This is a genomic window from Flavitalea plasmicola (genome assembly GCF_030546645.1).
Taxonomy (GTDB): Bacteria; Bacteroidota; Bacteroidia; order Chitinophagales; family Chitinophagaceae; genus Puia.
On sequence record NZ_JAUOTO010000001.1, the window covers coordinates 692,059 to 749,729 of the forward strand.

49 protein-coding genes (1 of these 49 running past the window's edge) are annotated in these 57,671 nt (G+C 53.5%); 36 read left to right on the top strand and 13 right to left on the bottom strand.

Features of this window, described 5'->3' with window-relative positions; translation table 11 throughout:
* On the top strand, positions 1–788 hold the 3' portion of the coding sequence (gene adhP, locus Q4E93_RS02645; protein WP_303582536.1) for an alcohol dehydrogenase AdhP. It extends 247 nt beyond the left edge of the window; 788 of the gene's 1,035 nt are visible here — the last part of the coding sequence; its start codon lies off the left edge, out of view; the stop codon is at positions 786–788.
* 88 nt (positions 789–876) lie between these two features.
* On the top strand, positions 877–1,272 hold the full coding sequence (locus tag Q4E93_RS02650) for a hypothetical protein (RefSeq protein ID WP_303582537.1): 396 nt from the start codon (positions 877–879) through the stop codon (positions 1,270–1,272).
* Positions 1,273–1,281: 9 nt separating this feature from the next.
* Here Q4E93_RS02650 and Q4E93_RS02655 read toward each other — a convergent pair whose 3' ends face one another.
* A complete protein-coding gene (locus Q4E93_RS02655; RefSeq protein WP_303582538.1) occupies positions 1,282–2,349 on the bottom strand; it encodes a response regulator in 1,068 nt (355 codons plus the stop codon).
* Between the two features lie 158 nt (positions 2,350–2,507).
* Here Q4E93_RS02655 and Q4E93_RS02660 point away from each other — a divergent pair, with 158 nt between their 5' ends.
* The 7 genes from Q4E93_RS02660 to Q4E93_RS02690 all read left to right on the top strand — a co-directional run bounded on the left by Q4E93_RS02660 (position 2,508) and on the right by Q4E93_RS02690 (position 11,395).
* A complete protein-coding gene (locus tag Q4E93_RS02660; protein WP_303582539.1) occupies positions 2,508–4,928 on the top strand; it encodes a heavy metal translocating P-type ATPase in 2,421 nt (806 codons plus the stop codon).
* 67 nt (positions 4,929–4,995) lie between these two features.
* Positions 4,996–5,220, top strand: coding sequence for a cbb3-type cytochrome oxidase assembly protein CcoS (gene ccoS, locus Q4E93_RS02665; RefSeq protein ID WP_303582540.1), 225 nt, complete (start codon positions 4,996–4,998; stop codon positions 5,218–5,220).
* Positions 5,210–7,375 carry a cytochrome-c oxidase, cbb3-type subunit I gene (gene ccoN / locus Q4E93_RS02670; protein ID WP_303582541.1) on the top strand — a complete coding sequence of 722 codons (2,166 nt, stop codon included), beginning with the start codon at positions 5,210–5,212 and terminating at the stop codon, positions 7,373–7,375. The genes ccoS and ccoN overlap by 11 nt, the downstream gene beginning before the upstream one ends.
* Before the next feature lie 37 nt (positions 7,376–7,412).
* Complete coding sequence (locus Q4E93_RS02675; RefSeq protein ID WP_303582542.1) at positions 7,413–8,762, top strand: cbb3-type cytochrome c oxidase N-terminal domain-containing protein; 1,350 nt, start codon at positions 7,413–7,415, stop codon at positions 8,760–8,762.
* A gap of 7 nt (positions 8,763–8,769) precedes the next feature.
* Positions 8,770–10,224, top strand: coding sequence for a cytochrome c oxidase accessory protein CcoG (gene ccoG, locus Q4E93_RS02680; protein WP_303582543.1), 1,455 nt, complete (start codon positions 8,770–8,772; stop codon positions 10,222–10,224).
* Between the two features lie 4 nt (positions 10,225–10,228).
* A complete protein-coding gene (locus Q4E93_RS02685; protein ID WP_303582544.1) occupies positions 10,229–10,672 on the top strand; it encodes a FixH family protein in 444 nt (147 codons plus the stop codon).
* 18 nt (positions 10,673–10,690) lie between these two features.
* Complete coding sequence (locus tag Q4E93_RS02690; RefSeq protein WP_303582545.1) at positions 10,691–11,395, top strand: sulfite exporter TauE/SafE family protein; 705 nt, start codon at positions 10,691–10,693, stop codon at positions 11,393–11,395.
* Here the strand turns inward: Q4E93_RS02690 and Q4E93_RS02695 are convergent.
* Both Q4E93_RS02695 and Q4E93_RS02700 read right to left on the bottom strand, forming a co-directional pair.
* Positions 11,392–12,954 (bottom strand): sensor histidine kinase, encoded by a 1,563-nt coding sequence (locus tag Q4E93_RS02695; RefSeq protein WP_303582546.1) that lies wholly within the window; start codon positions 12,952–12,954, stop codon positions 11,392–11,394. The two genes, Q4E93_RS02690 and Q4E93_RS02695, sit on opposite strands and share 4 nt — an antisense overlap.
* Positions 12,955–12,987: 33 nt before the next feature.
* Entirely contained in the window at positions 12,988–14,028 is a 1,041-nt protein-coding gene (locus tag Q4E93_RS02700) for a zinc-dependent alcohol dehydrogenase family protein (RefSeq protein WP_303582547.1), read from the bottom strand.
* A 130-nt stretch (positions 14,029–14,158) separates the two neighbouring features.
* On the opposite strand from Q4E93_RS02700, the gene Q4E93_RS02705 reads away from it, so the two are divergent.
* From Q4E93_RS02705 to Q4E93_RS02740, 8 genes are all read left to right on the top strand, one after another.
* A complete protein-coding gene (locus tag Q4E93_RS02705; protein WP_303582548.1) occupies positions 14,159–14,998 on the top strand; it encodes a universal stress protein in 840 nt (279 codons plus the stop codon).
* A 7-nt stretch (positions 14,999–15,005) separates the two neighbouring features.
* A complete protein-coding gene (gene ppsA, locus Q4E93_RS02710; RefSeq protein WP_303582549.1) occupies positions 15,006–17,417 on the top strand; it encodes a phosphoenolpyruvate synthase in 2,412 nt (803 codons plus the stop codon).
* A gap of 17 nt (positions 17,418–17,434) precedes the next feature.
* The gene (locus Q4E93_RS02715; RefSeq protein ID WP_303582550.1) at positions 17,435–18,691 is read left to right on the top strand and encodes a L,D-transpeptidase family protein; all 1,257 of its coding nucleotides are present in this window, start codon (positions 17,435–17,437) and stop codon (positions 18,689–18,691) included.
* Between the two features lie 57 nt (positions 18,692–18,748).
* Positions 18,749–19,108: a phage holin family protein gene (locus tag Q4E93_RS02720; protein ID WP_303582551.1), complete on the top strand. Its 360-nt coding sequence runs from the start codon at positions 18,749–18,751 to the stop codon at positions 19,106–19,108.
* Entirely contained in the window at positions 19,095–19,286 is a 192-nt protein-coding gene (locus Q4E93_RS02725) for a hypothetical protein (protein ID WP_303582552.1), read from the top strand. The genes Q4E93_RS02720 and Q4E93_RS02725 overlap by 14 nt, the downstream gene beginning before the upstream one ends.
* A gap of 15 nt (positions 19,287–19,301) precedes the next feature.
* Positions 19,302–20,120, top strand: a complete 819-nt coding sequence (locus Q4E93_RS02730) for a hypothetical protein (protein ID WP_303582553.1) — start codon at positions 19,302–19,304, stop codon at positions 20,118–20,120.
* Positions 20,121–20,130: 10 nt separating this feature from the next.
* On the top strand, positions 20,131–21,099 hold the full coding sequence (locus tag Q4E93_RS02735) for a 1-phosphofructokinase family hexose kinase (RefSeq protein WP_303582554.1): 969 nt from the start codon (positions 20,131–20,133) through the stop codon (positions 21,097–21,099).
* A 79-nt stretch (positions 21,100–21,178) separates the two neighbouring features.
* The gene (locus Q4E93_RS02740) at positions 21,179–22,237 is read left to right on the top strand and encodes a response regulator (RefSeq protein WP_303582555.1); all 1,059 of its coding nucleotides are present in this window, start codon (positions 21,179–21,181) and stop codon (positions 22,235–22,237) included.
* A 120-nt stretch (positions 22,238–22,357) separates the two neighbouring features.
* Here Q4E93_RS02740 and Q4E93_RS02745 read toward each other — a convergent pair whose 3' ends face one another.
* Positions 22,358–22,816, bottom strand: a complete 459-nt coding sequence (locus tag Q4E93_RS02745) for an Hsp20/alpha crystallin family protein (RefSeq protein WP_303582556.1) — start codon at positions 22,814–22,816, stop codon at positions 22,358–22,360.
* Positions 22,817–23,001: 185 nt separating this feature from the next.
* Between Q4E93_RS02745 and Q4E93_RS02750 the strand changes: the two genes are divergently transcribed.
* Positions 23,002–24,054, top strand: coding sequence for a baeRF3 domain-containing protein (locus Q4E93_RS02750; protein ID WP_303582557.1), 1,053 nt, complete (start codon positions 23,002–23,004; stop codon positions 24,052–24,054).
* Positions 24,055–24,160: 106 nt separating this feature from the next.
* Here the strand turns inward: Q4E93_RS02750 and Q4E93_RS02755 are convergent, their stop codons facing one another.
* The gene (locus tag Q4E93_RS02755; RefSeq protein ID WP_303582558.1) at positions 24,161–25,006 is read right to left on the bottom strand and encodes a universal stress protein; all 846 of its coding nucleotides are present in this window, start codon (positions 25,004–25,006) and stop codon (positions 24,161–24,163) included.
* 131 nt (positions 25,007–25,137) lie between these two features.
* Here Q4E93_RS02755 and Q4E93_RS02760 point away from each other — a divergent pair, with 131 nt between their 5' ends.
* Positions 25,138–27,663, top strand: coding sequence for a cation-translocating P-type ATPase (locus Q4E93_RS02760; RefSeq protein ID WP_303582559.1), 2,526 nt, complete (start codon positions 25,138–25,140; stop codon positions 27,661–27,663).
* A gap of 5 nt (positions 27,664–27,668) precedes the next feature.
* Positions 27,669–30,245, top strand: coding sequence for a cation-translocating P-type ATPase (locus tag Q4E93_RS02765; RefSeq protein ID WP_303582560.1), 2,577 nt, complete (start codon positions 27,669–27,671; stop codon positions 30,243–30,245).
* Positions 30,246–30,249: 4 nt separating this feature from the next.
* Here the strand turns inward: Q4E93_RS02765 and Q4E93_RS02770 are convergent, their stop codons facing one another.
* Together Q4E93_RS02770 and Q4E93_RS02775 are read right to left on the bottom strand one after the other, a co-directional pair.
* Positions 30,250–31,110, bottom strand: coding sequence for a universal stress protein (locus Q4E93_RS02770; protein ID WP_303582561.1), 861 nt, complete (start codon positions 31,108–31,110; stop codon positions 30,250–30,252).
* Between the two features lie 35 nt (positions 31,111–31,145).
* Positions 31,146–32,270, bottom strand: coding sequence for a site-2 protease family protein (locus Q4E93_RS02775; RefSeq protein WP_303582562.1), 1,125 nt, complete (start codon positions 32,268–32,270; stop codon positions 31,146–31,148).
* Positions 32,271–32,396: 126 nt separating this feature from the next.
* On the opposite strand from Q4E93_RS02775, the gene Q4E93_RS02780 reads away from it, so the two are divergent.
* The 3 genes from Q4E93_RS02780 to Q4E93_RS02790 are packed head-to-tail and all read left to right on the top strand — an operon-like array spanning position 32,397 to position 34,705.
* Positions 32,397–32,912 (top strand): P-loop nucleotide/nucleoside kinase family protein, encoded by a 516-nt coding sequence (locus Q4E93_RS02780; RefSeq protein WP_303582563.1) that lies wholly within the window; start codon positions 32,397–32,399, stop codon positions 32,910–32,912.
* The gene (locus Q4E93_RS02785) at positions 32,890–33,903 is read left to right on the top strand and encodes a hypothetical protein (RefSeq protein ID WP_303582564.1); all 1,014 of its coding nucleotides are present in this window, start codon (positions 32,890–32,892) and stop codon (positions 33,901–33,903) included. The genes Q4E93_RS02780 and Q4E93_RS02785 overlap by 23 nt, the downstream gene beginning before the upstream one ends.
* A gap of 25 nt (positions 33,904–33,928) precedes the next feature.
* Complete coding sequence (locus Q4E93_RS02790; RefSeq protein ID WP_303582565.1) at positions 33,929–34,705, top strand: hypothetical protein; 777 nt, start codon at positions 33,929–33,931, stop codon at positions 34,703–34,705.
* 60 nt (positions 34,706–34,765) lie between these two features.
* Here Q4E93_RS02790 and Q4E93_RS02795 read toward each other — a convergent pair whose 3' ends face one another.
* A complete protein-coding gene (locus Q4E93_RS02795; RefSeq protein WP_303582566.1) occupies positions 34,766–35,602 on the bottom strand; it encodes a universal stress protein in 837 nt (278 codons plus the stop codon).
* 172 nt (positions 35,603–35,774) lie between these two features.
* Between Q4E93_RS02795 and Q4E93_RS02800 the strand changes: the two genes are divergently transcribed.
* Genes Q4E93_RS02800 through ftsH form a run of 5 tightly spaced genes read left to right on the top strand, consistent with a single transcriptional unit; the run spans position 35,775 to position 42,282 of the window.
* Positions 35,775–36,545, top strand: a complete 771-nt coding sequence (locus tag Q4E93_RS02800; RefSeq protein ID WP_303582567.1) for an MlaE family ABC transporter permease — start codon at positions 35,775–35,777, stop codon at positions 36,543–36,545.
* Between the two features lie 6 nt (positions 36,546–36,551).
* On the top strand, positions 36,552–37,328 hold the full coding sequence (locus tag Q4E93_RS02805; protein WP_303582568.1) for an ABC transporter ATP-binding protein: 777 nt from the start codon (positions 36,552–36,554) through the stop codon (positions 37,326–37,328).
* Positions 37,321–38,340, top strand: a complete 1,020-nt coding sequence (locus Q4E93_RS02810; RefSeq protein WP_303582569.1) for an MlaD family protein — start codon at positions 37,321–37,323, stop codon at positions 38,338–38,340. The genes Q4E93_RS02805 and Q4E93_RS02810 overlap by 8 nt, the downstream gene beginning before the upstream one ends.
* Positions 38,337–40,337, top strand: coding sequence for a hypothetical protein (locus Q4E93_RS02815; RefSeq protein WP_303582570.1), 2,001 nt, complete (start codon positions 38,337–38,339; stop codon positions 40,335–40,337). Before Q4E93_RS02810 ends, Q4E93_RS02815 begins: the two co-directional genes overlap by 4 nt.
* A 16-nt stretch (positions 40,338–40,353) precedes the next feature.
* Positions 40,354–42,282, top strand: coding sequence for an ATP-dependent zinc metalloprotease FtsH (gene ftsH, locus Q4E93_RS02820; RefSeq protein WP_303582571.1), 1,929 nt, complete (start codon positions 40,354–40,356; stop codon positions 42,280–42,282).
* On the opposite strand, the gene mgtA is transcribed toward ftsH, so the two are convergent.
* Together mgtA and Q4E93_RS02830 are read right to left on the bottom strand one after the other, a co-directional pair.
* Complete coding sequence (gene mgtA, locus Q4E93_RS02825) at positions 42,237–44,789, bottom strand: magnesium-translocating P-type ATPase (RefSeq protein ID WP_303582572.1); 2,553 nt, start codon at positions 44,787–44,789, stop codon at positions 42,237–42,239. The genes ftsH and mgtA overlap by 46 nt on opposite strands.
* Before the next feature lie 11 nt (positions 44,790–44,800).
* The gene (locus tag Q4E93_RS02830) at positions 44,801–45,622 is read right to left on the bottom strand and encodes a universal stress protein (RefSeq protein ID WP_303582573.1); all 822 of its coding nucleotides are present in this window, start codon (positions 45,620–45,622) and stop codon (positions 44,801–44,803) included.
* Between the two features lie 193 nt (positions 45,623–45,815).
* Between Q4E93_RS02830 and Q4E93_RS02835 the strand changes: the two genes are divergently transcribed.
* Positions 45,816–46,637: a universal stress protein gene (locus Q4E93_RS02835; RefSeq protein ID WP_303582574.1), complete on the top strand. Its 822-nt coding sequence runs from the start codon at positions 45,816–45,818 to the stop codon at positions 46,635–46,637.
* A gap of 89 nt (positions 46,638–46,726) precedes the next feature.
* On the opposite strand, the gene hemN is transcribed toward Q4E93_RS02835, so the two are convergent.
* Together hemN and Q4E93_RS02845 are read right to left on the bottom strand one after the other, a co-directional pair.
* Positions 46,727–48,112 carry an oxygen-independent coproporphyrinogen III oxidase gene (gene hemN / locus Q4E93_RS02840; protein ID WP_303582575.1) on the bottom strand — a complete coding sequence of 462 codons (1,386 nt, stop codon included), beginning with the start codon at positions 48,110–48,112 and terminating at the stop codon, positions 46,727–46,729.
* 28 nt (positions 48,113–48,140) lie between these two features.
* A complete protein-coding gene (locus Q4E93_RS02845; RefSeq protein WP_303582576.1) occupies positions 48,141–48,695 on the bottom strand; it encodes a flavodoxin domain-containing protein in 555 nt (184 codons plus the stop codon).
* A 202-nt stretch (positions 48,696–48,897) separates the two neighbouring features.
* Between Q4E93_RS02845 and Q4E93_RS02850 the strand changes: the two genes are divergently transcribed.
* Genes Q4E93_RS02850 through Q4E93_RS02860 form a run of 3 tightly spaced genes read left to right on the top strand, consistent with a single transcriptional unit; the run spans position 48,898 to position 51,064 of the window.
* Positions 48,898–49,107 carry a YgaP family membrane protein gene (locus Q4E93_RS02850; protein WP_303582577.1) on the top strand — a complete coding sequence of 70 codons (210 nt, stop codon included), beginning with the start codon at positions 48,898–48,900 and terminating at the stop codon, positions 49,105–49,107.
* Positions 49,108–49,116: 9 nt separating this feature from the next.
* Positions 49,117–50,046 carry a CHAD domain-containing protein gene (locus tag Q4E93_RS02855; protein WP_303582578.1) on the top strand — a complete coding sequence of 310 codons (930 nt, stop codon included), beginning with the start codon at positions 49,117–49,119 and terminating at the stop codon, positions 50,044–50,046.
* Positions 50,027–51,064, top strand: a complete 1,038-nt coding sequence (locus Q4E93_RS02860) for a zinc-dependent alcohol dehydrogenase family protein (RefSeq protein WP_303582579.1) — start codon at positions 50,027–50,029, stop codon at positions 51,062–51,064. The genes Q4E93_RS02855 and Q4E93_RS02860 overlap by 20 nt, the downstream gene beginning before the upstream one ends.
* Positions 51,065–51,174: 110 nt before the next feature.
* Here Q4E93_RS02860 and Q4E93_RS02865 read toward each other — a convergent pair whose 3' ends face one another.
* A complete protein-coding gene (locus Q4E93_RS02865; protein WP_303582580.1) occupies positions 51,175–52,014 on the bottom strand; it encodes an energy transducer TonB in 840 nt (279 codons plus the stop codon).
* Between the two features lie 161 nt (positions 52,015–52,175).
* On the opposite strand from Q4E93_RS02865, the gene glgP reads away from it, so the two are divergent.
* The 4 genes from glgP (at position 52,176) to Q4E93_RS02885 (ending at position 57,570) form a co-directional block, all read left to right on the top strand.
* Complete coding sequence (gene glgP / locus Q4E93_RS02870) at positions 52,176–53,840, top strand: alpha-glucan family phosphorylase (RefSeq protein ID WP_303582581.1); 1,665 nt, start codon at positions 52,176–52,178, stop codon at positions 53,838–53,840.
* 191 nt (positions 53,841–54,031) lie between these two features.
* Positions 54,032–55,732, top strand: coding sequence for an ATP-binding protein (locus tag Q4E93_RS02875; RefSeq protein WP_303582582.1), 1,701 nt, complete (start codon positions 54,032–54,034; stop codon positions 55,730–55,732).
* Between the two features lie 99 nt (positions 55,733–55,831).
* The gene (locus tag Q4E93_RS02880) at positions 55,832–56,311 is read left to right on the top strand and encodes a pyridoxamine 5'-phosphate oxidase family protein (protein WP_303582583.1); all 480 of its coding nucleotides are present in this window, start codon (positions 55,832–55,834) and stop codon (positions 56,309–56,311) included.
* A 26-nt stretch (positions 56,312–56,337) separates the two neighbouring features.
* Positions 56,338–57,570, top strand: coding sequence for a bactofilin family protein (locus Q4E93_RS02885; RefSeq protein ID WP_303582584.1), 1,233 nt, complete (start codon positions 56,338–56,340; stop codon positions 57,568–57,570).
* Positions 57,571–57,671: the final 101 nt, after the last annotated feature.

Consider the following 57,671-nt stretch of genomic DNA (forward strand, 5'->3'; position numbering starts at 1 on the left):
AGGAAGGCGATATCGTAGGTGTGCCCTGGTTATACAGCGCCTGCGGATGCTGCGAATATTGCACGACGGGCTGGGAAACCTTATGCGAACAGCAGCAGAATGGTGGCTACAGCGTCGACGGAGGCTATGCCGAGTATGTCATCGCAGATGCCCGCTATGTCGGCCGCTTCCCTTCCGGTATCAACTTTATCGAGATGGCGCCCATCATCTGTGCCGGCGTCACCGTGTATAAAGGCCTGAAAGAGACGGAAACAAAACCCGGGCAATGGGTAGCCATATCCGGTATCGGCGGCCTGGGGCACCTGGCTGTCCAATATGCCAGGGCCATGGGGCTGCGGGTCGCAGCCATCGACATCGACGACGACAAGCTGCAACTGGCAAAAGACCTCGGCGCCAGCCTGACGGTGAACGCCCTCAAAGAGGATCCGGGCGCCTTCCTGAAGAAAGAGACAGGCGGCATGCACGGGGTGCTGGTTACGGCCGTTTCACCCATCGCATTCCGGCAGGGACTGTCCGCATTAAGACGCAAAGGGACACTGTCACTCAATGGTCTTCCCCCCGGGAGCTTCGACCTGCCTATTTTCGAGACTGTGCTCAACCGCCTGACGGTGAGGGGCTCTATTGTGGGCACCCGCCAGGACCTGCAGGAAGCCATCGACTTTGCCGTACAGGGAAAAGTTAAAGCTACGGTCCACACAGCCTCCCTGGAAGCCATCAATGGGGTCTTCGATGAAATGAGAGCCGGCGATATCCAGGGGCGCATCGTGATGAAGATCGCGGAACCCTGATAAGGCATGACGAAGATCATATCCGCATAAAACAATGGTCATATTCCCGTTCACGCTATGAAATTATTTTGCCATGGGAGCACATACTATGAAGTCAATAAATACCCGGCAGCTTCTGCTCAAAGAAGTGCAGGAGGAATTCAGCAGAAATTATCCCTACCTGAAAATAGATTTTACCAGGGGGAAGGGAGAGAAACGGGTTGCTTCCATAAATGGCGCTGGCAAAACAGATGGCGCCAGCCAGCCGGACGACCAGGGCGAGTCAATAAGATCTGCCGCACAAAAGCTGCTGTGGACCGATTTCGGCGTTTCGGACAATATGAAGGTCAGTGAGTTGGAAGTGCTGCTACAGTACGAGTTCGGCCTGCCTGCGCAAGTGCTGCGAAAGAGCGGCAACCTCTGGCTGGAAACTTCCATGACCGACCATTGGACCCTTCGCCAGCAAAACGATCGCGGTCAGGACATGGCATTGGGATTTGCATAATACCCCTCCCTAATATAAGAGATTATTGAGACGGCTGAGGTCCGTGATCCGGATCTTGCCGTCCTTGATCTCGATGAGTTTTTCAGATTTGAAATCGCTGAGTGTTCGAATAAGCGACTCCGTCGCCGTACCGACATACTGCGCGATGTCCTCCCTGCTTATATCCAGCGCCTGCCCTGGCTTCGCCCCGCCTTCCTCCTTATTGAACTTGGCATGGATATCCACCAGCGCCTTGGCCACCCGCTTGCGCAGCGATCCATAGGCAAGGCTGAGTAGCCGCTCCTCCTTCTCCTGCACATTCTGGGCGATCAGGCGGATGAACTTCGTAGCCACCGTAATATCGTTAAAGACACCATTGACGAACTCGTCCCGGGGGACCATCACCACTTCGGCATCTTCCAGGACAACAGCCGTATCCTCATAGTTTTTACCTTCCAGCAATGGAAGATAGCCTATGAAGTCGCCCGCAGCATAAAAATTAGTAATATATTCTTTGCCGTCATCGTTCACCCTGGAGGCTTTTATCTTTCCTTTCTTCAGGTAATAGAGCACTTTGGGCCGCTTGCCTTCCGAATACAAAGTGAGCTTTTTGGCCAGGTCCTCCGTCTCATAGGTATCCAGCTGCATATTCAGGAGGCCGGAGCTGTTCAGGTCCTTGATCAGCTCGCTCACGCCTTTCTCATCTGGCGCATATTTGGATTGAAGAACGTCATATTTCTTCAGGCGCACCTCTATGGCATTCAATAATTCGATGTCATCGAAAGGTTTGGTGATGTAATCGTCCGCGCCCATCTCCATGCCCTTCCTGAAATCGCCCCGCTCCGTCTTTGCCGTCAGGAAGATGAAGGGTATGTTTTCCGTTGCCGCATTCTTCCGCAGCAGATGCAATACGCCATAACCATCCAGCTCCGGCATCATAATGTCGCAGATGACCAGGTCGGGTTTTTCCCTGATCGCCGCTTCCACCCCCCGTTTGCCATTCTCCGCCGTAAAAGTCTCATATCCTGCCAGTGAAAGGATCTCGGCTATATTTTCACGAATGTCGTCATGGTCGTCGATCACGAGCAATCTGCGCATGGATGATTTATTTTAAATTTCAGGCAGTAAGTTACTAAAAGGTAAAAATTTCCGCAATAATATAAATTAAAAAGAAAACCCCCGGCTGACCAGGATCAGTATTTACACTGATAACCGTCATATTCCCGGAAAACGCTCGATTTTATCTTGCCGTCCATATGGAAACCACCACCACCGGCATAAAGATCACCTGCTACCACTGTGGAGACCCTTGCTTATCTACCCCCGTTACCCTGGGCGAAAAAGCCTTTTGCTGTGAGGGCTGCAAGACCGTATACCAGCTGTTGGATCATGGTGGTCTGTGCGAATATTACCGGCTGAATGACAAGCCAGGCGTCCCTCGCACGGATCCCGGCCATAAGGATAAATTCGCTTTCCTGGCCGATGAGAAAATAGCAGGACGCTTTGTTATTTTTCGCGATGACCGCGAAACCCATGCCCGGTTCTATCTTCCGCAGATCCATTGCAGCTCCTGCCTCTTCCTCCTGGAGAACCTGCATCGCCTGGATGCAGGAGTGATCTCCTCCCGTGTGGACTTTGCCGCCAGGGAGGTCGCCATTGTCTTCAACCACCATGAAATGAATATCCGGCAGCTGGCCGAGCTGCTATCCGCCACCGGGTATGAACCCTACATCAGCCTGCGCGACCTGGGACAGTCCCGGCCACCCGCTGCCAGGGGCAACGTATACAGACTGGGCATCGCCGGTTTCTGCTTTGCCAACATCATGCTGATGAGCTTTCCCGAATACCTGGGGCTGGAAGGGTCCGAACCCTTGCTCCGGAGCTGGTTTCGTATGCTGAACCTGGCACTGGCCATACCCGTGTTCTTTTACAGCGCCCAGCCTTTTTACCGCAGTGCCTGGAAAGGCTTACGGAATAAATTTCTCAATATCGATGCCCCGATAGCCCTCGCCATCATCGTCACTTTCATACGCAGTGCATATGAGGTGCTGTCCGGTACAGGCGCCGGCTATTTCGACTCCATGACTGGCATTGTTTTTTTTATGCTGGCAGGTCGTGCGCTCCAGGACAGGACCCAGCGACGATTGTCCTTCGAAAGGGACTATACTTCTTACTTTCCCATCGCCGTCAGCTTGCTCCAGGACGGTAAAGAGGTCCCCCGGACATTGCCGGAGATCCGCTGCGGCGATACGCTGGTCATCCACCATGGTGAGCTGATACCCGCCGATGGGATCATTACCCGGGGACAAGCGCTTATTGATTACAGTTTTGTCACGGGGGAATCGCTGCCTGTGGCAAAAGAGCTGGGCGAGCTGGTGTATGCCGGCGGTCGCCAGACCGGACCCGCCCTGGAAATATTAGTGGTGAAAGAAGTAGCCCAGAGCTATCTCACCCAGCTATGGAACAGGCATGAAGAAAAGAAGGAAGAACATTCCTATATTCATCTGCTCAGCCGCTGGTTCACCTATATAGTCCTGACCATCGCCACCGGCGCTGCCATCTACTGGTGGATCTTCGACCCCGCCCGGATCGCCGGCGCCGTTACTGCCGTGCTGATCGTAGCCTGCCCTTGCGCGTTGCTGCTGTCCAGCACCTTTACCAACGGTAATATCCTGCGGATCCTGGGCAACAATGGCCTTTACCTGCGTAATGCCCGCGTCATCGAAAATATTGCCGCCACCACCCATATCGTGTTCGATAAGACGGGCACCCTGACGACGCCAGGGGACGATGCCGTCACCTACGAAGGCAGCCCGCTTACTCCTGCGCAACTGGAGGCCATCGCCGTGCTGGCAGCCCAATCCACCCACCCGCTTAGCAAGGCGCTGACCCGGCACCTGGGTAGGGCAGAACGTCTTGCCATTGCCGGCTTCAGAGAGTCTCCGGGAAAAGGAGTAGAAGGCTGGATCGACGGACAAAAACTGTCCATCGGTAGCCGCCTGTTCGTGACGGGTCTGCCATCGGCAGGCACGGAAACCCGCGTGTACGTCGCCTGGAACAACCAGCTCATGGGACATTTCCGGTTCTCTAACCATTACAGGGATGGGATTCCCGCACTGGTGCAAACGCTTGGCCGTCGTTTCCGCCTCTCCCTTCTCTCCGGCGACAACGACAGGGAAAGGAGCCGGCTGCAGGCCTTCATGGGAAGGAACGCCCGCATTTTTTTCAACCGGACACCCGAAAAAAAGGCGGCCTACATATCTCAATTGCAGCAGCTGGGGGAAAAGGTCATGATGATCGGGGACGGCCTCAACGATGCCGGGGCCCTGCGACAAAGCGATACGGGTATCGCCCTGGCGGAAGACCACCATTCATTTACGCCTTCCAGCCATGCCATCCTGGAAGCTTCCCGGCTCCAACGTCTTCCCCAATTCATCCGGTTCTGCCGCATGGCCGGGAGGATCATTCTCGCCAGCTTCATCCTTTCCATTCTCTATAATGTCATCGGCCTTTCATTTGCCGTGCGGGGTCAGCTTTCGCCGCTGATCGCGGCCATCCTCATGCCTTCCAGCTCGCTGAGCATACTCATCCTCACTTACAGCTCCGTCAATTGGGCCGCAAAATACCTGGGATTCAACCTTTCCCCTCCAGCTGAGAAGGATCATGCGTCCCGCTAACAATCGTCATTAAGAAACTATGCGGTTAAAAATATTTTTGCTGATAACAACTTTACAAATCTGAAGTATGAGCGCCATTCTCCTGCTTTTAATAGTAAGCCTTTCGGTAGCCTCCCTGTTCCTGGGCGCCTTCATCTGGGGCGTAAAGCACCACCAGTTCGACGACGGGTATGCACCGCCCCGCCGCATATTATTCGATGACCAGCCTGTTGAAAATATTCCGGGTAACTCCGCCAACGAACATAAGATCCAATCGCGCTCAATCAATCAAAACAGATCACATGCAAATTGAAAAATTCTATTACGACAACAAGACGGTGAAATGGTTCGGCTATGCCACCATGTTCTGGAGTATCGTGGGCATGCTGGCCGGTCTCTGGGCCGCCATCGCCCTCTACTACCCCGCTTTGAACCTGGGTATTCCGGCCACCACATTCGGCCGGATGCGCCCCGTCCATACCAATGCCGTCATCTTCGCTTTTGTGGGCAATGGTATTTTTATGGGCGTCTATTATTCCCTGCAGCGTCTTTGTAAGACTAGGATGTTCAGCGACGTGCTGAGCAAAGTTCATTTCTGGGGCTGGCAGTTGATCATCGTCATCGGCGCCATCACCCTTTGGGCGGGAAAGACCACCGGTAAAGAATACGCGGAGCTGGAATGGCCCATCGATATCGCCATCGCCATCGTATGGATCATCTTTGGCATCAACATGTTCGGCACCATCATCCGGCGCCGGGAAAGCCATATCTACGTCGCTATCTGGTTCTACATCGCCACCTGGGTCACCGTAGCCATGCTGCACATCGTCAATTCCGTAGAGCTGCCCGTCAGCATGTGGAAGAGCTATAGCTGGTACGCCGGCGTTCAGGATGCGCTGGTGCAATGGTGGTATGGTCACAATGCCGTCGCCTTCTTCCTGACGACGCCTTATCTGGGGCTGATGTACTATTTTCTGCCCAAGGCCGCCAACAGACCCATCTATTCCTATCGTCTATCCATCATCCACTTCTGGGCGCTGATATTTATCTATATCTGGGCAGGCCCGCACCACCTGCTGTATACCGCACTTCCCGACTGGGCCCAATCGCTTGGAGTAGTCTTCTCCATAATGCTCATCGCACCCAGCTGGGGCGGCATGCTCAACGGCCTGTTCACCCTCCGGGGCGCCTGGGATAAAGTCAAGGAAGAGCCGGTGCTGAAGTTCCTGGTGGTTGCCATCACCTGTTATGGCATGGCCACCTTCGAAGGCCCCATGCTCAGCCTGAAGAACGTAAATGCGATCTCCCACTTCACGGACTGGACCATCGCCCACGTGCACATCGGTGCGCTGGGATGGAACGGTTTCCTCACCTTCGGTGTACTGTACTGGCTGATCCCCCGCATGTGGAACACAAGCCTGTATTCCAAAAAACTGGCAGGCACCCATTTCTGGATCGGCACCATTGGCATCGTCCTCTACGCCATCCCGCTTTATTGGGCCGGCTTTACGCAGAGCATGATGTGGAAATCCTTTACGGATGAAGGGCAGCTGAAATTCCAGTTCCTGGAGACCGTCACCCATATCATTCCCATGTATGTCACCCGTAGCATCGGTGGCGCGCTGTATATCATCGGCGCTCTGATCATGATATACAACCTTCGTAAGACCATTAAGAAAGGGAGCTTCATCGCAGACGAAGCCGCAGAAGCCGCACCCCTTCCCGAAAAGATCCCCACGCACGGACGTACCTACTGGCACCGTTGGATCGAGAGAAGACCCATGCAGATGCTGGTGTTCAGCCTCATCGCCGTAGCCATCGGTGGCATGATCGAGCTGATCCCCACCTTCCTGGTAAAATCGAATATCCCCACCATCACCAGCGTGAAGCCTTATACACCCCTGGAACTGCACGGTCGCGATATCTATATCCGGGAAGGCTGCTATCTCTGCCACTCCCAGATGGTGCGGCCTTTCAGGGATGAAGTGGCCCGCTACGGGGAATACTCAAAAGCAGGTGAGTTCGTATACGATCACCCTTTCCAGTGGGGTTCCAAGCGCACTGGCCCCGACCTGGCCCGGGAAGGCGGTAAGTATCCCGACAGCTGGCATTACAATCATATGATGGACCCTTCGTCCATGTCCCCGGGCTCTATTATGCCATCTTATGTCTGGCTGCTGGATAGGGAGCTGGATACCAGCAGGACGGAAAGCATGATCCGGGCCATGAGAAGACTGGGCGTTCCTTACCCGGATGGATACGCGGTGTCGCAGGCGAATAAGGACCTGGCCGCCCAGGAGGTAGCCATCGACACAGCCCTGAAAGCCGACAAGATCCACGCGGGCAGGAATAAAGAGATCGTGGCCCTCATCGCTTATCTGCAGCGCCTTGGTAAGGACATCAAGGCGGCGCCGAAAGAGCAAACGGCCATGAAAGATCCGGAAGGACGCGCTATCATGGGGAATTGATCATCATAAGAAACAAACGACAAAATATTCATAACATATGAAATTCATTCACTACCTGGAAAAGATCAGCGGCGTCAGCATCTATGGCCTGTCGTCATTGATCATATTCGGTCTCTTTTTTCTGGTGATGGTCATCTGGGCCATCCGCGCAGACAAAAATATGATCGAAGAGCTGCGACAGCTGCCCCTGGATAAATTAAAAGGCGGCGGAAAGATCATCCTTGTCCTGGCAGCCCTGGTATTACCGGGCGCGTCGACCCATGCGGCCGGCCCACCCGTGCCGTCTTCCGCCACCAGCCCTTTCGTTGTCGTGGCCATCATTATCATTATCATCCTGGCCCTCGCCATCGCCTTGCTGGCCAATGTATTGCTCGGCGCGGCGCAGATACCCGTCAGGTCTGCCGCATCGGATGCACCCGATACCGCTGGCAACGGCGTCAGCAAAGAGCCGGAAGAGCTGACCTATGCAGGCGGCCTGGCCCGGACAGCTTCGCCGAGAAGCTCCGTTCCAATGACAGTGGTGGGTATGATACTGGCGGTCTCCATGTTCGCGTCTTCTCCGGTCTCGGCAGAAGGCTCCGACGTATCAGCTGCCAATGTCGCCGTAGTCGGAACCACGGCTATCAATGGGGTATCTGATACCGCTTTTTATATGATCTCCGGCGTCATCCTCCTGGAAGTGCTGATCCTGTTCACGTTGCTGTACAATGTCCGGCTGGTTCTGTCCATCCATAAGAAAGGTCAGGCCACGGCGGGGGATGCTGCAAAGGCCGCCGCCAAACCCCGCATCTCCTGGTGGGAAAAGATCAATAGCTTCAAACCCCTTGAACAGGAAGTATCCCTCGACCTTGGACATGATTACGACGGCATTCGCGAGCTGGACAACCGCCTGCCGCCCTGGTGGCTTTATGGCTTCTATGGCTGTATCCTCTTCGCCTGTGTATACATGTGGCGGTACCATGTCGCACATAGCGCGCCGCTCAGCGGAGAAGAATATACCATCTCTGTTCAGAAGGCTGAGCTGCAAAAAGCCGCCTTCTTGAAAAATGCGGCCAATCTCGTGGATGAGAACACAGTAAAACAGCTCACCGCCGCCCCGGACCTGGCAGCCGGCCAGAAAGTTTTTGAGACCACCTGCTTTGCCTGTCACGGCAAGGCCGGGGAGGGGGGCGTAGGTCCCAACCTCACCGACGAATACTGGCTGCATGGCGGCAGCGTCCAGGAAGTATTCAAATCCATCAAATACGGCTGGCCCGATAAAGGCATGAAGAGCTGGAAAGATGATTTTTCGCCTGTGCAGATCGCACAGATCACCAGCTATGTCAGATCATTACAGGGCACTCACCCGGCTAACGCAAAAGCGCCGCAGGGTACCCTGGCTAAATAAAATAATAATGGAATCCTCGCCCTCCATCCCGAAACAAACCGTACCGGGCCTGACCGGACCCGACCAATCCTTCCGCGACCACCTGGCGACAGTAGATGCCAGAGGCCGGCGCAACTGGATCTTTGCCCAAAAACCGAAAGGGAAATGGTACACCCTCAGGAGCTACATCAGCTGGGGATTCTTCATCCTGTTCTTCACCCTGCCCTTCATCTATGTGGATGGGCGGCCCTTGTTCCTTTTCAATGTGCCGGCAGCACGTTTTATCCTGTTCGGGAAAGTTTTCTGGCCGCAGGACTTTTTCATCTTTGGCCTCACCATGGTGACCTTCGTCATTTTTGTCATCCTGTTCACCGCCGCCTTTGGCCGTCTTTTCTGCGGCTGGGTATGTCCCCAGACAATTTTTATGGAAATGCTGTTCCGTAAGGTGGAATACCTCATCGAAGGAGATGCTGCCCAGCAAAAGCTGCTGAAAAAGGCCCCCTGGACAGGGGGAAAGATATTTAAAAAGAGCGCCAAGCACCTGGCCTTCTTCCTGCTGGCCTTCATCATTGCCAATACTTTCCTATCCTATGTCATCGGGATCAGGGATTTATGGAAGATCATCACCGAGCCCGTGAGTCAACACGTAGTGGGATTACTGTCCCTGCTGGTTTTTTCCGCCGTCTTTTATGCAGTCTACGCCTTTTTCCGGGAACAGGCCTGCACGGTGGTATGCCCCTACGGACGCCTGCAAAGCGTGCTGCTGGACCGCAATTCCATGATCGTGGCTTACGACTACAAACGGGGTGAGCCAAGGGGAAAATACAAAAAGAATGCAGCCATTGAGTCCGGTGATTGCATCGACTGCTTTCAATGCGTTAAAGTATGTCCTACCGGCATCGATATCCGCAACGGCCTCCAGATGGAATGCGTAGGATGCACTGCCTGCATTGACGCCTGCAATCATATGATGGAAAAAACAGGGCGGCCGCTGAACCTCATTCGCTATACATCAGAGAATGGCATCAGCAACAAGGAACCACTGCGGTATACCCTTCGCATGAAGCTGTATACAGGCCTGCTGTGCGTGCTCGTGGTCATCCTCTCCGCCCTGCTGCTCAGCCGTAAGGATTTGGACGCCACCATCATGCGGGCGCCGGGGATGCTCTACCAGGAAAGAGGCACGGACAGCGTGTCAAACCTGTATAACATCAAGGTCGCCAACAAGACGACCCGGAACCTGCCCTTGCACCTGCGCCTGGAAGACAACTCCGGCCGGATAGAGATCATTGGCGGGCAGGCTATCCCGCTGAAGAAGGAAGATGAAGGCGCCGGCACTTTCTTTGTGGTGCTGCCCTTGTCCTCCATCAGCGAGAGAAAGACGCTGCTGCACATCGGCCTTTATGAAGGGAATAAAAAGATCGACGAGATACGTACCAATTTCCTGGGACCCGTAAGGGACCAGGGCCACGACAAAAATTAATAATATGCGAATCAGTTGGGGAAATAAGCTATTGCTCGTGTTTGCTGCTTTCGGAGGCATGATCTCCTTCATGGTCTACCGCTGTATGCAAACACCCGTGGACCTGGTAGCCAAAGAGTACTATAAAGACGAGCTGAGCTATCAGCAGGTGATCGATGCCAGGCAAAAGACATTGGCGCTTTCCACGGGAGTGACGCTGCGCCAGGCGGCAGAGGCCATCACCGTTACGTTGCCGCAGGAAATGAGGAATACAGGCGTGAAGGGAAGCATACAATTTTATTGCCCGGCCGATGCGGGCAGGGACCGCCGCTTTGCCTTGCAGACAGACTCCGCGGCCAGCCAGTACATCGCCGCCGGGATAATAAAGCCAGGCCGGTACACGGTACGGGTACAATGGGAAAGCAATGGCGTACGATATTTTGAAGAGAAACCTTTTGTGGTACTGTAACCATACAACACGAACATTATGTGGGTCCTGTTTGCAACGGCAATATCCCTGGGGTTGGTAAGCAGCCTGCATTGCGTAGGCATGTGCGGACCACTGGCCCTGGCGCTGCCCATCCGTCATTTGTCCCCTGCAGGTCGCACGGTAGCGTTGCTCACCTACCACGGCGGCAGGCTGATGATCTATGGAACTTTAGGGGCCATTACGGGTCTGGTGGGTAGGCATATTTATCTCGCCGGCTTTCAGCAGGCGTTTTCCATTATCATCGGGGCTTTGATGTTATTGTGGATAGCCGCCCGCCATTTATTTTCCATAGGCACGCCGCCCGCAATGGCGGGGAAATTATTCCGCCCTTTGGAGGCCTTCATTGGCCGGCTGTGGCAGTCGCCATCCAGACATAGTTTCTTCTTTCTTGGTATGGCCAACGGGCTGCTGCCCTGTGGCATGGTGTATCTCGCCGTGGCTGGCGCTTTCAGCTTTCCGCAGGTGTGGGAAAGTATTGCATTCATGTTTTTGTTTGGAGCAGGCACCCTGCCCGCGCTGTTGATCCTTAGCTTCTCCGGTCGCCTGATAGGCCCGGCGGCTCGGCTGTATATGAGAAAGGCCGTGCCTTACCTCGTCGCGACGATGGGCCTCCTGCTCATCCTGCGGGGCCTGGATCTCGGCATCCCATTCGTCAGTCCCGTCCTGGCCCATGGTCAGCACCCTGCCATTTCCTGTCATTAATCCACCGTACCTTCCGGCACCTCCACAGTGATCGTGGTGCCCTTATCCAGTATGCTCTCAAGTCCGAGCGTGCCGCCCAGCAGGTCCACATAACGCCTGACGATGTGCAGCCCCAGGCCCGTGCCTTCAATATTCTGGGCATTGGCGCCGCGGAAAAAGGTGCTGAAAAGATGCTGCTGGTCCTCCGGGGAGATCCCGATGCCCTCATCCCTCACCGACAGGAACATGTTCCGCCCGGGATGATGCTGCACGTTCAGCCAGATGCCTGCTCCCTCCGGCGAGAACTTCGATGCGTTGCTGAGCAGGTTGATGAGAATATTCCTGAGCAGGCGTTTGTCGCTGACAAAAGAATGATCCCCCGGGCAGTCGCAGTGGATATCCTGCCCTGGCTTTGCCAATGGCCTCATCTCTTCTACGATCTCATCCAGGAACTCTTTGACGGGGAACTTTGTCATTTCAGCCCGGATGATCCCTTCTTCCAGCTTGCCCAACGACAGGAAATCTTCCAGCAGGTCATTCAGGTGCTTGACGGAGTCCTTTATTTTTTTGATATGTTTGTCCCGTTTTTCCTGGTCCGCCGTCTGGGTATACCTGGACAGCAGGGCTGCCGAGGAAAGCACCGTGCTGAGCGGCGTCCGGAACTCATGCGAGGCCATCGAGACGAACCTTGATTTGATCTCATTCAGCTCTTTCTCCTTATTGAGCGCTTCGTTCAATTCCCCCTGCGAACGCTCCAGCTCCTGGAGCGCCTCCCGTAATATCAGGGTACGTTGCTCCACCTTGCTCTCCAGCTCCGCATTCAGCCGGCTGATGTCCTGGGTGATCTTTTCCAGCTCGGCCTTGCGGTCCAGCAGCTCCCGCTCCGCCTGCTTGCGCTGCGTGATATCCACCAGGAAGGCAATGACGAAGAACGTGTTCTTCTGACGGTAGTAACTGAGGCTCACTTCCACCGGGAATTCCCTGCCGTCCTTCTTGCGGGCGAAGAGATCCCGTCCATGGCCCATGGTCCTGTTGGAAGGATGTTGGTAGAACCCTTCGCGGTATTGGGTATGATGGGCATGAAATCGGCCGGGGATCAGTATCTCGATGGACTTGCCCAACAGTTCATCTTTTTCATATTCGAGCAGGTTGGAAGCCGCAGGGTTCAGCAGCACGATTTTACCTTTGTCATCCGTCAGGATGATCCCTTCCGTGGCATGTTCGAACAGCGCATTCACCTGCATCTGCTCGGATTCGATGCTGCGGTATAATTTTTTGACATACAGGACGAAGATCATGGTCATCAGGACGATCATGAGGGAGAAGGCATGCTGTATCAGCACCTGGTCGCGTTCCATATGCTCGTGCTCGTAAAAAGACGAGACAATGATGAGGCCGGCGCCGATGCCGCCGAACAGCTTGGTATAAGCATCGTTCTTCAGGAAAATGGTCAGCAAGACAGCTGTGATCAGTCCGCCATCAAAAATGCTGATGCCGGGATTCATGTATTGCAGCACCCCCGAGCTAACGGTTACGATGATGCAGAAAAGGAGGACATTGAACGACTTTTCTTTGAACATATGGGCATTAACTGATATGTGCTAAATTATCATTTATTCATTCACCAAAATTACTTTTAGGGTTTTTTCTTTGGCCGCATGTCCGAATACGTCGTATGCATGGACGATATCACTTAATGGGAAACGGTGAGTAATAAGCAGCGACGGGTTCAGCTTACCCGCCTTCACGGTCTTCAGCAGCATGGATGTGGTCACCGTATCCACCAGCCGGGTGGTGATGGTAATATTCCTGGCCCATAACGTTTCAAGATGGAGCTCAGCGCTCTTTCCGTGTACGCCGACATTGGCGATCCTGCCCCCGGGCGCAATGATGGATTCGCAAAGCTCGAAAGTGGCCGGCACCCCCACTGCCTCGATGGCCGTGTCAACGCCTTTTCCGGCTGTCAGCGTCATTATTTTTTCAACGACATTTTCGCGGCTGCTGTTAATCGTTTGCGTGGCTCCGAATTTGCGGGAGACCTCCAGGCGATTGTCATCCAGGTCCACCATGATGACCTCGCCGGGTGAATAGAATTGCGCCGTCAGCAGGGCTGCCAGTCCTACGGGACCTGCCCCGACGATGGCCACCGTATTTCCCGGGCTCACCTGGCCGTTGAGCACCCCGCATTCAAAGCCCGTCGGCAGGATATCGCTCAGCATCACCAGCGCCTCTTCGTCCATGCCTTCGGGGATCTTGTACAGGCTGTTGTCCGCATAGGGTATCCGGACATATTCGGCCTGCGTGCCATCGATCAGGTGGCCAAGGATCCAGCCGCCGCGCAGGCAATGGGAGTACATCCCCTTCCTGCAATACTCGCAGGCGCCGCAGGAAGTAATACAGGAGATAAGCACATGGTCGCCCACTTTAAAGTTGTTCACCTGTCCGCCGGCCTCTTCGATCACCCCCACTCCTTCATGACCCAGTATCCGGCCTTTTTCCACTTCCGGCACATCTCCTTTCAGGATGTGCAGGTCCGTACCGCAAATAGTGGTTCTCAGAATACGTACGATGACGTCGGCCGGATGCAAAATGCCCGGTTGGGGTTTTTCTTCCCAGGACATTTGCGCGGGACCCTGGTATACTAATGCTTTCATGATAGATAAATTGGTCTGTTAAAGCTACTTAAACACCCGCCGCCCAATCATGACCATTATCACCGTAACCATTGATCATCCTCATGGCCTGCCATTGCCATTTGTAATTACTTTATGGAAAAACTTACATATGGAAAAGATCTTACTGGCGCTTGACGCCCAAAATATAAGCACCGCTGCCATTGATTTTGCATGCTATCTGGCGAGATTGACCAATTCCCGGCTGACCGGCATCTTCCTGGAAGACGTGCTGTCCGATGAAAGGCCTGCTTTTCAGGGCTTTCAGACTATTGCCCAGATGCAGTCCGCTGCGACTGTCGCCCCGGAACTGGCCGCCAGCAATGAAGCCAGCACCGAGCAGAATATAAAGCTGTTCAAACAGTCCTGCGAGTGCCGTGGCATCTCGGCCCATGTTCACCGGGATAGGGGGATCCCTTTACAGGAGATCATCGAAGAGAGCCGGTTTGCCGACCTCCTGGTCGTGGATGCGGAGACCTCCTTCGCACGGAAGAAAGAGTCGATCCCTGCAAAGTTCGTAAGAGATGTGCTGGCAGAGGCCGAATGCCCTGTCATCATCGCTCCGTATAGTTTTCATGCCATCGATGAGATCGTCTTCGCTTACAATGGGTCCGCGTCCTCCGTATTTGCGATCAAACAGTTCGCTTATCTCTTTCCGGAATGGAAACAGAAAAAAGCCACGATCATCAATGTAAAGGAAAAAGACGAGCCTGCTATTGAATCGCAATACAAAATGAAGGAATGGCTACAGCATCACTTTGCCAATACAGAGCTGAAAGTGCTGACCGGCGACGCGACGGACGAGCTGTTCGGCTATCTCATCGATAAGAAGAATGCGATGGTTGTCATCGGCGCCTATGGACGCAGCATGCTTTCCCGTTTCTTCAAGCCGAGCCATGCCCACCTCATCGTAAAGACGGTCAACCTGCCCATTTTTATCACCCATCATTGATAATACTATGCAACCGTATATCAAAACATTCAGCGAGATCGGGATCAGCGATGTTCCCGAAGTAGGGGGAAAGAATGCTTCCCTGGGAGAAATGTATTGTCGCCTTTCCAGCCATGGTATCCGGGTCCCGGATGGATTTGCCGTCACTGCGTCGGCATTCTGGCATTTTGTAGAGGACAACAAGCTGGGTGGCGCCATAGATCAACTGCTGAAGGAGCTGGACAAAGACAGGTGGACCAACCTGCCGTCTGTCGGAAGCCGGATCCGGCAGCTGATGCTGGCAGCCGAAATGCCGGCTGATCTTTGTGAAGCGGTTAAACAGGCATATGCGCGCCTTTCCGGTCCGGCAGATTGCGCCGTTGCCGTTCGCAGCAGCGCCACGGCAGAAGACCTGCCGGAAGCCAGCTTTGCCGGTCAGCATGAATCCTATCTTAATGTCATAGGCGAAGCTGCGCTGGTGCAGGCGGTACATAAGTGCTTTGCCTCCCTGTTCACCGACCGTGCCATCAAATACAGGGAGGACAATGGTTTCGGACAACGTAAAGTGGCGCTATCCGTAGGCGTTCAGAAAATGGTACGCTCCGACAAAGCCTGTTCAGGCATTGGCTTTACCCTGGAGCCCGAATCCGGGTTCAGGGATATCGTTCATCTTTCCGGCGTATGGGGAATGGGAGAGAATATCGTGCAGGGTGCGGTGACGCCGGATGAATTCTTCGTCTTCAAGCCTACCCTCAGCCAGGGGAAAAAAGCGGTCATCCGCAGGAAGCTGGGCAAAAAGGAAAAGATGCTCGTATACAGGGATGGAGCAAACGCGGGCTCCGGGCCCGCCAACGCCGGGGGTGCCGTCAATGTGGATACGCCCATCCTGCTTCAGGATGAGTATGTACTTTCGGAGCTGGAGGTATGTAAGCTTGCCCGCTGGGCGGTGGAGATCGAAAAACACTATGGCCGGCCGATGGACATCGAATGGGCGAAGGATGGACTGACCGATGAGCTTTTTATCGTGCAGGCCCGGCCCGAGACAGTACAGGCGCATAAGGACCTTACAAAGATCCGGCAATATACCCTGACAGCAAAGGGCGCATGCCTGGTCAAAGGGCAGGCAGTAGGCGAGCGCATTGTCACCGGGACAGCCCGGTTGCTTGCTTCCCCTGAGGATAGCTCCCAGCTGGGTGACGGGGAGATCATCGTCACGGACGTTACCAGCCCCGATTGGGATCCCGTGCTGAAAAGAGCCGGCGCCATCGTAACCAATAAAGGAGGCAGGACAAGCCATGCTTCCATCGTCGCCCGTGAGCTGGGAGTGCCGGCGATCGTCGGTGCTGCGGGCGCCACTGACAAGATCAGGAACGGGGATACCATCACCGTCTCCTGTTGCGAGGGTAGGACCGGGTTCGTATATGAAGGGAAAGCTACATGGACAGAAGATGCCATCGACCTTAGCAAGATAAAGCTCCCTTTCACCACCCGGCCGATGCTTATCTTGGGCGACCCTGAAAAGGCTTTCGATCTTTCTTATTATCCCAGCGCAGGCGTGGGGCTCATGCGGATGGAGTTCATCATCTCCAGCTTCATAAAGGTCCATCCAATGGCGCTTGTTAAATTCAACGAGCTGAAGGATAGCAACGTTAAACAACGTATCTCCGACCTGACAAGACGCTATGCCGACAAGACAAAATTTTTCATCGATGAGCTGGCGGCAGGAATAGCCATTGTCGCAGCCGCATTCTATCCCAGGGAGGTCATCGTAAGGACCAGCGATTTCAAGACGAATGAATATGCCCACCTGCTGGGGGGAAGTGAATTCGAGCCCGTGGAGGAAAATCCAATGCTGGGTTTCCGGGGCGCCTCCCGGTATTACAGCGACCTCTATAAGGAGGGCTTCAGCCTGGAATGTGCGGCGATCCGGAAAGTGAGGGAAGCAATGGGATTGACGAATGTAAAGGTTATGATACCCTTCTGCCGTACGGTAGGAGAGGGCAAAAAGGTCATTAACCTCATGGAACAATATGGGCTCAGGAGACATAGCGATGGCCTCCAGATATACGTAATGGCGGAGATCCCCAGCAATGTCCTGATGGCGGAGGAATTTGCAGCCATCTTCGACGGCTTCTCCATTGGCTCCAACGACCTGACCCAGCTGACGCTGGGCATTGACAGGGATTCGACCCTGGTTGCAGGATTGTTTGACGAGCGGGATGAGGCGGCGCGCAAAATGATAGGCAATATGATTAAGGCAGCCCAGGCTGCCGGAGCAAAGATCGGGCTCTGCGGCCAGGCGCCCAGCGACTACCCCGAGTTCACGGAATTCCTGGTAAACCTTGGCATCGACAGCATCTCCTTCAACGAGGACGCACTATTAAAGGGAATTGCCAACATCAACCGGGCCGAAAAAAGATCAGGGATCTATATCCTATGAGGCGATGGCGGCTTTATATGATGATCCCGTTGTTCCTTTTTGGATGGAATGCCATGGGGCAATCGTATCTTCAGGCCGGGCTGGTGAACCAGTTTTATAAGTCCAGGCAGCAGGCGCTTTTCTGGTTTGCATTGGATACAGACGCCGCGCCATTGAGGCAGGAACTATTGTCGCTGTTGGATAGCGCAGCTTTTCATGGATTGGACAGCGACCGTTATCACCTCAAAGAGATGAGGACCTGGCCTGCCTCACCGGGTGGGAGTAATGTCTCCTGGCAGCGGCAAAAGGACGAATGGCTGACCGATGCCGCCATCGCTTATCTCAAGTCCCTGCGGGAAGGTACGGGCATCTATGAACAGGTGAGCTACGATGGGGTATCCTCGTCTTACAATGTGGAGGAGGACAATCTGCTGCTGGAAGGGTTGTCCCGGGTGCGCACGGCAGACCAGCTGAGAGCGCTGGCAGCGACATTGATTCCCGCTTCAGCGGCCTATGATACGTTGCGGGCAGGGCTGCTCCAGGCTTTGACCGCGGGCGACCGCCAAAAGATCAGGCAGCTGTCACCGGCGCTCAATCTCTACCGCTGGATCCATCACCATCCTTTCCCCCGGTGTATCGTCGTGAATATCGCTTCCGCCTCTCTCTCCTATTACGAACAGGACACCGTCAGGTTGCGGATGAAAGTAGTGGTAGGGAAACCTTCCACCCGCACGCCCCGGTTTGCTGCCTGGTGCGATCAGCTCATATTGTATCCCTATTGGAATGTACCCCATAAAATCGCCGTAAATGAATTCTTACCCGTGTTCAGGAAGTCGCCCTCCCTGGTGGATGTGATGAACATGCAGCTCCTGGATGGCAAGGGAAAGATCGTCGACCCGCTGAAGATCGACTGGTCCCGGCTCAATAAAGATAATTTCCCCTACGCGCTGCGCCAATCCACGGGATGCGACAATGCCCTGGGCGTATTGAAGTTCAATCTCACCAGCCCTTATGATGTGTATATGCATGACACCAATTTCAAGAATGCTTTCCAGTCAGCCTACAGGTATTACAGCCACGGTTGCATACGCGTGGAAAAGCCCTTCGAGCTGGCAAACGCAATAATGGGAGAGAAGCTCGACACGACGTTCCTTGCCGCAGGCCTGAAAGACCAGCAGCCTCGCCCGCTACGGCTGGAAAACCCCGTTCCCGTATTCGTGGTATACCTCAACGCCGACATCGATGCGGACGGCAAGCTGAGATCCTATAGAGATATATATCATTTACTGAAATGATGTAAGTCATCTCGTCCGCCCGTGCCACATACTAGCTTTATCTAAAAATAAACAGTCATGGAAGATCTGAAAAAAATAGAGAACCTGCTCGATCATGCCCGTGATTATATCAATATCAGGGTGGACGAAGCAAAGCTATCCGTAGCTGAAAAGACCTCTGGCGTCATTGCCATGGTGATAGCCACCACGGTGGTCAATATTATCTTTTTGCTGGCCCTGATCTTTGCAGGCGCAGCCGGCGCGGTGGCCATCGGCCAATGGCTGAACAACTATTGGCTGGGCTTGCTGATGGTAGCCGGGCTGTATTTACTGGCCGGGCTCATCGTTTGGGCGGCTAAAGAGCGGCTGATCCGGATCCCCGTGATGAACGCCATCATTCGTCAACTTTTTAAAAACGACAACGATGAGAAAGATTAAACATATCTCCCATTTGCAAAAGGAGAAGCAACGGCTTCGCCGGGAAGGCCGGGACATGGAGCGCACGATCCGCCGGGACTGGCAAACCCTTTACAAGGACCTGCAGCCGGCTACGCTCGCCAAAGAGGCCCTGTCCTCCTGCACGACATGGATCGGGAAAAAAATATTATCCAGGTAAAAAAAATACTTCTTTATGAAAAAGATCGCATTAACCTTCGAGGGTAATCATTTTCCGGAAGAGACACTTCAGCTGGTAAGGAAACTGAATGACATTTCACCGGTGTGGCTCACGGCAGTTTTTGTTCCCGAAGTGGATTATTCGGCGCTATGGTCCATGGACGGAGGATTGGCAGGCGCTGTCTTTGTTCCTGAAGTGCAGGACGAGGATGAGATCATTGCGACCAATGGCGCAAAGCTGGAGGAGTTTTGCCGGCGGCATGCTATCAAGGTTTCCATTCATAAGGAAAGACTGGATTTTGCTATACCGCTCATCCAAAAAGAAGCCCGCTTCTCCGACCTGATGGTGCTCAGCAGCCAGCATTTTTTTGACAACATCGACAACCGTCAGCCCAATACTTATATGAAGGAGGTCCTTCATAAGGCCGAATGCCCCGTCCTCCTGCTGCCGGAGACTTTTTACCTGCCTGAAAATATCATCCTTGCCTATGACGGCACTCCCAGCTCAGTGTACGCGATCAAGCAGTTTGCCTATCTGTTCCCCGAATTTTCCGGCAGACCGACCACACTTGTTTATCTCTGTGGAGCGCAGGAGACACAGTTGCCTGATCAGCATGAGATACAAGAGCTGGCATCCAGCCATTTCACCAATCTCCATATGACTAAGCTGGAGATAGATGCCCGGGAATTCTTTTCCGACTGGATCTCCCGATACGGTAAGGCCTGGCTGGTCGCCGGCGCTTATGGACGGTCCGAAATATCCCAGCTGTTTGGTAAAAGCTTCATATCCGGACTGATCAGAGATCATCGGGTGCCCGTATTCGTCGCCCATTAAAAATGCCATTATGCCTGTAATATTCACTCTTACTTTCAATCCGTGCATCGACGTGAACACGAAAGTCGATGCAATGGCGCCCGAAATAAAGCTCCGCTGTACGGAACCGCTTATTCAGCCGGGTGGAGGCGGCATCAATGTGGCAAGGGCCATCACCATGCTGGGAGGCCATGCCGTGGCTTTGTTCCCCTGTGGCGGGGAAACAGGTAGTCAGTTGAAAGATCTGCTCACCGGGGAGCGTGTATCCTTCATCTCCGAAGAGATCTCCGGCAGTACGCGCGAGAATCTCATCGTTACGGATACATCCACGGGCCTGCAATACCGTTTTACCATGCCGGGACCAGTGCTGAACGAGGCTGCATGCAAAGGATTATTGTCTGTCCTGGATCATCAGCCGCAGTTGGATTACCTCGTCATCAGCGGCAGCCTGTCAAAGGGGGTGCCGCTGGATATATTCGGGCAGCTGACGGCAATAGCCTATCGCAAAAAAGCCATGCTGGTAGTGGACATCGCCGGCGAGGCATTGAAAAAGGCTGTCGAATGCGGGGCGCATCTTATCAAAGTAAGCCGTCATGAGCTGGCATCCTTCGCCGGAGTAAAGGAACTCCCCTCTATGGAGGAGATCGAGACTGCGGCAAACAGGCTGCTGGCGCATGGGTCGCGGGCCGTGATCGTGTCAATGGGCGCTTCCGGAGCGGTGTGCGTTTCGGACGGGTATAGCGTCCGGATCGATGCGCCGCCCACCCAACCTGTGAGTACCGTGGGTGCTGGCGACAGCATGGTTGCCGGTATAGTATGGCAGCTGGCGCAAGGCAGGCCCCTTTCCCAGGCCCTGGAATATGGAGTTGCCTGCGGCACGGCCGCTACGATGCATCCGGGCACCTCCCTTTGCAAAAAGGAAGACGTGGAAGAGCTGTTGGCAAAAATGAAGAATATATCGTCGGGCCATATTCACCAGAAAAGTTATGCTGAATTATGAAACCGAGCATTATATTTTATAACACACGGGAGGATGAACTGCGAGGTTCCATCCGACCATTAAAAGACATTTTGTACGGATGAAAAAGATATTGGTTATAGAAGACGAAAATGATGTGAGGGACAATATAGCCGAGATCCTGCAATTGTCCGATTATGAGGTGCTGAAAGCCCCTGATGGCATGTCAGGTATCGACATGGCGATGAAGGATGCCCCCGATCTCATTATCTGCGATATCACCATGCCCGGGTTGGACGGCTACGAAGTCCTGCACGCATTGCACCGGCATACGCCAACGGCGAATATCCCTTTTGTTTTTCTCACTGCGTCGACGGAAAAAGCACAAATAAGAAAGGCAATGACGGCGGGAGCCGACGATTACCTCACAAAACCTTTTGAAGGCATCGAATTGCTGAGAGCCGTGGAGACCTGTCTGAGGAAACGTCAGCTCAGGCTGGCCGCCAACGCCGCCCGCATAACTTCCGCCGCTCCTTCGCCGGGAGCAGGCACGATCCTTCAGCTGCTGCGACTGGATCCCGAGCAACGGGACGTCCAGGCTTTTCGAAAAAGACAGATGGTCTACCAGGAAGGGCAGCGGCCCGGTTTTATCTACTACCTCCTCTCCGGAAAGATAAAGGTCTACCGAACCCATTCGGACGGGAAAGAATTCATTACTACCATTGCAGGTCCCGGAGATTTCCTTGGATATGCGGCCCTCTTACAGGACTGCAATTACCAGGATAATGCCCAGGTGCTGGAAGACGCAGGCATGCTGCTGATCTCAAGACAGGAATTCCTTGAGTCGATGGCCCATGACAGGAGCATTGCCCAGCACTTCATCGAGCTGCTGGCCAGGGATGTAAAAGCACAGGAACAGAACCTGATGAGCCTGGCCTACAACTCCCTGAGAAAAAGAGTCGCCAATGGACTCCTGCAGCTGACAGACAGGTTCCCGGAAAAAGAAGGAAAGGACACGTCCATCGGTATCTCGCGGGACAACCTTTCCCATTTCATCGGCTCGGCCACCGAGTCGCTGACCCGGACGCTCAGTGACTTCCGCAATGAAAAGCTCATCGATATCCGGGATGGGAAGATCTACCTGCTGAACAAGGAAAAACTGAGCAATCTTGCAAATTGATATCCCCCTTTGATATTCCCAGCCAATGGATAAAACACCAGGCAGACATAAAAAACACCATGCAGGCACAAAAAAAAACCCCGCCGTATGTACGACGGGGTAGCGACCCGTTGTCCTGCCTCATTTCACCGTAATATGTTTGGAAGACTGCTTTTTAGCTTCTTCGGTCTTTGGCAGGTAAACCTTCAGCAATCCATTTTCATAGGAGGCGTCGATCTTTTCCTTATTTACCCAGTCAGGTAGGGTAAAGCTCCGCGAAAAAGAAGTATAGTTGAATTCCTGGCGGCTGTAACGCTCGTCCTTTTCTTCTTTCTTTTCTTCCTTTTCGGCACTGATGGTAAGCATATTGCCTTCCACATCAATGTTGAAGTCATCCTTCTTCATGCCGGGAGCGGCAAGGCTCACCTCATAATGATCCTTGTTCTCCACGATATTGGCCGCGGGAATATTCACTGTGGCGAGTTTTCCCAGCAAAGATGATCCCCCGCTGACGTCGAACAGGGATTCCCAGGGCCTGAAAATGTCATTGAAGACAGAAGGGAGCGATTCACTTCTTTTGGCTAATGTTCTGAGCGACATATATCCTCCTTTTTTTTGGTTAATGAAATAATTTCCAGACAAAGTTATTCCGGCACAGGACCCGGACCTACGACCCTTGTCAGCGGCTTCCATGAAGCTGGTCACTGATAAAAGTTCTCCTTGCAGATGATGTTGATCATTGGCCCGGCATTCCGCCGGCCCTATCTTGCTTGAAAACAGGAACTATGAACCTACTATTACAAGACCAGCAACAGCTGATCGACACCGCTGCCCATCTCCCCGCTGTTTCGCTGATCATGCCTTTTCATCCCGTCATGTCTTCCAAAAAAGACCTGGAATATCAGCTGAAAAGAGGGGTGGAAAAGATTGAGTCCAGCCTGATGCAGCGGTATCCCGTGGACCAGGCGTTCCTGGTGCTGGAGAAATTACGCGAGGTGATCCGCACATTGAATTACTACACCCATAAAAAAAGCGTGGCCATCTTCGTCAGTCCGCTGGTGGAGAAAGTATATTACCTGGATATTGCAGTAGAGGAGAAGATAGTCGTGGACGATTCCTTCGAGATCAGGGACCTGATCTATTCAAAGAAGCAGGAGATCCGGTACCTCATCCTGCTGCTCAGCGCCAATGAATCAAGAATGTACCTGGGCAATTGCTCCTCATTTCTTTTGATCAAAAGCAACGTGCCGGCGAATGTGCATGCGTTTGAGAATGACGCCCCGGAAAAAGTGGGTAATTTTTCAGACCCGGTGGCTTACAGGGAATTGCTGCTGGACAAGTTCCTGTTTCACATGGACCAGGGGTTGTCATGGATCCTGAAAGCGTATCCATTACCCATATTTGTAATGGGTGCCGAAAAAGTACTGGGTCATTTCAGGCAGATCACCCGTCACGAAAAAAATATTGTCGGATTTGTTCGTGGTAATTTCCTGGATGCAACGGAAAGCGAGATCCGCGCCGCCATGGAGCCCTACCTGGCCGATTGGCAGAAGGTCAGGCAAACACACCTGCTGAACAAGATCAGGGCCGCCGCCGATGAAAAGAAGCTGAGCGCGGGTATAAGGGAGGTTTCGAAAGCGTCTGCCTGCAGGAACAGCCGGTTGCTGCTGGTAGAAAAAGGATATACTGAAATGGCACATGGGAATAACCCCTTCTATATAAAGGATGCAGTGGATGGTGTTATGGAAAAGGTGTTAGCTGGCGGAGGCGATGTGGAATTTGTGGAAGACGGTGCATTGAATGCGTACGACCACATAGCCCTGATCAGGTACTACTGAGCAGCAGGGTCAGATGACTGCAAAAGAAAAAGGGTGTCCGGAGTGAAGATCGGGACACCCTTTCTCATTGATGCCGGATCGACGAAGTCGATCCGGCACCGGATGATCAGATCCGGTTTCTTTTTTTGATCACCAGCAAGGGCACCTGCGTCCGGAAAGCGAGATTTTCCGCCTTGCTGGGGAAGAATATTTTTTGAAAGAGGGTCCGGTCCTGGTGAGTGAACAGCACGACCAGGGATGGTTTAAGCCCACGGATCTGCTGTTGCAGGTTCGTCACCGTCGACTTTGTCTCGTCCATGATGGGGAGATCCAGCTGCACTGGATAGCTGAATTCCTGTTTAAGCACCTTTTCAAATATCTTTTTATTAGGCTCCAGCTCATCCGGTCCGACCAGGTGCAAAATATGAAGCCCTGCCTTGAGGTCTTTTGCGAGCGCCGCCACCTTCTTCAGCTCTGCCTCATGATCGCAAAGATCACTGGCATATAGTATCCGGGTGATCGGTCGCGCCCGGTAGCCTTTCGGCACCACCACCACAGGAATGGACGAATTCGTCAGCATGTTGCCCGCATGCGTGCCCAGGAGCTTTTGTAATCCGCCGGCGCCGTGCGTTCCCATGCAGACATAATCGATGTCCTTGTGCTGCCGGCAATAATCCAGCAGCGTGGGTTCCGGGCTGAGGCCTTCGATGACGCGGCATTCATAGGCGCGGTGGCTGACACGCATGGAGGTGAAAACCTCCTCCACCAGTTCTCTCAGCTGGCGGCTCCGATCCTCTTTTAAGGATGTTGCAAATGTCTTGTATTGCTCGTCGCTCCACCGGGTAAGACGGGCGGCGTACAGCACATGGACGAACAGCAGCTTGGCGTCCTGCTGTTTAGACCATTGGATGGCAAATCGTATACCTGCCCTGGAAAAGCGTCCCAGATCGACAGGAACTAATATTTGTATCATAAAGGCGTGAGTTTACCCTAAAAGTATTCATGGTTCCGATGGCATTGTATGACAGGGATCATCGAAAGTCATGACAGCCCTCAGCTCCGCCGGACATCCGATGGAATAATTTTAAACTTCATCCGAAGATCATGGAAAAGCAGATCCTGACACCATCACCACCTGCGCCGGAACTGTCCGGCCTCAGCGCGGCAGATGCGGCAAGGCTGCAGGCACTGTATGGGAAGAATATTTTGCAGTTGAAGTCCCGCTATGGATTGATATCCATTTTACTTGGAACTTTCAAAGAGCCTATGTTCATACTGCTGTCTGGGGCATGCCTCCTGTATTTTATCCTGGGGGAAATAGGGCAGGGGCTGTTGATGCTGGTAGCACTGGCACTGGTGGCCGCGATTTCCGTTTACCAGGAATTGCGATCATCCCGCGCCCTGGCTGCGTTGCGCAAATACACCGCGCCCCTGGCCACGGTGGTCCGGGATGGCCAGGTCCGGTCGATCCCGGCGGAAGACCTGGTGCCTGGCGATGTCATCATCGTCGAAGAAGGCGAACGGTTGCCCGCCGACGCCCGTATCATTCGCGCCAATGACCTGAGCATGAATGAATCCCTGGTGACCGGAGAATCGATGCCCGTCGATAAAGATGGCTCGGAGGGTAATAACGCGTTGTATCAGGGCACCACCGTCAACACCGGCAAAGGCTATGCAAAAGTGACGGCCACCGGCATGGATACTGTCCTGGGGCGCCTGGGACGGAGCATAGAAGACATCCCCGTGCCTCCTACACAGCTGCAGGCATGGATCGTCCGTTTTGTGCGGGCCATGGCTATTTTTGGCCTGTCGGCTTTTATACTTGTCTGGCTGATCAGCTATTCGCACACGGGCAATATGACCCTCAGTCTCCTGACGGGCCTTACCCTCGCCATGTCGGCCATACCTGAAGAGATACCCGTTGCATTCTCGTCCTTCATGGCCCTGGGCGCTTACCGGATGGCGGCGCTTGGCATTGTCGTCCGCCATCCCCGCATCATCGAGAACCTGGGCGCGCTCAGCGTCATCTGCCTGGATAAGACTGGCACGCTGACGGAGAACAGGATGCAGGTGAGAAGCCTGGATGACGCCACCACCGGCAGGAGAGAGGATTGGAAGGAGGGAACACCCTGGTCCGGCTCCCGCGTCCTTTGGTTCGCCCGCCTCGCCTGCGAAGCGGAGCCTTTCGACGCCATGGAGAAGGCCATCGTTGAAGCCCTGTCCACCGTGAAAGAGGGCCCCGACTACCATTCGCTGCGCATGGTGCACGAATACCCGCTCGGCGGGCGCCCTCCCATGATGACGCACGTATATGAAAGCCCGGCAGGCAAAGTTGCAGCAGCCAAAGGGGCGCCGGAGAGAATCCTGCGCGTATGCAGGATGCCGGCAGCGCTTCGCGTCCAATGGCAGGACACGGTAGGTTCACTGGCCGCATCCGGGTACAGGGTGCTCGCCGTTTGTTCGGCTGAAAATATCACGGGTGACTATCCTTCGGAACAGGACGGATTTCAATGGCGGTTGGAAGGCCTGCTGGCGCTGTACGATCCCCCGAAAAGCAACCTGGAAAAAGTATTCGGCGAGTGGCAGACCGCAGGCATCACCGTGAAGATCCTCTCCGGAGATTATCCCGGCACTGTGATGAATATTGCCCGCCAGGCGGGAATGACTGGCGGCACGCTGCTAATTACAGGCGATGAGGTGATGGGGTTGTCCGCACAGGAATTGCAGGACCGGGTGCGTGAAACACATCTCTTTGCGCGCATGTTCCCGGACGCCAAGAAGAAGGTGGTGGATGCCCTGAAAGCCAACGGAGAGATCGTAGCGATGAGTGGTGATGGGGTCAACGATGGACCAGCCCTGCGTTCTGCCCATGTCGGCATAGCCATGGGGAAAAAAGGCACGGAGATAGCCCGGGAAGCTGCCGATCTCATTATCTCCGACGACAACCTGGAAATGATCTCTGAATCCATCCGGCATGGCCGGTCCATCCGCAACAACCTGGGGAAGGCGGTCCGCTACCTGGTCTCTATTCATATTCCCATCATTCTAACAGCCTCGCTGCCCTTGCTGCTGGGCTGGCCATATCCCATTCTCTTTTCCCCCATCCATATCATTTTTATAGAGCTTATCATGGGACCCACCTGCTCCATCTTTTATGAACGCGAGCCCATGGACAAGGACATCATGCAGCTATCGGGAAAACCCGCCGGGAAAAGCCTCCTGCAGGGCCGTGCGCTTCCCCTGACCCTGGCGCAAGGCATTGTTGGCGCCTGTGGCCTGCTGGCCTTATATTATTTTTTCATGCACCGGGGATATTCCCTGGAATATACCAGGACCATCGTATTCATTGCCCTCCTCATCGACAACGTCCTGCTGACATTTGCCGGAAGGTCATCCTATAATACGGCAGCTTTGACGATCCGTCGGTCCAATGCACTGACGCCCTTCATCCTCCTCTCTTCCGCTGCATTCATCTGTATTATCTATTTTATTCCCTTTGCCCGCCATTTGTTTGGTTTGTCTGATATTCGTCCGGTGCATGCCCTTGCCATGGCCGGGGTCAGCCTGATCAGCGCCGGCTGGTTCGGGCTTTATAAATTTCTAAGGGCACGCCTCCATCAATTACCTTAATAAAAATGAACTGGCATAGACTGACGATAGAAGAAGTTTTCCAATTGCTGGGAACAGGCCCCGGGGGATTAGGCGCAACGACGGCTGCCAACGAGCTGCAGAAATGCGGACCCAACGAATTGCAGGAAGGCCGGCGGAAAAGCATTCCCGGCATGCTGCTGTCGCAGTTCAGCGACCTGATGATCATTATACTCCTGGCAGCAGCCGTCATCTCGCGGATCATCGGCGATCTTACGGATACCATCGTCATCCTCGTCATCGTCATATTGAATGCGTTGATCGGCTTCCTGCAGGAATACCGGGCGGATAAAGCGATGCAGGCGCTGAAGAAAATGAGTGTCGTGCAGGCCAGCGTGCTCCGCGATGGAATAGTGTTGGAGCTGCCCGCTACCTTCCTGGTGCCAGGTGATATGGTGCAGCTGGAGGCGGGAGATGCCGTGCCGGCTGATCTTCGCATAGTGGAATCCTTTCATCTGAAGGTGGAGGAGGCGGCGCTGACCGGGGAGTCGTTTGCGGTGGATAAGCTCTCCCAGCCTATGCCGGTCGATAATATACCGATCTCGGACAGACGAAATATGGCGTTCAAGGGTACATTTGTCACGTCCGGCCGCGGCGCAGGCGTCGTCGTCGCCACAGGCATGCAGACGGAACTGGGCAGGATCGCCAGGATGTTGCAGGAAAAAGAAACGTTGACGCCTCTGCAGCAACGCATGACCGCCTTCGGAAAAAAACTTTCCGTCATTATTTTGTTCCTATGCGCTCTGTTCTTTGTCTCCGGGTGGCTGAGAGGGGAGGATACGGTGAAAATGCTGCTCACCAGCATTTCGTTAGCCGTGGCTGCCATTCCCGAAGCGCTTCCCGCCGTCATCACTATTTCTCTGGCGATGGCGGCAAAGAAGATGGTGCGTTTCCATTCCCTCATCCGGAAGCTGCCCGCGGTGGAGACATTAGGATCCGTCACCTATATCTGTACGGATAAGACAGGAACGCTTACGCGGAACAGGATGCAGGTGGAGGAAATATTCGCGGAAGGACATCTGTATGAACAGGATGCCTTGCTTCCTTTGAGAAATATTGGAGGCGGACTTTTACTAAAGGCCTTCATGCTCAACAACGATGCCGTGTCGGACGGCGGGAACAATTTTACGGGTGACAGCACCGAAGTGGCCCTGATGGAGATGGCCAGGGAGCTGGGCATACAGAAGCCCGACTGGCCACGGAAAGCCGAGATCGTTTTTGATGCGGACCGTAAGCTGATGACCACCTTCCACAGGCAGGATGGGAAAGTCCTGGCCATTACAAAAGGTGCGCCGGACATATTGCTGGAAAGGATCGTGGACCAGGACAAGGAGATGCTCCGTCAGCAGGTGGATGATATGGCGGCGCGGGGCCGGCGGGTACTGGGCTTTGCTTACCGCTACTGGGAGATGCTGCCCGTGGACCCGGATAGTGACAAATATGAATCGGGCCTGCATTTTCTGGGATTGGCCGGCATCACCGATCCGCCGCGGGAAGAAATTCTGGATGCAGTGGCGCAATGCCGCAGCGCGGGCATCGTTCCCGTGATCATCACCGGAGACCATCCGCTGACGGCTAAGTCCATTGCTGTAAGGACTGGCATTATAAGTAATGAGCAGGAAAGGGTCGTGACGGGTGAAGCGCTCGCAGCCATGTCGCCCGAAGCGTTTGCTGCGCAAGTAGAGTCGATCCGCGTATACGCGCGGGTGTCGCCGGATCAAAAGCTGCAGATCGTAAAAATGTTGCAGCAAAAAGGTCATTTCGTCGCGATGACCGGGGACGGCGTAAACGATGCACCCTCCCTGAAGCGGGCCGATATCGGCATTGCCATGGGGATCACGGGAACCGATGTCGCCAAAGAAGCGGCGGACATGATCCTGCTGGATGATAATTTCTCCACTATCGTGACAGCGATCCGGGAGGGTAGAAGGATCTATGACAACATCCTGAAATTTATCAAGTACCTGATGACTTCCAACACGGGAGAGCTGGCTACCCTGCTGCTGGGTCCCATCTTCGGCCTGCCCGTGGCGCTGCTGCCCATCCATATCCTATGGATCAACCTCGTCACCGACGGCTTGCCGGCCGTGTCATTGTCGTTTGAAAAGGCGGAAGGAGAGATCATGCGCCGGCCGCCCAGACCTCCGCAGGAAAGTGTTTTTGCCGGGGGGAAAGGCGTATATATGATCTGGGTCGGCCTGTTCATGGCCGCCGTGGCGCTAACCCTCCAGCATTGGGCCATCGCAAACGGCCTGCACTGGCAGACCATCGTATTCAATGTCGTCTGTCTCTGCCAGATGGGGCATGTCCTGGCTATCCGAAGCGAAAAACGGAGCCTGTTCGCCATCGGCATCTTCTCCAACAGACCGCTGATCGCGTCCGTGATCATCGCTTTCCTGCTGCAATTTGCCATCACTTACGTGCCTTTCCTGCAACCTGTCTTCAGGACACAGGCATTGAGCTTCGGCGAATTCATCCTGGTGGGTGTCGCCTCATCGCTGGTGTTCATCGCGGTGGAATTGGAAAAAGCCGCCTCGAGAACGAGGCGGCGTAAGGTCCTGTAAAGGGTTAGGCATCCTTTCTTTCCTTGTCGGCCGGTATGGCCAGCAAGGGCACTTTTGTATGATAGCTCATTTTTTTTGTATGACTGGGGTGGAAGAACCTTTCCCAGCATCCCCGTTTGTAGGTGATCATGACAAGCACATCGATCCCGTTATCCCGGATATGATCCTGCAAGGTTTTTTCGAGATTCTTTCCGGACAGCTGCGCCGTGCTCAACGCCTCCTCACCATATCGCTGGCCCAACAACTGCTGGTACCACGGAGCATTGCGGGCATGTTCCAGGAAAGAGACGGCTTCATCGTCCTCGTCCGTAAAAACGGCTACGTCCACATGAGCCATATAAAGCCCTGCCAATTCGAATACCTTGTTGAGCAAGGCCGGCGCCTTTTCAAAATTGCCGGTTGCCAGCAGGAATTTTTCCGGCTTCTTCCAGGTATATTCATGGGGTATGGCAAGCACAGGAACGTTAGACCTTTCTATGACGGCGGCAGTATTGCTTCCCCATAATTTTTCTTTCAGCCCACTGGCGCCCAGCGTCCCCATGATGACCATGTCGAAATTTCCGCTGGCTGTCGCTTCTTCGATCGCCTCCTTCAATGGAACGGCCGTGATCAAGGTCCTGACACGGACGTTATGCCGCTGCTCAATACTTTGCTTGAGGGCCGTGAGCTGACTCGCATTGTCCTTCAGCTGCTGGTCCCTGAAAGCCTTGTCGACGCCCGCATAATCCGTATGCAGCGTGCCTGGCAGCCCCGTGGTGTGCAACAAGGTGATCTCCGCCGGCAGCAGCTTGGCCGATTGCACCGCAAAATTGATCGCATTGCCGGCGCAGGAGGAAAAATCAGTAGGTACCAATATCTGTTTCATTTTAATGAGTTTTTATGTCGATCTTTTTCTTAAGCTTATCGCATCAGGCCCACCAGCGATCTGAGCCTGCCGAACTCCTGGCTGCCGGCTTTGTGCAACAGCAGGTATTCAATAATATGGGTAAAGGTCACAATGCCGGCGAATTTTCCCTCGTTCATCACCGGGAATACCCGCTCGTCGTCCCTTGCCAACTTCTCCAGCACCGCATCGACCTGCAGCTCGCCGTCCAGGCACTCCAGCTCTTCTCTGACGAGGGTCCTCATCGTATTATTGTATTTCATCTCCGCAATGGCTTTTACGATCTCCAGTCTGTTGACGGCGCCGGCCGGAAGGTCTTTATCCATCAGTATAAAATATTTGCTGTGGTTGGTGGACAATATGGCTGCCGCCTCATGTATGGACATGTCCGCCTGCAGGCTGGTGAAATCATACATCACCGCTTCGCTCAACGTTACGCCCTTTGCCAGGGAACGCAGCCGCAAATAATATTCTTCCGTGCTGGCCGAAGACAAAATGAAGAGTCCGATGATGGCCAGCGGAGCGCTGAATGATATGACGCCAAGTCCGATAAAGGCCACCGCTATGATCTTTCCGACAATAGTCGCAATGTAAGTGGCCCTGACATAGTTGTATCTGAAACCCAGCAACGCGCGAAGGATCCTGCCTCCATCCATGGGAAATGCCGGGATCAGGTTGAATCCGGCCAGCCCGATGTTGCCGATCCTGAGGATATATAAGAACCCTTTGCCGGGAACATCGCCCATCTCCTGCGGCATAGTCCAGAAGGATTGGTGGGGCGCCGTACCCCACCAGAGGAGTAAGGCAACGACCACATTCACCACCGGGCCCGCAATACTGATAGCCAGCTCCTGTGCGGGGTTGTCCGGAAATTTTTCAATGTCGGCAGTACCTCCGATGGGCAGCAGCACGATGTTCTTCGCCTTTATCCCAAACAAACGGGCCACGATCGCATGTGCCGCCTCATGCACGGTGACCGAGGCAATGGCCGCCAGTATGAACAGGATCGACCATGCCAGCTGCCTGATGTCATTGCCATAGCGAAAGCCCGCAATGATCAACCATCCCATCAGGAACAGGAAAGTCCAGTGGATAAAAATATGGATCCCCCGGATATCGATGATTTTAATAGACCCTTTCATGTTTTTTTATTAAGGTACCAAGTTTCAGCCGCTGATCCCATGACGGCTCTCATACCTTATTTTGACTATGCTCATATGTCCAGGCACGATATTGACATACCTTTCATTTAGCCAAACTATCATATTATGATCATCGTAGTAATGGGCCTTCCGGGCAGCGGCAAGAGCTACTTCGCATCCCGGCTTGCAACGCTCATCGGCGCGGATTATATCAACAGCGACCGGGTGAGGACAGGGCTATTCTCCGGAACCACTTATTCCCAAAGGGAAAAACTAATGGTCTATGAGGAGATGCTGACCCGGGCAGTCAGAGCCGCCCATGAGGATAAGCATGTGGTATTGGATGCGACATTTTATACCAACGAGATAAGAACGATGTTTTCCACAGCATTACAGGACCTGGACGAACTGTCATTCATCGAGGTCGTGGCGGACGAAGGGCTGATAAGGGAAAGGCTAAGAACGCAAAGGGAGGACAGTGATGCGAACTATGCGGTATACATGGAAATAAAGGAGGAGTGGGACCCCTTCACCGGTGATCACCTGGTGTTAAGGTCCACCGACGACAACATCGATAACATGCTGGATGAGGCGGTGAAGTATCTACAGGAGGGTATCAATGACACAACAACAGATCGATAAGCTGCTGTGCTGCATGGGCGCAGAAAGCGATGGCCGCCGCCCGGAGCTCATCGAGACGCACATCTCATGGGTGATATTATCCGATAAATACGTATACAAGATCAAGAAGCCGCTGACACTGCATTTCCTGGACTTTTCCACCCGGGACAAGCGCCGGTTCTACTGTGAAAGGGAACTGGTGCTGAACAGGAGGCTCACGGAGGACATGTATCTGGACGTTTTGCCTGTAATAGAGAAGGCAGGCCGCCTGCTCATCGGACATCAATCCGGAGAGACGGTGGATCATGCAGTATGTATGCGGCGGATGGAGGACGGCCGTCGGATGGACCTGCTGGTAAGATCCGGTGGTGTCACCGAGGCGGACATACATCGGCTCGCTGAAAAGATAGCCGGATTTCATAACAGGACTGACAGGATCTTTGAGAAGGACCTGCTGGATATTCCTGGAAAATTTGCAGACCTGGCTTCCGAAGAGAAACAGCTGCGGGAACACCCCGGCTGCTCTAATGCAGGGATCATCGGCCGCGCCATCGCTATTTCGAATGATTTTATGAACAGGCACCGGGACAGGGTGGCAGCCAGGTTCAGGGCGGGATTGGTCAGGGACTGTCATGGCGATCTCCATACAAGGAACATCTTCATGCTCCCGGCCCCGCAACCTTTTGATTGTATCGAATTCAACGACGATCTCCGGCAGATAGACGTTTTGAACGAGGTGGCTTTCCTCTGCATGGACCTGGATGCGCTGGGCAGAGAGGATCTGTCTGCGTCATTTCTCAAGGGTTACAATGCGCTGTTCCCTGCGATAACTACGGACGAGGACTACCAGCTCTTCATTTATTTTAAAAGCTACCGGGCCAATGTTCGCGCCAAGATCAACAGTCTCAGGGCGGGCAGCGCAGTCAACGAGGATGAAAAGACCGCCGCCCTGGCTGCATCTGATAAATACCTGGGATTGATGGACGCCTACCTCAATCAATTGTCGGAATGATCGACGTCAACTAAACACTTAACATATGAACAAGACCCTTATTCTCTCTGCCGCTGTTGCCGGTGTGGCCACAGCCCTGCTGCTGAGCTCCTGCCATAAAACAGACCTGCCGGCATTCGACCCCAGAAATGGGAAGTTGGATTTCAAACAATGCGTGATCACGAAGCTGGAAGGTATCGGTCAGATCGGCGAATTTTCGTTCGATGTCCACCGGACAATAACGTACAATAACAGGAGGGACCCCATTGCGGTGGAACCCGACTTTGTAGGAACGGGATCGCCCAGACTGAAATTCTATTATGACAACAATGGAAGGCTGATCTCCCTGGGAGGCGAATACCTCAATGGTGGCTTCGAAACCTGGCATAACTATAAGTATGACAAGGCGGGCAGGATCACGGGTGATTCCGTCTATATATTCGGGACGGTGGGCGACCCGGGATCAGCCTATCTCAAACGTTATTCCAGGCTGTTCTATGATGACCTGAACCGCGTGATCATGGAGGTCAGGGACCAGCACGAGGCATATCCTTACCAGGACACCACCCGCTACAGCTATGACGCCCGTGGCAATCTCTTCGGTAATGTCAAACCTTACGATGATAAAATTAACCCTTTATTGTCCAATAAGATCTGGCGGTTCCTGGCCAGGAACTACAGTGTCAACAATACAGGATCTCCCACAGCTTACAACGATCATGGCTTGCCGCTGCGCCTGGAAGGTAATGCGCTGGACAGCTGGTATTATGATATCTGGGGCGTCAGCGGGGATGTGGTCACGATTGACTATGATTGCAGATAAAAGCAAGGCAGGCGCTTCGCCTGCCTTGCTTTAGCCTTATCCTTCCCACACTTATCCTTCTCACATATGCGTGATGAACAAAGGCGCCTTTAACTGCCGCATCAGCTCATCGGCCAGGCTGGGATGCAGCCAGGTGGAGAGCTTGCTCCTTTCATAAGCCCCCGCGACGAGCAATATGTCCTGTCCCTCTTCCTTGCACAAGGCAACCAGTTGGGATTCGTCTCCTTGCACCACCTTGTAGTCGACGTTCTTATAATGCCTTTTCATCCATTCCTGTATCAGCTTGTTATCCGGCAGATGGAGGTTGAGCGTAGCGGATTTTACGGACAGCACCAGCACTTCCTTTCCGGACATTTCCGGGAAAAGATAGGTGAACATTTTGATAGCTTGCATGGACGAAGGGGACCCGTCATACAAAAAGAGGAGTTTGCGGATCATTCCCCTTTTGACGGGCGCCAGCCAGACGGGACAATGCGCCTCATGCAGCAGGCTCTTTACAAACCATCCCGGCATGCTCTCTTCCAGGTAGGAAAATGTCTCGCCAGGGTCGATGACCAGCAGGTCGGCAAAAACGCTTTCGTGCAGCAGCTCTTTCAGGGCGGACCTTTTGTCGCGGTGGATACTGTAATTAAGACCATTTTCCTGGCATGCCGACTCGAAAGTGTCGACGGATGCATGATAAGTTGCCTGGTCGTCCTTTGCCAGCTCTTCGAACATCTCTTTGCCACTGCCGGATTGTCCCACCAGCGCTTCGTAGACAACAAATCCCCGCGCGGTGAATTCCGGGAGGAATACCCCTACCAGGTGCGCCTGGTGCTGTTTGGCCAGCCTGATGGCCTCTTCCAGGGTGCTTTCGGAGAACCTGAGCCCGTCGAAAGCGGCTATTATTTTCTTCATATGTATAAGTATTGATTTTACCCAAATCAACGGCATTCCCGGATGAAATACAATGATCCTGGTCAAAGCAGTCCATGAAGAAAGTCAACCTGACGATTGTCAGGGAAGGGATTGACAGCGCTCAGGCAGAAGCCATATGTTTTGAGGTAGTATTGCCCTATATACCACGCTTATGGCCCTTCCTGCAAAATTCCGTCAATTCCTGGGTATGACAGGCGATCTGTCCCGGTTTACGGGGCGTTTTTTTGCTTACGGCATCAAGCCAAGATACGAGCTGGCCGAGTTCCTGCGTCAATGTTATATGATCGGCAACCGCAGCCTCCCGCTGGTAGGCCTTACCGGTTTTATCATGGGACTGGTGCTGACCATGCAGCTGCGTCCTTCCCTCGTGGATTATGGGGTGGAATCGCAATTGCCGGCCATGGTGGGCATTGCCATTGTACGGGAGATAGGCCCGGTGATCACCGCCCTGATCTTTGCAGGAAAGATTGGCAGCAGCATCGGCGCTGAGCTGGGGTCTATGAAGGTCACGGAGCAGATTGACGCAATGGAGGTAAGTGGCACGAATCCATTCAAATACCTGGTCGTTACCCGGGTAATGGCCGCCACCCTCATGCTGCCCGTACTGGTGGTGCTCAGCGACGGCATTTCATTGCTGGGGGCCTTTTTGGGTGTCAATATCCGCAGCGTCACCAGCTTCACGCTCTTTTTCAGGCAGGTCATCGATAACCTGGCTTTCGGAGACGTGTTCCCCGCTTTTATCAAAACCTTTCTGTTCGGCTTTGCCGTGGGGATCATCGGGTGCCATAAAGGCTATTATTCCAGCAAGGGCACGGAAGGGGTGGGCAGGGCGGCTAATTCGGCTGTCGTCCTTTCCTCGATCGTGATCTTTATCATAGACCTCATCGTCGTCCAGGTAACGGACCTCATCGGGATAAACTGACAGGAAATGGAAACTGCGACACAACATATAACGACCAAATCCGATCCGGCTGAGCAGACTCCCGTGATCTTTATCGAACATGTTTGTAAGCGGTTTGGCGACAACGTCGTTTTGAATGATTTCGGCATGACCGTGGAAAAAGGGGAGAACGTGGTCGTGCTGGGGCGCAGCGGCGTCGGTAAATCTGTGCTCATCAAATGTATCGTGGGGCTGTTGAAGGCGGACAGCGGGAACATCGTGGTCCTGGATAAAGACATCACCAGCCTGGATCACGACGAAATGGACAAGATGAGGGCCCGCGTCGGCTTCCTTTTCCAGAGCAATGCGCTTTACGACTCCATGACCGTCAGGAAAAACCTTGAATTCCCGCTGCGCAGACACTGGATCGAAAGTTCGCGGGACGAGATAGACGCGATGGTGCTGGAAGCTTTGGAAAATGTAGGACTGGCCCATACCATCGACATGATGCCCGAAGAGCTTTCCGGAGGCATGAAAAAACGCGTCGCCCTGGCGAGGACCCTGATCCTGAAGCCCGAGATCATCTTGTATGATGAACCTACCACAGGGCTCGACCCCGTGACGGGAAAGGAGATCAGCATGCTGATAGTCGAGCTGCAGGCCAAATACCGTACTTCCTCCATCATTATTTCACATGATATGCATTGTGTGAAGCTGACAGCCAGTAAGATCGTATTGCTGATGGACGGAAAGAACTATTGTTCCGGGACCTATGAAGCGCTTAGCCGGAGCACCGATCCGGCGGTAAAACAATTTTTTGAATAATAATCTTATCATGGAAGCGCAAACAAAAAATAATATCAAGCTGGGGTTCCTGGTGCTGGCGGGCTTACTGCTGCTGATATTGACGCTGTACGGCGTAGGCAAGAACCAGCATCTCTTCGGATCCAACTTTCGGCTGAAAGCAAGGTTCACCAATATCAGTGGACTGATGAAAGGCAACAATATCCGGTTCTCCGGCATACAGGTCGGCACAGTAAAGCAAATTGAAATATTAAACGACACCACGATCGAGGTCACCATGCTGATAGATGAAAAAGTAAAGCCCTTCATGCACCGCAATGCCATTGCCTCCATCGGCACCGAAGGGCTGATGGGCAATAAGATCATCAATATCATACCCTCGTCGTCGCCCGCCCCGGCAGTGGAGGAGGACGTCATGCTGGCTACCCAAAAAAATGTCAATACGGATGAAATGCTGCAGACGCTCAGCCGTACCAATAAAAATATTGCCGATGTCTCCGAAGATCTGAAGAACGCCGCCCATAGGATCACCAACAGCGCGGCGTTATGGTCCCTGTTGAATGACAGTGGTCTGTCTCTTAATGTCCGGACATCGCTGGCGCATATCAATCAGGCCGCCGCGAACACACAGACTTTCACCCGGGATATTCGGGAGATCATTGCCCAAACGAAAGAAGGAAGGGGGTCCATCGGTCAGCTGCTCAGGGACACGGGCTTCTACCGCGACCTGGACCGGGCCACCACGACCATCGACCAGGCGGGCCAGGGGGCGCGTGATCTTGTCAGCCATCTGGATGATCTGGTGCTGCAGCTGAAGGAGGACGTTGCCAACGGAAAAGGCACCGCCAATGCTTTGCTGCGGGATTCTCTCATCGTCATGAAGCTGAATGCCAGTCTCGACAATATCCAAAAAGGAACGGATGGCTTCAACCAGAACATGGAGGCGTTGAAACATAATTTTCTTTTCCGGGGTTATTTCAGGCGACTGGAAAAGCAAAAGAAGAAACAGACCGTTAATACCGTTACGAGATGAGATACAGGAACGCTTGCTTCATCCATCATCGCTGGAAGACTATCCTGCTTGTCGCTGCCATGCTGGGAACAGCTACGGTGCTGCAAGCCCAGGGTGAATGGCCGCGCAGCATTGTCGGTGCGGACGGGGGGATTCTCTATATCTATCAGCCGCAGGCAGATTCATTTTCCGGGAATATCCTGCGCTTCAAAGCGGCTTTTACTTACGTGGAAAAAGGAAAGGATTTGCCGGGTTATGGATCTTTCCAGGCCCTTACCATGGTGGATATCGACAAGGATCAGCGCCAGGTATTCGTGTTGGTGGCAAATGTCTTATCGCTGCGTATTTCCGGTCCTCCTGATTCGGCCAAAACGGAATACCTTAAAGAGACGATCGAGTGCGGGATCCCGGCGGCATCCATCGATATTCCGCTGGATGAGCTGGTGAGCGCATTGCCATTACAGGAAGATGAAGAAGGCAGGCGGTTTGCCCGGCAGTACAGGAATGACCCGCCCCGCATCATCGTCGCCACCCGCCCCTCGATCCTGGCGTTGATCGACGGCCTGCCCAAAATGAAGCGTCATCCCGTATGGGGGGTCAACATGATAATCAACACACCCAATATCATTATGGAATCCGAGGATGGGTGGTTCTATTTGTATGGGGCTCGTCATTGGTACATCGGCCCCGTCGGCACAGGACCATACAACTACACGGGCTATATCGCTCCCGACATGCAGCGGGTGCAGGAAGCTTTCCGGCTGGCGATGGAGTCCGCTTCTGAACATACGGACACAATCCGCGAAGGAGCAGGCATCGTGGAGGACATTATTGTAAGCGCTCCGCCTGCCGAGCTCATCCAGACGAGGGGCGAGCCGGTTTTCACACGCATTGCCGGCACCAGCCTGCGGTACGTGTCGAACACCAATAACGACATCTTCCTGGACAGTGCACTCCATAAGTACTATGTTCTCCTTTCAGGTCGCTGGTTCACCGCCGCGGGCTTCAACGGACCCTGGCAGTTCGTTCCGGCCGATGCCCTGCCTGCTGATTTTGCCAGGATCCCGGAAGGCTCTCCCAAGGACAACGTGCTGGCCAGCGTGGCAGGAACAGATGCCGCCAGGGAAGCTATCGTAGATGCATTGCTTCCCCAGACCGCAGTGATATCCCGTGCTGAAGCCGCAACGTCCGTCAGCTATGACGGGCCGCCGAAATTCGCCGCTATCGCCGGCACCCGGCTGCACTATGCCCTTAACACCGCTGCCGTTGTGCTAAAGGATCAGCATAACTATTACTGTGTGGACAAGGGCGTATGGTTCAGTGCCGGCAACCCGTCAGGACCCTGGACGCTTTGCACGGAAAGGCCAACACAGGTGGATCTCATTCCCCCCGATTGCCCAGTATATTTCTGTAAATACGCATACATCTTCGGCTCCGACCCGAACTATGTCTATGCCGGCTATACTGCCGGCTACCTCAATGCCTATATCAGCGGGCCGACCCTGGTCTATGGCACGGGATGGTCCTATCCGGCCTGGTCGAAAAATGCCTGCTTTCCCAGACCATGGACCTGGGGGTTTGGTATGTCATACAACCCCTGGATCGGATGGTGCCTGGGCGCCAGCCTGGACCCCGAATGGTTCGGCAGCGCCGTGGGAAATAATGGATGGAGTACGGGCTGGTGGGGCTCTGCTGCCTATCAGCCGCCCTATATCTGGCATCATTTCAGCGGCCATGGTCTGTACGAACAGGACATCCGGCGGGCGGAAAATATTACCTATGTCAATAACCTGTATCGCTACCGGCCTGACAGGATCAGCCGGCCGCCGGCCGCTCCTTTTTACACAGACACCATCGGAGATGTCTTTACGCATAGAGATGGCGGATGGTGGCGTCACGAAGAAGGTAAGTGGCAGCTGGCAACAGATCCTCACCAGATCAGCACGTTAAATACCATTGAAATGCATCGTAAAAGAAGCGGGATGCGGATCAGGAATTTCCTGAGACAAAGAGGGTAAAGAATAAAAATAGTATATGCAACAAGACAACGGAAGGAAAGAGAACGGCAAAGCTCCCAGGCGGAAATTCCGGGCAGGGTGGTGGTATGTGGCGGCTGCTTTAGTCGCCATGCTGCTGTATTTCCTGAAGGACTACCGCAGCAGTTCGCCCAGGCCCATCATCTGGAACGACTTCGAAAAGAATATCCTGGCCCGGCATGCCGCCGATAGCATCGACGTGATCAACGGAGAAGTGGCCGAAGTATATATTAAGAATGAATTGGCGGACGACCCCTTCTTCAGGCCCGTGATGAAGCCCCGGGGTGGCCAGCGCATCAATGCAGGGCCTCACTATTCGCTGGCCATCGGCTCTGTGGAATCTTTCGAAAGAAAGCTGGACGATGCCCAGAAAGGCCTGGCGCCTGAAAACAAAATAAAGCTGGGATATTCGAAGAGTACCCATCCATTTATCAATCTCATCAGCTGGCTGCTGCCGCTGGCCTTGCTTTTCTTTCTCTGGCGCCAGCTGACAAAGAGCTATGGTTCACCCGGCGGGGATAGCATGTCGCCATTCGGGTTCGGACGTTCCACTGCCACGCTTCAAAAAAAGGAAGATACCAGCAATGTCACCTTCAATGATGTGGCGGGCCTGGAAGAGGCGAAACAGGAGGTGAAGGAGATCGTCGATTTCCTGAAGGCGCCGGATATCTATACCAGCCTGGGAGCAAAGATACCCAGGGGAGTGATCATCGTCGGCCCCCCCGGAACAGGCAAGACCCTGCTGGCAAAAGCCGTGGCGGGGGAAGCGCGGGTGCCTTTCTTTTCTTTGTCCGGCTCCGAGTTCGTAGAAATGTTCGTAGGCGTGGGAGCGTCCCGGGTACGCGATCTTTTCCGCCGGGCAAAAGAGGAGGCGCCCTGTATCATTTTCATAGATGAGATCGATGCAGTAGGAAGGTCGCGGGGAAAAAATGCGTTCTTCTCAGGCGCAAATGACGAAAGAGAAAGCACCCTCAACCAGTTGCTGACAGAAATGGACGGCTTTGGCACCAACAGCGGCGTCATCGTGCTGGCGGCCACCAACAGGGCGGACATGCTGGATCCTGCGCTCCTGCGCCCCGGCAGGTTCGACCGGCATATCTACCTGGAATTGCCGGACATCACGGAAAGAGCAGCTATTTTTAAAGTGCATCTCAAACCGCTGAAGCTGGGAGGCGAGATGATCGAACCGTCATTCCTGGCTGCACAGACGCCTGGTTTCTCAGGGGCGGACATCGCCAACATCTGCAATGAAGCGGCTTTGTTTGCCGCCCGAAGGAAAAGCAGCATAGTCGAAAAACGGGATTTCCTGGATGCCATCGACCGGGTGGTCGCGGGCCTGGAGAAAAAGAATAAGATCATATCTCCCGAGGAAAAAAAACGGGTCGCCTATCATGAAGCCGGCCATGCCATCGTAAGCTGGCTGCTCCGGCGGGTAGATCCGCTGGTGAAGGTATCCATCATCCCCCGGGGTAAGTCACTCGGGGCCGCCTGGTACCTGCCGGAGGAGCGGCAGCTCAGGACTGCGGAAACATTCACGGAAAACATGTGCGCGGCGCTGGGCGGCCGGGCAGCAGAAGAGATCGTCTTCGGCGAGGTGTCATCGGGTGCGCTGGATGACCTGGAAAAAGTGACGAAAGAAGCCTACAGGATGGTGGCTTATTATGGATTTGACAGGAAGATCGGGCCCATCAGCTTTTATGACTCCGCCAGCAGTACGGAAAATGCGTTTCAAAAACCATATAGCGAGGATACAGGCAGGATGATCGACGAGGAGGTACGCAAAGTCACCGGCGACGCTTACCAGCGTACGACCAGTATCCTGCAGCAGCACCGCCCCGAATTGGATGCACTTGCAAAGCAATTGCTGGAAAAGGAAACGGTCTACAAAGAGGACCTCGAATTGTTGCTGGGGCGTCGCGTTCTGTAAAAGAAACGCTTGGCTATCTCCGCCGTAGCTATATAGCATACCACAATGGCGCTCAGGGAACCATAAAATTTCCACGGCAGGGTGGTGAAGCCCAGCAGGCCGGCCAGTGGTGTCAACGGTAACACCAGCGTAGTAACGACGACCAGGGTGGTGGAAAGCATGAGCCATTTTCCAGGCCGTTGGCGGAAAAATACGCCGGAGGTGCGTACCACCAGGACGATCAGCGAGGCGGAAGTCACCGATTCTATAAACCACCCCGTCCTGAACTCCGCAGTTCCTGCCTTCAGCCAATACAAGAGCACCCCGAAAGTAATATAGTCGAAGATGGAGCTGATGATGCCAAAGAGCAGCATGAATTTCCGGATAAATGCAATATCCATGCGGTGGGGCTGTTGTACCATGGAAACGTCTACCGTATCGCCGGCGATGGTCATTTCGGGAATATCCGTCAAGAGGTTGGTAAGTAGCACCTGCTTGGGAAGCAAAGGCAGGAAAGGTAGGAACAGGCTGGCGCCCGCCATGCTGAACATATTTCCGAAATTGGCGCTGGCCGCCATGAAAATATATTTCTGCGTATTGGCAAAAGTCTTTCTGCCTTCTTTCACTCCCTGTACGAGCACTTCCAGGTCGTTACCCAGCAGCACGATGTCAGCAGCTTCTCGGGCAACATCCGCTGCTCCATGTACGGAAATGCCCACATCCGCACTGTGGAGCGCAGGCGCGTCGTTGATGCCGTCGCCCATATAACCCACTACATTACCCGCTTTTTTAAGGGCAAGCAGGATCCTTTCCTTCTGGTTAGGCTCTACGGACGCGAAGATATTGACGCCCCCGGCTTGCCGGATCAGCGCTTCCGTGCTCATTTCCCTTATTTGGGGGCCTGTGAGGATCACGGGTTCCTCCAGCCCCACCTGCCGGCTTACCTGCCGCGCCACTAAAGCATTATCGCCTGTTATAACCTTAACCGAGATGCCCAGGGCGTGCAGTTCTGCTAATGTGGCCGAAATTCCTTCTTTCGGCGGATCTGTCAGCAGCAGCATGCCGGCAAAGACCATTTCCTTTTCATCATTTTTTTCCAGGGAACCTTCGTTGGCCCCGGGTCGTGAAAAGGCAATACCAAGCACCCGGTAGCCAGCTTCGCTGTGTAAGGTAAATTGATGCATAAGGGACGCTCTGACGGTCTCCACATTTACCAGATGTCCCCCCTCATCCTGCGCATGGCTGCAGACGTCCAGCACCTTGTCGAAAGCCCCTTTCGTTATCAGCATGCGCGTGTCGTTTTCCAGTACGAGAATGCTGAGGCGCTTACGGATAAAGTCATACGGCAGCTCGTCCAGTTTGACGACGCCGGCTATATCGGGGCTCGCATAACTTTTAATGGCAAGGTCGATGGGATTGGAAAAACCCGATTCGAAGAATGCATTCAGGTAAGCCAGGCGGAATACTCCCTGGTCTTCAACGCCTGCATAATTCAATGCTTTGTATACGACGATCTCTCCCTTTGTGATCGTCCCCGTCTTGTCGGTGCAGAGGATGTTCATGCTCCCGAAGTTCTCGATGGAGGAGAGCCTTTTTACGATGACGGCATGTTTCGCCATATCGGTGGCGCCTCTCGCCAGGTTGATGCTGATGATGGCAGGCAGCAGCTGCGGGGTCAGCCCCACGGCAATTGCCAGCGAAAAAAGAAAGGAGTCCAGCAATGGTTTGTGCAGGAAAATATTGAACGAGAAGATAATGACCACCAGCAATAAGGTGATTTCCATGAGCAGATAGCCAAATCGCCGGATGCCCTTTTCAAATTCCGTCTCTGGCTGCAGCCGCCTCAGATGCTGGGAAATGGCCCCGAATTCGGTGTCGGCGGCCGTATGCACTACCACCGCAGTTGCTGTTCCGCTGATGACATGGGTACCCATGAACAGGACATTGATCTTTTCCTGCAACCCCGCCGTGGAAGCCACCCGCCCGCATTTTTTTTCTGCCGGAAAGGTTTCTCCCGTTAGAGAAGCCTCATTGGCATAGAGATCTTTACTTTCCAGCAGCCGGCAATCGCCAGGCGCCGTCTGCCCGGCATTTAAATAAATGATATCCCCCGGAACAATCTCTTCCAGCGGGATGGAATGTTGAACGCCCTCCCGTAACACAAGGACTTTTACCTGGACCAGTTGCAGCAGCCGGCTCAATGACCGGGCTGCCCCTTTTTCCTGGTAATAGCCCAACACGGCCCCGGTGAAAATGATGGTGAGGATGATGAAAGCATCCGTCTTTTCTCCCAGGAAGAAAGACAGGATGGCCGCACCTATCAGGATCAGGGTGACGGGGCTTTTCAGCTGCCGGAGAAAAAGAAAGAAGCCACCGCTGCGGGTGGCTGCCTTTAAGGTATTGGGGCCCGTATCTTTCCTCCTGCGGACCACCTCTGCTGAACTGAGCCCCTCCCGGCCACAGCTTAGCCTCCCCAGAAGCTCCTCTTCCGTGCAGCTCCAGTAGTCGGCGATCTTCGGGCTTGCCACAATGATGAAGTTTAGGTATGAGCAATAAAGACGGGCATACCATGATCTCCGATCACCTGCCCGGCAAAGCTTTTCTTCGTCGCATAGGACAGGGATGACCTGCCGAAAGATCCGGTGATCAGCATGGATGACGGTTTCTCTCCTACCCAGCTGGCGAAATAATGGGCCGCATTGAAATGCAGCTTGGAGAATCCCATGCTGCTGAAGTGAAGCCGGGAGAAATGTTTGAGGTTGTCCAGGTCCGGGATATGTTCCGAAGCTTCGTTCTTTGCATAGACCATTTCGGTAGGCAGCTCGGTATATTGAGGAAAGAGGTAGCAGAACTGCTTGATTGCGAAGAGGCTATCCTTGCTGCCATCATAAGCGATGACAAGGCGCTGGATGGGCTCATATGATTCCGGAACGACGATGACCGGGCATTCCGTCGCATGCAGGGCTTCTTTCAGGAACAGGTTGGGCTGCCTGGCCTCCCAGTCTTCGCAGAAGAGCTCTCCGCTGAGGACCACCAGGTCCGAAAACCTGCTCTCCTTGGCGAATAAGGTCTTATCCCATCGTTCCGTATTCTCATGGATATGATGCTTGATGTGTTGTGCCACGCATTCCTGCGTAAACCGCTTTTTGTTCCTTTCCACTATTTCTTCTTCCTTTTCCCGTACATGAACATACGGTGCGCTGGTGGGAACATAACTGGCGGAAGCCAGGAGCGAATAGTCCAGCGGGCAGAAGAACAGTCCCGTCAGGCAGGCAGATTCCTGCTCTAAAAGGGTTTGGAGGAAAGTGAAGGCCCCTTTGGGAAAGCTTTCTCCCGTGCTTACGAATAGTATTCTTTTCATAATTATAATATTTGAATGGTGTCCGGTAAAAGTAGTATCGATACCGCTTTCCGGTCCTGACCTGATGCAGGCTCATAAATGACTTTGATCAGGAGGGGCCTGCCCCTGTCATGACCATTCTCATGAACGGGGAACACCGGGGTCATTCATCCCCACCGGTCCGCGAGGTAACTTAGCATAAAACAAACAACCTATGCGTACCATTGTAGCCCCTGTCAATTTTTCCCCTAATTCCAATAATGCAGCGCGCTATGCCGCGGACCTGGCATTGGCGGCCCAGGCAGACCTTCACCTGTATTATGTGCTCCAACTGCCCGTTAGCGTGGCTGAATTTCCGGTCAATGATTATGTATTCAACGAGATGCAGGAAGCCGGTGCCGTATCCCTGAAACAGCTGTGGGAAGAGCTGGTAAAAAGAACGGATGCCAAAGTGAATATCTTCACCCATATGGAAGTGGGTTCCGTGGAATATAAGATAGAGGAATTCTGCCTGGAGAAAAAGCCATTCGTCGTGGTGATGGGCGCCTCCGGCAGCTCGCTGGAAAGAGCGTTGACGGGGAGCAATCTGGCGGCGGCCATCCGGCATCTGCCGTATCCCCTCATCGTCGTCCCGGAGAACGCGACATTCAAAAAGATCAGTAAGATCGTGCTGGCCTGTGATCTCGGTGACATGGCGGCAGGGATTCCCGTCAAACCATCTTTTCTGCGGGAACTGAAGGATATTTTCAATTCCAGCTTTGAAGTGTTGAATATCAATTCGCGGGGACAGCAGGCGAATACCAATAGCATCATGGAGGTGGAAGCATGGAAGGAATGTGTCCGGGGCATCCTGCCGGAGGTCCATTTCGTGGAGACCGACAAGGTCGAGGAAGGGATCAGCAGCTACCTGGAAGAGCACCCGGCCGACATGCTGCTGGTGTTTCCAAAGAAGCATAATTTCTTCGAATTCCATCAAAGCCATGCCAAGAAGATAGCGCGTGCCAGCACCGTGCCCATCATGAGCATTCATGCCTGACAAATGGGACTTTTCATAAAATGGTAAATATTCGTACACTATGCCGGCCCGGGTCAACCCCGGGCCGGTTCTTTTATAGATGCGCCAAATTATATGGATGCGGCAAAGGCAGGTCTGCAAACGCCTGTAGCGTTGCCCCGGGCCCGTTCGCTTCTAAGCAGGTGAAGATCGAATGCCTTGCAAACGTGCCGGAGAAAAGGCCGGCCTGTTTCGGTCAGTTTTACTTCGTTTTCATGTAAGGAGACGAGGCCATCCCGCTCCAGCGCCCGCAGCTGCGGGATCGTCCATTCTTCCAGGAGGCTGGACCAGGCCGGAAGGAGCGTGGTCTGCCCCATACACGCAATATCCAGGATATGCCGGCGAAAGACCTTGTCTTCCTCCTGTAGGAAATATCCTTTCCGTATGGCTGGCACGCCTGCTGATATAGCCCGGTAATAATCAGTAAGCGATTTACTGTTCTGTCCGTAAGCATCCCCGGTATCACTGATGGCCGACAGTCCCAGCCCCAGCAGCAAGCTGCTTTTCTGAACCGTGTATCCCATGAAGTTGCGGTGTAGGTCACCCGCTTTCCAGGCATGATAAAGCTCGTCTGTGGGTAGGGAAAAGTGATCCATGCCGATGTCGGTGTAACCATGGCCCATGAAAATTGCACGCCCTTTGTTGTAAAGGCTCAGCTTCTCCGGCGCCGATGGCAGGAGCTTTTCGTCGATGAGCCGTTGATTACAACTTACCTGCGGCACATGCGCGTAGCTATAGAAGGCCACCCGGTCGGGGCGAAGGGTCAGCGATTGCGCGATCGTCCGGTGTAACCTGTCGGGGCTTTGTCCGGGCAAACCATAGATGAGGTCGAAATTCACGGAAGTGAAGCCTGCTTCACGGGCATCCCCTGTGGCTCTTTGTACGTTCTCAAAAGGCTGGATACGATGGATCAGTCGTTGCACTTCTTCGTTCGTATCCTGCACGCCATAGCTGATCCGCCGGAAGCCAAGCGCATATAGAACATCCAGGTGTTCGCGGCAGGTGTTGTTCGGGTGGCCTTCCAGGCTGAAGCTATGTTGTGCGTGAAGGACAGCTCCTTTCAAAATGCCTTCGATCAGCCGGGACAGGTTGCCGGGTGAGAAGAAGGTCGGCGTCCCTCCGCCGAGGTGGAGTTCCCTGATCACCGGCGGCCCGGCCATCAGCGACCGGTATATTTCCCATTCCGCCAGGACTGCTTGGATGTACGTTTCTTCCACCGAATGGTTGGTGGTGATCCGTTTCGTGCAGCCACAGTAGATACAAAGTGATTCGCAAAAAGGAAGGTGAACATACAGGCTGATCCCGTCGCTGGCATTTCCCGCGATGAATTGCCTGGAAAACCCCTCTTTCCAGGACGTTATATCGATGCCTTCCTTCCAGGACGGCACGGTGGGATAGCTGGTATACCGGGGCACAGGGATATTATACTTGTCGGACAGGGAGTTTTCAGCCTGCATATGGTATTTTTTGTAAAAATAGCAGCAGTTACCCTACAGGAACATGACGGGAGTCAGCCCCGGACCTGACCATGGTTATCGCGCTGTTGACGACGCCGGTGATATTTTCTCTTTTTACCCCGTCGATATCATGTAACATGGCAGCTTTTTTCTGCGGGTCTTTTTCCAGCCTTGCTCCCATTTTAAGCATCAGCCTGTCTTTCCAGGACAGTTCCCGGATGGTCAGCCTTCCGGACAGGAAAAAGATATTTTCCATAGGGATCAGATCTTCCGGAACATTGTCCCTGACGATCTGTTCCTGTTTTTGCCTTTCCGAGGACGAGGTGCCGCATACGACAAAGAGCATTAATTGCTTCGTCTGCAATTTTGCCAGATGACGATGGAGCCAGCCCTTTATCAGCATTTTCCCTATATAGACGGGTGTGCCCAGCACCAGATAGTCGAATCCCTCCAATGCCGCGGGATAAAGCTCATCGACGTCCATCACCGGTATTTGCAGCTGTTGCCCGATCCATTCCGCGTATTGCCGGGTGGAGCCATACCGGCTGCTGAATATCACCGCTCCTTTCTTGTTCAACGACATAATGAATATTTTGTACGAATCTAGCCGACGCATTGCCGGGACACTATGACCTGTGTCAGGCTGATGGCTGACTTTGATCTCCTGCTGCATACTCCTCCACTAACAGCATATACCCCGGCTTTTCTCATATCCCCGGATGATGAGGATCATTTATTTTCTGAAGGATAATGTCAACCTTTATAAAAATGTAAAAAGACTCATTATGAAAAAGAATATGGGCGATGTAGACAGGGCGCTCCGGATCGTCGCCGCCGGCTTGGCCGTTATCTTATATTCATTGGGCATCATCACTGGAACGATCGGCGCTGTCCTGCTGGTACTGGCAGGTATTTTCCTGATCACCAGCTTTGTCGGCTTTTGTCCCCTGTATAAGGTTTTTGGCATCAACACCTGCAAACTGAAAAAAGCATGATATTTTAATATGGGACACTTACAACTGCATGTCGCTATCAGGCACCACTATCAAAAATGCGGAGAATTGGGCAAGGCCCTGGCCAGTGGTCCTGCTGAAGAGCCTGTTCACAGCTTCCGCCTGGAAGTGAAGAAGCTTCGGGCCTTGCTTCGTCTGGCTGCTTCGGTCAGCCATTCATCCGTTAAGGCAAAGCTGCCCCGGGAGCTGAAGACATTTTATGCGATGACGGGCGTTATCCGCAACCTGCAGCTGCAGCGAAAGGCCCTGGAAAATGTTGCCGTGCAGGCGCATCTTGGCCTGCCGGCATCGTGCATTGCTTTATTGGACGATCGTATCAATACGGCCGCTGACATGATGCTCCTCTTCCTGAAGAATCCCCGTCCTTTTGGAAAGAAAAGCAAGCAGTGGAGCGCACCTTCTCCTGCTGCTGCCACCGATGAGGCGGGAAAGAAATTCCTGCAGCAAAAAGCGAAAACTTTCCTGTCACCCGCGGCAGCAGATCTTCAGGACGAACAGCGCATCCATGCTATACGCAAAGAGCTGAAAGATATACTTTATGTCTGGCCTTATTTGTCGGAAAAAATTTTTAGACAGGCTCAATCCAACGGGCTGCCATCACAGGAGGAGCTATCTTCCCGGGGCCGCTTGCTGGGTGATTTCCACGATATATGCATTATACTGACCCTTTTGAAAGATAGAAGCTTCCTCCTTTCCGCGTGCCCTCAATCCGCGAAATTCCTGGAGGTGGCCAGTGGTATCTGGCTCCATGACAAGCAGATCCTGCTGGAAAAGATCGAACAGGTTTTTGCAAACCCTCCGGAACCGGCTAACCTTCTGGAACCGGCCAACCTTCCTGGGCCGGTAAATCTCCCCGAACCTGTAACCTCTTCAGCTCCCATCAATCAAAACTTCGCGTCATATGAATTACATGTCGACTGAACAGACGCAGACGGACATAATTCCTGCTGTCATGCAGGCAATGGTACTTGAAAAGGCAGGCGGCAGACTGGCAGCTTCAACGCTTGCCGTCCCCAAGCCCGGCCCGACACAAGTCCTGGTAAAGGTAATGGCCTGCGGCATCTGCCGCACCGACCTGCACGTGATTGATGGCGAGCTGCCTCATCCCAAGCTTCCGCTGGTCCCGGGACATGAGATCGTTGGAACCGTGGTGCGCACGGGCAGGAACATCACTACGCTGAAGGCCGGCGACATGGTGGGCATACCCTGGCTGGGATATACATGCGGCGCCTGCCGGTATTGCCTCCGGCAACAGGAGAACCTTTGCGAAAATGCGCTTTTCACAGGTTATACGATTGACGGCGGATATGCCGAATACACCGTCGCCTATGAACAATATTGTTTTCAGATGGGAAGCCAGTATGCCTGCCCCGCCGGCGCGCCGCTGCTTTGCGCCGGCCTCATAGGCTACCGCTCCTACACAATGATCGGCCCACACGTAACGCGACTGGGTATTTATGGCTTTGGCGCTGCCGCCCATATTATCATACAGGTAGCCAGACACCAGCACATTGAAGTGTATGCCTTCACCCGGGACGGAGACCGCAGGGCACAGGAATTTGCACTGGCCCAGGGCGCAGTTTGGGCAGGAGGTGCTTCCGATGTTCCGCCTGCTTTGCTGGATGCCGCGATCATTTTCGCGCCGGCCGGCGAGTTGATCCCCCTGGCCCTGCGATCCATCGATAAAGGAGGCGTCGTCGTCTGCGGCGGCATCCATATGAGTAATATTCCCTCTTTCCCTTACCGCCTTCTTTGGGAGGAAAGGATCATCCGGTCCGTTGCGAATCTCTCCCGGAAAGATGGCCATGACTTTCTCGACCTCGCCCCCCGGATACCCATCCGGACCGAAATACAACATTTTCCCCTTCTCCAGGCCAATGAGGCCCTGGAGGCATTCAGGAAAGGGGACGTCAGCGGGGCCGCCGTGCTCGTGATGTAATTTGGTTTTTTCAGAGGAATTTTAGTAAGCATTAGTAGCAAGCGGGGCCGGATATCTATCCGGCCCCTTTCATATTGCTGTCCCGACGGTTGCCAGACCTGTCGGCACTGTCAGGCGGATGCAATCTTAAAAATTACAGGCTGCCGCTTGTACGACTTGACCTTGCGTCCGTTCTGTATGGCGGGGATCCACGTTCCGCTCTTGCGGATGACCCGGATGGCCTCCGCCCGAAGACCGCCTTCTTCCGGACCGCTGACTGCCTGTACGTCACTTACGTTCCCGTCTTTATCCACGATGAACTGTACCATCACTACTCCCTGGATCTCATTGGCCAGCGCATCGTCCGGATAGTGAAAATTCTTATTGAGGTATCGCAACCATGCCGCCGGTCCGCCGGGATATTCAGACTCGATCTCCACCTTGGTAAAGGTCTTGTCATAATCTTCGACAACCTTTGCCTTGGGCGCTTCCACCACGCCCTTTCCTGCATCCGAGACAGGGGGGGCAGTGATCCCCTCATCCTTGATCCCTTCCTGGTTGATCGTCCCGATGCGGGTGTCTTCCAGCTTTTCCTGGACAGGAGGTTTGTCCTCCTCTTTTACTTCATTGTCCTTTACGATCTTTGGAGGCGTAAATCGCGTGATCTCAATTTTTTGGAGGGGGACTTTCGGCGGCGGAGGCGGCGGTGGCAGGGGTTCGCTCTTCTTCTCTTCTACGACCTGCTCCAGCTGCACGTCCTTTACCATCATGACCTCTTTTTTCGTCCCGCCGTTGTTCTGAACGACGAAGAAGATGACGAAAAGGAGGCCCGTGACGCCCATCATTGCGCTAAGCGACGCCAACAGGCGTTTGTTATAATTCTTTCTCAGGTCATAGGCGCCATATTCCTTGTTCCTGCCATCAAATACGATGTCCAGGATACTGCTGTGTAGTACTTTATTGGCTTCCATGATAATTATATTTCTTGATGAATAATATCTCGTGATATCAAAGCTAATGACAAGACGGTGCCGTTATTATGACCGCTGACCCCGCACGTAATGATCTCAATCAATACAATGACTGAGTTCCATCATCGCCCGGCATGGGCCAGACGTTTAACTTGGCAGGTATGCCATTCACATTCAAACATCCATATACGCCCGCCCCCGGGTATTCCAGGCGGGTGGCCTATTTCTGCATGGAATATGCCATTCATCAGCCCTTGAAGATCTACGCCGGCGGACTGGGTTTCCTCGCAGGGTCTTACCTGCGCAGCGCCTTCGAACTAAAGCAAAACCTGGTAGGCATCGGGATCTTATGGAAATACGGTTATTATGACCAGGTGCGTAAGAGCGATCAGACCATGGACATCCTTTTTGAGGAAAAGGTGTACGGTTTCCTGCAGCCGACGGATATCAAATTTGCCATCAGGATCTTCCAGCACGACGTTTGGGTCACCGCCTGGTACCTTCCACCTGAAGTTTTCAATACTGCCCCCCTTTTCCTGCTGAGCACCAACCTGCCGGAGAATGACTATCTCGCAAATACCATTTCACACAAGCTATACGATTTCAATCCCGAGACAAGGATCGCGGCTGCTATCTTGCTGGGAGTAGGAGGGGCCAGGCTGCTGGAAGAGCTGCAATGGCAGCCCGAGGTCTACCACCTCAATGAATCCCATGGCCTGCCGCTGGCATTCTATTTATACAGCAAGCACAAGAACCTGGAAAAGGTGAAACAGCAGCTGGTATTCACCAATCATACCCCTGAAGAGGGAGGTAATCCAAAGAGCGATGTACGACTGCTGGAGAAAGCCAGTTTCTTCAGCGATATTCCCGTCACAGAGGTGAGGTCCATAACCCATATCGAAAATGGCGTCCTGGATCTTACAATGGCCGCTTTGCATATGTCGGGAGTGGCCAATGGCGTCTCCCGGCTTCATCAGCAGACCTTGCACAGGATGTGGAAGCAACATCCGGACATCTGTCCGATCCTGTCGATCACCAACGCGCAGAACTACACGTACTGGTCTGATAAGGAAATGTATAAGGCCTTGTCTGCCAATAATGATGAAGCATTGCAGAAAAGGAAGCTCGCTTGCAAGGAGCAGCTGTTTGAATTGGTGGCGGATCAGAATGGGGAGATCTTCAAAAAGGACGTGCTTACCCTCGTTTTTGCTAAGAGATATACGGGGTATAAAAGGGCCGACCTCCTGCTGCGTGACATGGACAGGTTCGACAGGCTGGTGAACAACAGGGAAAGACCGGTGCAGATCATCTGGGCGGGCAAACCCTATCCCATGGATTATACAGCGATCGGCGTATTTGATAAGATCGTCAACGCCTGTAAATCGTATGCCAACTGTTCGGTGATGGTGGGGTATGAGCTGAAGCTGTCTAAAATGTTGAAGCAGGGTGCTGATGTATGGTTAAACCTCCCGCGCATGGGGCATGAAGCCAGCGGGACCAGCGGCATGACGGCCGCCATGAATGGCGCCATCAACCTCTCCCTGCCGGATGGATGGTTCCCCGAATTTGCCAGGGACAAGCGCAATTGTTTTGTCATTCCGCCTTCGGATCCCTCGCTGCCGGAACATCAGCAGGACGATGCAGATGCGATCAGCCTGTACAACCTCCTGGAAAAAGAGGTCATCCCCATGTATTATGACTACCCGGCCAGCTGGCGGGAGATCATAAAGAATGGCATGCGGGATATCGTGCCAACTTTTGACAGCGGTCGGATGGCGGCCGAATATTATAAGAAATTATACAATAGGGAAGACATACGTGAATAAAGGCCCCGGGTGGTTAGGTGTTATTATTTAATTTCCAGTTCATTATTTTATAGTCTAATGCAACGGCATTATCTTTATGCTGGCAGAAAAGCGGGCTATGCCCGCATAATCCTTCCCCCTTAATTATTTGCCAGGAATGATCTTATCCGATCTTCGACTAAAGAACGACCCTGATCTTCCATTGTCGCTGTATGCCTGCGTTAAAAACAACATATACGCTATTGTCCGGGATCATCCTCTGCGCCGTCGTAGGGCTGGTGGTGATGGCGGCAAGCTACAACAGGGCCTTTACGGACACTTCCTCCGCCGTGCACCATACGCTGGTGGTTCTGGATGAAACCCAGCAGGCGCTTTCCGCCGTATTGGAGGTGGACGAGGGAAAGCCTCCGGACGAAATAGGCAAATATGTCCGGATATTGCAGCAATCCACGGTAGATAACAAGGTGCAGCAAGCACGCATAGATACACTGACAAGACTTATTGCCGCATTTTCCCATCGGCCTGCCCCCGAACGATCGGATAAGTCCGTAAGGAGTGCGTATACCAATTCGTTGCGGGCCATTTTCCTGGGCATGCAGCGGGAGGAGAACAGGCTCCTGGCCGTACGTGAACAGGCCAACGCAAAAAGCAGGGACATGCTGAAGTCCGCCATATTTGTCCTGCTGATAGTCATTTTTACCCTCCTCTGCGTCTCCCTTTTACTGATCCTCTATAATTTTCGCCGTCGGCAGCTGGCGGAAAAAGGCCTGCTTGAATCCGAGCAGCGGTTCAGCCTGCTGGTGCAGCACGTAAAGGACTATGCCATCTTTATGATCGACCCCGCCGGAAAGGTAATGACCTGGAACAGGGGTGCGGAACAAATAAAAGGATACAAGGCTTCGGAGGTTATTGGCCAGCCCATTTCCCTGTTTTATACGGACGAAGAGATCGACAGGCAGGAGCCGCAGGAAAATCTTAAAAAAGCTGCCGAACTGGGCAGCTTTGAAAGCGTTGGCCTGCGCAGGCGGAAAGACGGTTCTGTTTTTTATGCGGACGTGGTATTCACCTGCATGCGCAACGAAAAGGGCGAGATCACCGGGTATATAAAGATCACGAAGGATATCACCGAACAAATGAAAGCGGAGGAAGAAATGAAGCAGGCGCTGAGGAGGGAAAAAGACCTGAACGAGATGAAGTCCAGGTTCGTTACCCTGGCCTCCCATGAATTCAAGACGCCCCTGAGCGTCATTCTTTCCTCCACCTCGCTCATCGAAAAATACAGCGCGCCGGAAATGGAGGACAAACGCATGCGCCATGTTCATCGCATCAAGTCCAATGTGAAGAACCTGCGGCAGATCCTCAGCGATTTTTTGTCCCTGGAAAAGCTGGAGGAAGGAGTAATAAAGAACAATCCCACCCCCACGGACCTTCACCAACTGGCGGAAGAGGCCATCCTGGACATGGAGGAGTCCTGCAAACCCGGGCAAACCATCGCCCTGGAAGTCAACGGCGACCCCAGGATGGTCAACGTCGATGATCATTTGCTGCGAAACATTCTCAATAACCTCATTTCCAATGCTGTTAAATACTCCCCGGAATCAGCGCCCATCCGGTGTATCCTGCAATTCCAGCCCGAGACGGTGAACTTTATGGTCGTCGACACCGGCATCGGTATACCCGCTGAAGAACAGGAGCATCTCTTTGAACGATTTTTCCGGGCAGCCAACACTTCCGGTATTTCCGGGACAGGGCTGGGTCTTAGCATTGTCAGGAGATACCTGGACCTGATGGATGGGCGTATCGAGGTCAGCAGCGAGCCTGGTAAAGGCTCGATATTCACTATCATGCTGCCCGCGGTGGCCGAACCAGGGTATGCACTTACAAGCCAGAGGGACAGCCATCAGCGCCACTAGCATCTTTTTCCACATGAGCTTTATCAGTTCCCCGTCTAATCGGCGTCATATAAAGACACCGGGAAGGTTAATAATTTCGGTGTACTTAAAGCAACAACCATGTTGGGAAAATTAACCATGCCGGAAATAGAGCGGTTTCTTAGCAAAGAGGTCATAGGCCGCATTGGATGCAGCGATGGGCAAATGGTATATGTCGTGCCGATCAGCTATGCTTATGATGGAACGTATATTTATTGCCACACGCATGAGGGGTTGAAGGTGGATATTATGCGAAAAAACCCAAACGTCTGCTTTGAAGTGGACCAGCTGCATAATATGGCCAACTGGCAAAGCGTGGTGGCCCATGGCATTTTTGAGGAGTTGAAGGATGAGGCCCTTCGTACCGACGCGCTGCAGCGACTGCACGGACGGATCCTGCCCCTGGTCAGCAGCGAGACAACCCACTTATCCCGGGATTGGCCGTTTGATTCATCGGAGCTATACAAGATCACCGGGGTCACCTTCCGCATAAGGCTGGAAGAGAAGACGGGGCGCTTTGAAAGATCCCCCGTTATACCACAGGCTTTTTTCAGCATTTGAACATCACCCGCACAAAATCAATTGTTATGATTACTATCCTTCTGCGCAAGTGCGCCCTTCTCCTGCTGCTGCTGTCGGCAGGCTCCATCAATGGCTTCTCCATGATCGTAGAATCGGGGAATACCATCGTCATCGACCATTCGACGACCCAGGATATTTACCTGGCCGCAGGCACGGTGATCATCAACGCCCCTGTCCACGGCCAGCTGGTAGTTGCCGGCGGTAAGATCTACATCAACGACAGCGTCTACGATGACATCCTGCTGGCAGGAGGCACCGTAGTGATCAACGGTTATGTCGGCGGTAAGATCCGCTGTCTCGGCGGCACGCTGAAGATCGACCGGGATATACAGGGAGACCTGGTGGTAGCCGGGGGAGATATCAGTATCGAAAAAAATGCCGTAGTGTCGGGTAATATCCTGGCCAGCGGCGGCAACATGACCTTATATGGCAAGGTGGATGGGAATATCAAAGCTGCTGTCGGCAAGCTCTTATTGTATGGTACGGTAGGCACTGACCTGGACTGCCGGGGAGGATCTATTGAATTGTATGGAAAGGTGATGGGCCAGACGGTCCTGGCTGCTTCCAATAGTTTGCTCATCGGCAGCAGCGCAGCTTTCAACGGGCCTGTGAGGTATTGGGCGCCGTCAACGGCGGACTTTGGAACAACAGTGAAAAATGGGCAGGTTGTCAGGGACGAAAGCCTCGCCATCAAAGGTAATCACTGGTATTTCCTGGGCGCCGCCGGACTGCTCACCGTGCTTTGGTATCTTGCCACGGCATTGCTGGTCATTATCCTGCTCCAGTATTTTTTTACGAAGATATTTCATCGGGCGGGGGAAAAAATATACGACAGTTCGCTGCGATCCTTAGGCGCCGGATTCCTCTTTTTCTGTGGCGTACCCGTGTTGATCTTCTTCTCCTTCATCAGCCTGATAGCTATTCCCATTGGATTGATCCTGCTGTTCGGCTATATTTTTTCGCTGCTCATTTGCGGTAGCTTTACCGCAGTTGTAGCCGCGAATTGGTTCAGCACGGTGATGGGCAGCAACGCCAGGTTCTGGGAAGAGGTGTGGATCGCCTTTGGATTTTTTATCCTGCTCAGGCTGATCTTTTCCATTCCTTTCTTCGGCTGGATGCTTTTCCCTTTGCTGGTATGCATCGCCTTTGGAGCCGTCCTGAGAGGCATAAATTGGAAAAGGACCGCGGCAGGCAATAAAGTCGCTGAAGGCCAGACCGCCATCTTGCAGAAAGCATGAGCTAAGGATCGCGTGACCAAACTCATTACTCCCTGTGACCATTGTCCTTTCCGGGAGCGGAAGCACGATCTACCTTTAGTATTATTCACTTAAAACCTTTT

What these genes read in the sequence shown, in the direction of transcription:
- Q4E93_RS02650 (WP_303582537.1), top strand. Translation starts at nt 877, where the DNA reads ATGAAGTCAATAAATACCCGGCAGCTTCTGCTCAAAGAAGTGCAGGAG.
- Q4E93_RS02655 (WP_303582538.1), bottom strand. Translation starts at nt 2,349, where the DNA reads ATGCGCAGATTGCTCGTGATCGACGACCATGACGACATTCGTGAAAAT.
- Q4E93_RS02660 (WP_303582539.1), top strand. Translation starts at nt 2,508, where the DNA reads ATGGAAACCACCACCACCGGCATAAAGATCACCTGCTACCACTGTGGA.
- ccoS (WP_303582540.1), top strand. Translation starts at nt 4,996, where the DNA reads ATGAGCGCCATTCTCCTGCTTTTAATAGTAAGCCTTTCGGTAGCCTCC.
- ccoN (WP_303582541.1), top strand. Translation starts at nt 5,210, where the DNA reads ATGCAAATTGAAAAATTCTATTACGACAACAAGACGGTGAAATGGTTC.
- Q4E93_RS02675 (WP_303582542.1), top strand. Translation starts at nt 7,413, where the DNA reads ATGAAATTCATTCACTACCTGGAAAAGATCAGCGGCGTCAGCATCTAT.
- ccoG (WP_303582543.1), top strand. Translation starts at nt 8,770, where the DNA reads ATGGAATCCTCGCCCTCCATCCCGAAACAAACCGTACCGGGCCTGACC.
- Q4E93_RS02685 (WP_303582544.1), top strand. Translation starts at nt 10,229, where the DNA reads ATGCGAATCAGTTGGGGAAATAAGCTATTGCTCGTGTTTGCTGCTTTC.
- Q4E93_RS02690 (WP_303582545.1), top strand. Translation starts at nt 10,691, where the DNA reads ATGTGGGTCCTGTTTGCAACGGCAATATCCCTGGGGTTGGTAAGCAGC.
- Q4E93_RS02695 (WP_303582546.1), bottom strand. Translation starts at nt 12,954, where the DNA reads ATGTTCAAAGAAAAGTCGTTCAATGTCCTCCTTTTCTGCATCATCGTA.
- Q4E93_RS02700 (WP_303582547.1), bottom strand. Translation starts at nt 14,028, where the DNA reads ATGAAAGCATTAGTATACCAGGGTCCCGCGCAAATGTCCTGGGAAGAA.
- Q4E93_RS02705 (WP_303582548.1), top strand. Translation starts at nt 14,159, where the DNA reads ATGGAAAAGATCTTACTGGCGCTTGACGCCCAAAATATAAGCACCGCT.
- ppsA (WP_303582549.1), top strand. Translation starts at nt 15,006, where the DNA reads ATGCAACCGTATATCAAAACATTCAGCGAGATCGGGATCAGCGATGTT.
- Q4E93_RS02715 (WP_303582550.1), top strand. Translation starts at nt 17,435, where the DNA reads ATGATGATCCCGTTGTTCCTTTTTGGATGGAATGCCATGGGGCAATCG.
- Q4E93_RS02720 (WP_303582551.1), top strand. Translation starts at nt 18,749, where the DNA reads ATGGAAGATCTGAAAAAAATAGAGAACCTGCTCGATCATGCCCGTGAT.
- Q4E93_RS02725 (WP_303582552.1), top strand. Translation starts at nt 19,095, where the DNA reads ATGAGAAAGATTAAACATATCTCCCATTTGCAAAAGGAGAAGCAACGG.
- Q4E93_RS02730 (WP_303582553.1), top strand. Translation starts at nt 19,302, where the DNA reads ATGAAAAAGATCGCATTAACCTTCGAGGGTAATCATTTTCCGGAAGAG.
- Q4E93_RS02735 (WP_303582554.1), top strand. Translation starts at nt 20,131, where the DNA reads ATGCCTGTAATATTCACTCTTACTTTCAATCCGTGCATCGACGTGAAC.
- Q4E93_RS02740 (WP_303582555.1), top strand. Translation starts at nt 21,179, where the DNA reads ATGAAAAAGATATTGGTTATAGAAGACGAAAATGATGTGAGGGACAAT.
- Q4E93_RS02745 (WP_303582556.1), bottom strand. Translation starts at nt 22,816, where the DNA reads ATGTCGCTCAGAACATTAGCCAAAAGAAGTGAATCGCTCCCTTCTGTC.
- Q4E93_RS02750 (WP_303582557.1), top strand. Translation starts at nt 23,002, where the DNA reads ATGAACCTACTATTACAAGACCAGCAACAGCTGATCGACACCGCTGCC.
- Q4E93_RS02755 (WP_303582558.1), bottom strand. Translation starts at nt 25,006, where the DNA reads ATGATACAAATATTAGTTCCTGTCGATCTGGGACGCTTTTCCAGGGCA.
- Q4E93_RS02760 (WP_303582559.1), top strand. Translation starts at nt 25,138, where the DNA reads ATGGAAAAGCAGATCCTGACACCATCACCACCTGCGCCGGAACTGTCC.
- Q4E93_RS02765 (WP_303582560.1), top strand. Translation starts at nt 27,669, where the DNA reads ATGAACTGGCATAGACTGACGATAGAAGAAGTTTTCCAATTGCTGGGA.
- Q4E93_RS02770 (WP_303582561.1), bottom strand. Translation starts at nt 31,110, where the DNA reads ATGAAACAGATATTGGTACCTACTGATTTTTCCTCCTGCGCCGGCAAT.
- Q4E93_RS02775 (WP_303582562.1), bottom strand. Translation starts at nt 32,270, where the DNA reads ATGAAAGGGTCTATTAAAATCATCGATATCCGGGGGATCCATATTTTT.
- Q4E93_RS02780 (WP_303582563.1), top strand. Translation starts at nt 32,397, where the DNA reads ATGATCATCGTAGTAATGGGCCTTCCGGGCAGCGGCAAGAGCTACTTC.
- Q4E93_RS02785 (WP_303582564.1), top strand. Translation starts at nt 32,890, where the DNA reads ATGACACAACAACAGATCGATAAGCTGCTGTGCTGCATGGGCGCAGAA.
- Q4E93_RS02790 (WP_303582565.1), top strand. Translation starts at nt 33,929, where the DNA reads ATGAACAAGACCCTTATTCTCTCTGCCGCTGTTGCCGGTGTGGCCACA.
- Q4E93_RS02795 (WP_303582566.1), bottom strand. Translation starts at nt 35,602, where the DNA reads ATGAAGAAAATAATAGCCGCTTTCGACGGGCTCAGGTTCTCCGAAAGC.
- Q4E93_RS02800 (WP_303582567.1), top strand. Translation starts at nt 35,775, where the DNA reads ATGGCCCTTCCTGCAAAATTCCGTCAATTCCTGGGTATGACAGGCGAT.
- Q4E93_RS02805 (WP_303582568.1), top strand. Translation starts at nt 36,552, where the DNA reads ATGGAAACTGCGACACAACATATAACGACCAAATCCGATCCGGCTGAG.
- Q4E93_RS02815 (WP_303582570.1), top strand. Translation starts at nt 38,337, where the DNA reads ATGAGATACAGGAACGCTTGCTTCATCCATCATCGCTGGAAGACTATC.
- ftsH (WP_303582571.1), top strand. Translation starts at nt 40,354, where the DNA reads ATGCAACAAGACAACGGAAGGAAAGAGAACGGCAAAGCTCCCAGGCGG.
- Q4E93_RS02830 (WP_303582573.1), bottom strand. Translation starts at nt 45,622, where the DNA reads ATGAAAAGAATACTATTCGTAAGCACGGGAGAAAGCTTTCCCAAAGGG.
- Q4E93_RS02835 (WP_303582574.1), top strand. Translation starts at nt 45,816, where the DNA reads ATGCGTACCATTGTAGCCCCTGTCAATTTTTCCCCTAATTCCAATAAT.
- hemN (WP_303582575.1), bottom strand. Translation starts at nt 48,112, where the DNA reads ATGCAGGCTGAAAACTCCCTGTCCGACAAGTATAATATCCCTGTGCCC.
- Q4E93_RS02845 (WP_303582576.1), bottom strand. Translation starts at nt 48,695, where the DNA reads ATGTCGTTGAACAAGAAAGGAGCGGTGATATTCAGCAGCCGGTATGGC.
- Q4E93_RS02850 (WP_303582577.1), top strand. Translation starts at nt 48,898, where the DNA reads ATGAAAAAGAATATGGGCGATGTAGACAGGGCGCTCCGGATCGTCGCC.
- Q4E93_RS02855 (WP_303582578.1), top strand. Translation starts at nt 49,117, where the DNA reads ATGGGACACTTACAACTGCATGTCGCTATCAGGCACCACTATCAAAAA.
- Q4E93_RS02860 (WP_303582579.1), top strand. Translation starts at nt 50,027, where the DNA reads ATGAATTACATGTCGACTGAACAGACGCAGACGGACATAATTCCTGCT.
- Q4E93_RS02865 (WP_303582580.1), bottom strand. Translation starts at nt 52,014, where the DNA reads ATGGAAGCCAATAAAGTACTACACAGCAGTATCCTGGACATCGTATTT.
- glgP (WP_303582581.1), top strand. Translation starts at nt 52,176, where the DNA reads ATGCCATTCACATTCAAACATCCATATACGCCCGCCCCCGGGTATTCC.
- Q4E93_RS02875 (WP_303582582.1), top strand. Translation starts at nt 54,032, where the DNA reads ATGCCTGCGTTAAAAACAACATATACGCTATTGTCCGGGATCATCCTC.
- Q4E93_RS02880 (WP_303582583.1), top strand. Translation starts at nt 55,832, where the DNA reads ATGTTGGGAAAATTAACCATGCCGGAAATAGAGCGGTTTCTTAGCAAA.
- Q4E93_RS02885 (WP_303582584.1), top strand. Translation starts at nt 56,338, where the DNA reads ATGATTACTATCCTTCTGCGCAAGTGCGCCCTTCTCCTGCTGCTGCTG.